At 58.6% G+C, this 55,709-nt stretch carries 54 protein-coding genes, 1 tRNA gene, 4 pseudogenes and 1 riboswitch (1 of these 60 running past the window's edge); of the genes and pseudogenes, 29 read left to right on the forward strand and 30 right to left on the reverse strand.

Translation table 11 applies throughout. The features are described 5' to 3' along the window. Positions 1-205: 205 nt before the first annotated feature. On the forward strand, positions 206-1,423 hold the full coding sequence (locus AC07UI_RS21965; protein ID WP_494994489.1) for a class I SAM-dependent methyltransferase: 1,218 nt from the start codon (positions 206-208) through the stop codon (positions 1,421-1,423). On the opposite strand, the gene AC07UI_RS21970 is transcribed toward AC07UI_RS21965, so the two are convergent. Then, positions 1,416-2,336: a DMT family transporter gene (locus tag AC07UI_RS21970; RefSeq protein ID WP_494994490.1), complete on the reverse strand. Its 921-nt coding sequence runs from the start codon at positions 2,334-2,336 to the stop codon at positions 1,416-1,418. The genes AC07UI_RS21965 and AC07UI_RS21970 overlap by 8 nt on opposite strands. Positions 2,337-2,581: 245 nt before the next feature. Here AC07UI_RS21970 and AC07UI_RS21975 point away from each other — a divergent pair, with 245 nt between their 5' ends. The 3 genes from AC07UI_RS21975 to AC07UI_RS21985 all read left to right on the forward strand — a co-directional run bounded on the left by AC07UI_RS21975 (position 2,582) and on the right by AC07UI_RS21985 (position 3,994). Next, positions 2,582-3,163 carry a DJ-1/PfpI family protein gene (locus tag AC07UI_RS21975; protein WP_494994491.1) on the forward strand — a complete coding sequence of 194 codons (582 nt, stop codon included), beginning with the start codon at positions 2,582-2,584 and terminating at the stop codon, positions 3,161-3,163. Positions 3,164-3,175: 12 nt separating this feature from the next. Next, on the forward strand, positions 3,176-3,481 hold the full coding sequence (locus AC07UI_RS21980; RefSeq protein ID WP_494994492.1) for a ribbon-helix-helix domain-containing protein: 306 nt from the start codon (positions 3,176-3,178) through the stop codon (positions 3,479-3,481). Between the two features lie 168 nt (positions 3,482-3,649). Beyond that, positions 3,650-3,994 carry a YegP family protein gene (locus AC07UI_RS21985; RefSeq protein WP_494994493.1) on the forward strand — a complete coding sequence of 115 codons (345 nt, stop codon included), beginning with the start codon at positions 3,650-3,652 and terminating at the stop codon, positions 3,992-3,994. A gap of 48 nt (positions 3,995-4,042) precedes the next feature. Here AC07UI_RS21985 and AC07UI_RS21990 read toward each other — a convergent pair whose 3' ends face one another. Beyond that, positions 4,043-5,062: a DUF4917 family protein gene (locus AC07UI_RS21990; protein ID WP_494994494.1), complete on the reverse strand. Its 1,020-nt coding sequence runs from the start codon at positions 5,060-5,062 to the stop codon at positions 4,043-4,045. Between the two features lie 482 nt (positions 5,063-5,544). Between AC07UI_RS21990 and AC07UI_RS21995 the strand changes: the two genes are divergently transcribed. The 9 genes and pseudogenes from AC07UI_RS21995 to AC07UI_RS22035 all read left to right on the forward strand — a co-directional run bounded on the left by AC07UI_RS21995 (position 5,545) and on the right by AC07UI_RS22035 (position 13,390). Continuing rightward, on the forward strand, positions 5,545-6,456 hold the full coding sequence (locus AC07UI_RS21995; RefSeq protein ID WP_494994495.1) for a LysR family transcriptional regulator: 912 nt from the start codon (positions 5,545-5,547) through the stop codon (positions 6,454-6,456). A gap of 156 nt (positions 6,457-6,612) precedes the next feature. Next, positions 6,613-7,806 carry a CaiB/BaiF CoA transferase family protein gene (locus AC07UI_RS22000; protein WP_494994496.1) on the forward strand — a complete coding sequence of 398 codons (1,194 nt, stop codon included), beginning with the start codon at positions 6,613-6,615 and terminating at the stop codon, positions 7,804-7,806. Then, complete coding sequence (locus AC07UI_RS22005; protein ID WP_494994497.1) at positions 7,803-8,744, forward strand: hydroxymethylglutaryl-CoA lyase; 942 nt, start codon at positions 7,803-7,805, stop codon at positions 8,742-8,744. Before AC07UI_RS22000 ends, AC07UI_RS22005 begins: the two co-directional genes overlap by 4 nt. Positions 8,745-8,805: 61 nt before the next feature. Then, the gene (locus AC07UI_RS22010; RefSeq protein WP_494994498.1) at positions 8,806-10,146 is read left to right on the forward strand and encodes an MFS transporter; all 1,341 of its coding nucleotides are present in this window, start codon (positions 8,806-8,808) and stop codon (positions 10,144-10,146) included. Positions 10,147-10,265: 119 nt separating this feature from the next. Next, a pseudogene (locus tag AC07UI_RS22015) lies at positions 10,266-10,502 on the forward strand (type 2 periplasmic-binding domain-containing protein); the annotation flags it as partial. A gap of 180 nt (positions 10,503-10,682) precedes the next feature. Continuing rightward, positions 10,683-11,031: pseudogene (locus AC07UI_RS22020) on the forward strand (LysE family transporter); the annotation flags it as partial. Positions 11,032-11,140: 109 nt separating this feature from the next. Beyond that, positions 11,141-12,484 (forward strand): diguanylate cyclase domain-containing protein, encoded by a 1,344-nt coding sequence (locus AC07UI_RS22025; protein ID WP_494994499.1) that lies wholly within the window; start codon positions 11,141-11,143, stop codon positions 12,482-12,484. A 175-nt stretch (positions 12,485-12,659) separates the two neighbouring features. Then, positions 12,660-12,818, forward strand: coding sequence for a con-10 family general stress protein (locus AC07UI_RS22030; protein WP_494994500.1), 159 nt, complete (start codon positions 12,660-12,662; stop codon positions 12,816-12,818). An 80-nt stretch (positions 12,819-12,898) separates the two neighbouring features. Beyond that, positions 12,899-13,390, forward strand: a complete 492-nt coding sequence (locus AC07UI_RS22035; protein WP_494994501.1) for a DUF4142 domain-containing protein — start codon at positions 12,899-12,901, stop codon at positions 13,388-13,390. Positions 13,391-13,617: 227 nt separating this feature from the next. Here the strand turns inward: AC07UI_RS22035 and AC07UI_RS22040 are convergent, their stop codons facing one another. The 4 genes from AC07UI_RS22040 to AC07UI_RS22055 all read right to left on the reverse strand — a co-directional run bounded on the left by AC07UI_RS22040 (position 13,618) and on the right by AC07UI_RS22055 (position 15,862). Continuing rightward, complete coding sequence (locus AC07UI_RS22040) at positions 13,618-14,157, reverse strand: AidA/PixA family protein (protein WP_494994502.1); 540 nt, start codon at positions 14,155-14,157, stop codon at positions 13,618-13,620. Positions 14,158-14,280: 123 nt separating this feature from the next. Further along, positions 14,281-14,784 carry an inclusion body family protein gene (locus AC07UI_RS22045; protein ID WP_494994503.1) on the reverse strand — a complete coding sequence of 168 codons (504 nt, stop codon included), beginning with the start codon at positions 14,782-14,784 and terminating at the stop codon, positions 14,281-14,283. A gap of 454 nt (positions 14,785-15,238) precedes the next feature. Beyond that, positions 15,239-15,646 carry a type II toxin-antitoxin system HicB family antitoxin gene (locus AC07UI_RS22050; RefSeq protein WP_494994504.1) on the reverse strand — a complete coding sequence of 136 codons (408 nt, stop codon included), beginning with the start codon at positions 15,644-15,646 and terminating at the stop codon, positions 15,239-15,241. Positions 15,647-15,682: 36 nt separating this feature from the next. After that, entirely contained in the window at positions 15,683-15,862 is a 180-nt protein-coding gene (locus AC07UI_RS22055) for a type II toxin-antitoxin system HicA family toxin (RefSeq protein WP_494994505.1), read from the reverse strand. Between the two features lie 318 nt (positions 15,863-16,180). Here AC07UI_RS22055 and tam point away from each other — a divergent pair, with 318 nt between their 5' ends. Continuing rightward, complete coding sequence (gene tam / locus AC07UI_RS22060) at positions 16,181-16,951, forward strand: trans-aconitate 2-methyltransferase (RefSeq protein ID WP_494994506.1); 771 nt, start codon at positions 16,181-16,183, stop codon at positions 16,949-16,951. 48 nt (positions 16,952-16,999) lie between these two features. Here the strand turns inward: tam and AC07UI_RS22065 are convergent, their stop codons facing one another. Further along, positions 17,000-17,335: a hypothetical protein gene (locus AC07UI_RS22065; protein WP_494994507.1), complete on the reverse strand. Its 336-nt coding sequence runs from the start codon at positions 17,333-17,335 to the stop codon at positions 17,000-17,002. A 168-nt stretch (positions 17,336-17,503) separates the two neighbouring features. After that, positions 17,504-17,638: pseudogene (locus AC07UI_RS22070) on the reverse strand (IS5/IS1182 family transposase); the annotation flags it as partial. Between the two features lie 386 nt (positions 17,639-18,024). Here AC07UI_RS22070 and AC07UI_RS22075 point away from each other — a divergent pair. The 5 genes from AC07UI_RS22075 (at position 18,025) to AC07UI_RS22095 (ending at position 23,109) form a co-directional block, all read left to right on the forward strand. Further along, positions 18,025-19,503 carry a c-type cytochrome gene (locus AC07UI_RS22075; protein WP_494994508.1) on the forward strand — a complete coding sequence of 493 codons (1,479 nt, stop codon included), beginning with the start codon at positions 18,025-18,027 and terminating at the stop codon, positions 19,501-19,503. Between the two features lie 42 nt (positions 19,504-19,545). Further along, the gene (gene ctaD, locus AC07UI_RS22080; RefSeq protein WP_494994509.1) at positions 19,546-21,321 is read left to right on the forward strand and encodes a cytochrome c oxidase subunit I; all 1,776 of its coding nucleotides are present in this window, start codon (positions 19,546-19,548) and stop codon (positions 21,319-21,321) included. Beyond that, positions 21,318-22,010 carry a cytochrome c oxidase subunit 3 gene (locus tag AC07UI_RS22085; protein WP_494994510.1) on the forward strand — a complete coding sequence of 231 codons (693 nt, stop codon included), beginning with the start codon at positions 21,318-21,320 and terminating at the stop codon, positions 22,008-22,010. The genes ctaD and AC07UI_RS22085 overlap by 4 nt, the downstream gene beginning before the upstream one ends. A gap of 6 nt (positions 22,011-22,016) precedes the next feature. Continuing rightward, entirely contained in the window at positions 22,017-22,730 is a 714-nt protein-coding gene (locus AC07UI_RS22090; protein ID WP_494994511.1) for a heme-copper oxidase subunit III family protein, read from the forward strand. Positions 22,731-22,791: 61 nt separating this feature from the next. After that, complete coding sequence (locus tag AC07UI_RS22095) at positions 22,792-23,109, forward strand: cytochrome C oxidase subunit IV family protein (protein ID WP_216743721.1); 318 nt, start codon at positions 22,792-22,794, stop codon at positions 23,107-23,109. A gap of 70 nt (positions 23,110-23,179) precedes the next feature. Here the strand turns inward: AC07UI_RS22095 and AC07UI_RS22100 are convergent, their stop codons facing one another. Next, positions 23,180-23,734, reverse strand: coding sequence for a magnesium transporter (locus tag AC07UI_RS22100; RefSeq protein WP_494994512.1), 555 nt, complete (start codon positions 23,732-23,734; stop codon positions 23,180-23,182). Positions 23,735-24,167: 433 nt separating this feature from the next. Here AC07UI_RS22100 and AC07UI_RS22105 point away from each other — a divergent pair. Then, a pseudogene (locus AC07UI_RS22105) lies at positions 24,168-24,251 on the forward strand (trans-aconitate 2-methyltransferase); the annotation flags it as partial. A gap of 164 nt (positions 24,252-24,415) precedes the next feature. Here AC07UI_RS22105 and AC07UI_RS22110 read toward each other — a convergent pair. From AC07UI_RS22110 to AC07UI_RS22165, 12 genes are all read right to left on the reverse strand, one after another. Then, positions 24,416-24,489 (reverse strand) — tRNA-Gly (locus AC07UI_RS22110). A gap of 249 nt (positions 24,490-24,738) precedes the next feature. After that, positions 24,739-25,623 (reverse strand): alpha/beta fold hydrolase, encoded by an 885-nt coding sequence (locus tag AC07UI_RS22115; RefSeq protein ID WP_494994513.1) that lies wholly within the window; start codon positions 25,621-25,623, stop codon positions 24,739-24,741. 324 nt (positions 25,624-25,947) lie between these two features. Continuing rightward, a complete protein-coding gene (locus AC07UI_RS22120; RefSeq protein ID WP_494994514.1) occupies positions 25,948-26,640 on the reverse strand; it encodes a pseudouridine synthase in 693 nt (230 codons plus the stop codon). A 33-nt stretch (positions 26,641-26,673) separates the two neighbouring features. Continuing rightward, a complete protein-coding gene (locus AC07UI_RS22125; protein WP_494994515.1) occupies positions 26,674-26,892 on the reverse strand; it encodes a cysteine-rich CWC family protein in 219 nt (72 codons plus the stop codon). Beyond that, complete coding sequence (locus tag AC07UI_RS22130; protein WP_494994516.1) at positions 26,885-28,372, reverse strand: sensor domain-containing diguanylate cyclase; 1,488 nt, start codon at positions 28,370-28,372, stop codon at positions 26,885-26,887. Before AC07UI_RS22130 ends, AC07UI_RS22125 begins: the two co-directional genes overlap by 8 nt. A gap of 140 nt (positions 28,373-28,512) precedes the next feature. Beyond that, on the reverse strand, positions 28,513-30,291 hold the full coding sequence (atzF, locus tag AC07UI_RS22135; protein WP_494994517.1) for an allophanate hydrolase: 1,779 nt from the start codon (positions 30,289-30,291) through the stop codon (positions 28,513-28,515). 29 nt (positions 30,292-30,320) lie between these two features. Further along, positions 30,321-33,953, reverse strand: a complete 3,633-nt coding sequence (gene uca, locus AC07UI_RS22140; RefSeq protein ID WP_494994518.1) for an urea carboxylase — start codon at positions 33,951-33,953, stop codon at positions 30,321-30,323. 199 nt (positions 33,954-34,152) lie between these two features. Further along, a complete protein-coding gene (locus AC07UI_RS22145; protein WP_494994519.1) occupies positions 34,153-34,794 on the reverse strand; it encodes an urea amidolyase associated protein UAAP2 in 642 nt (213 codons plus the stop codon). A 10-nt stretch (positions 34,795-34,804) separates the two neighbouring features. Further along, positions 34,805-35,530, reverse strand: coding sequence for an urea amidolyase associated protein UAAP1 (locus tag AC07UI_RS22150; protein WP_494994520.1), 726 nt, complete (start codon positions 35,528-35,530; stop codon positions 34,805-34,807). A gap of 12 nt (positions 35,531-35,542) precedes the next feature. Then, positions 35,543-36,331, reverse strand: a complete 789-nt coding sequence (locus tag AC07UI_RS22155) for an ABC transporter ATP-binding protein (protein ID WP_494994521.1) — start codon at positions 36,329-36,331, stop codon at positions 35,543-35,545. 19 nt (positions 36,332-36,350) lie between these two features. Continuing rightward, positions 36,351-37,166: an ABC transporter permease gene (locus AC07UI_RS22160; RefSeq protein ID WP_494994522.1), complete on the reverse strand. Its 816-nt coding sequence runs from the start codon at positions 37,164-37,166 to the stop codon at positions 36,351-36,353. A 31-nt stretch (positions 37,167-37,197) separates the two neighbouring features. Next, positions 37,198-38,265, reverse strand: a complete 1,068-nt coding sequence (locus AC07UI_RS22165) for a putative urea ABC transporter substrate-binding protein (RefSeq protein WP_494994523.1) — start codon at positions 38,263-38,265, stop codon at positions 37,198-37,200. A 60-nt stretch (positions 38,266-38,325) separates the two neighbouring features. Then, positions 38,326-38,426, reverse strand: a riboswitch (guanidine-I (ykkC/yxkD leader). A 314-nt stretch (positions 38,427-38,740) separates the two neighbouring features. Here AC07UI_RS22165 and AC07UI_RS22170 point away from each other — a divergent pair. Then, positions 38,741-39,142: a hypothetical protein gene (locus AC07UI_RS22170; RefSeq protein ID WP_494994524.1), complete on the forward strand. Its 402-nt coding sequence runs from the start codon at positions 38,741-38,743 to the stop codon at positions 39,140-39,142. Between the two features lie 52 nt (positions 39,143-39,194). Here the strand turns inward: AC07UI_RS22170 and dspII are convergent, their stop codons facing one another. After that, the gene (gene dspII, locus AC07UI_RS22175) at positions 39,195-40,307 is read right to left on the reverse strand and encodes an enoyl-CoA hydratase/isomerase DspII (RefSeq protein WP_494994525.1); all 1,113 of its coding nucleotides are present in this window, start codon (positions 40,305-40,307) and stop codon (positions 39,195-39,197) included. A 131-nt stretch (positions 40,308-40,438) separates the two neighbouring features. Between dspII and ung the strand changes: the two genes are divergently transcribed. Continuing rightward, a complete protein-coding gene (gene ung / locus AC07UI_RS22180; RefSeq protein WP_494994526.1) occupies positions 40,439-41,131 on the forward strand; it encodes a uracil-DNA glycosylase in 693 nt (230 codons plus the stop codon). Between the two features lie 501 nt (positions 41,132-41,632). Here ung and AC07UI_RS22185 read toward each other — a convergent pair. From AC07UI_RS22185 to AC07UI_RS22205, 5 genes are read right to left on the reverse strand one after another with little or no spacing between them, the layout of a single operon-like run. Continuing rightward, positions 41,633-42,670 carry an AbrB family transcriptional regulator gene (locus AC07UI_RS22185; RefSeq protein WP_494994527.1) on the reverse strand — a complete coding sequence of 346 codons (1,038 nt, stop codon included), beginning with the start codon at positions 42,668-42,670 and terminating at the stop codon, positions 41,633-41,635. Next, positions 42,663-44,177: a tripartite tricarboxylate transporter permease gene (locus AC07UI_RS22190; RefSeq protein ID WP_494994528.1), complete on the reverse strand. Its 1,515-nt coding sequence runs from the start codon at positions 44,175-44,177 to the stop codon at positions 42,663-42,665. Before AC07UI_RS22190 ends, AC07UI_RS22185 begins: the two co-directional genes overlap by 8 nt. A 1-nt stretch (position 44,178) precedes the next feature. Next, complete coding sequence (locus AC07UI_RS22195; RefSeq protein ID WP_494994529.1) at positions 44,179-44,637, reverse strand: tripartite tricarboxylate transporter TctB family protein; 459 nt, start codon at positions 44,635-44,637, stop codon at positions 44,179-44,181. Between the two features lie 58 nt (positions 44,638-44,695). Further along, entirely contained in the window at positions 44,696-45,685 is a 990-nt protein-coding gene (locus tag AC07UI_RS22200; protein WP_494994671.1) for a Bug family tripartite tricarboxylate transporter substrate binding protein, read from the reverse strand. Between the two features lie 29 nt (positions 45,686-45,714). Then, positions 45,715-47,007 (reverse strand): OprD family porin, encoded by a 1,293-nt coding sequence (locus AC07UI_RS22205; protein WP_494994530.1) that lies wholly within the window; start codon positions 47,005-47,007, stop codon positions 45,715-45,717. A gap of 231 nt (positions 47,008-47,238) precedes the next feature. On the opposite strand from AC07UI_RS22205, the gene AC07UI_RS22210 reads away from it, so the two are divergent. Both AC07UI_RS22210 and AC07UI_RS22215 read left to right on the forward strand, forming a co-directional pair. Beyond that, positions 47,239-47,910, forward strand: coding sequence for a response regulator (locus AC07UI_RS22210; protein ID WP_494994531.1), 672 nt, complete (start codon positions 47,239-47,241; stop codon positions 47,908-47,910). Next, complete coding sequence (locus AC07UI_RS22215) at positions 47,903-49,288, forward strand: sensor histidine kinase (RefSeq protein WP_494994532.1); 1,386 nt, start codon at positions 47,903-47,905, stop codon at positions 49,286-49,288. Before AC07UI_RS22210 ends, AC07UI_RS22215 begins: the two co-directional genes overlap by 8 nt. 66 nt (positions 49,289-49,354) lie before the next feature. Here the strand turns inward: AC07UI_RS22215 and AC07UI_RS22220 are convergent, their stop codons facing one another. Together AC07UI_RS22220 and ygfZ are read right to left on the reverse strand one after the other, a co-directional pair. Then, positions 49,355-50,176 carry an HDOD domain-containing protein gene (locus AC07UI_RS22220; protein WP_494994533.1) on the reverse strand — a complete coding sequence of 274 codons (822 nt, stop codon included), beginning with the start codon at positions 50,174-50,176 and terminating at the stop codon, positions 49,355-49,357. A 37-nt stretch (positions 50,177-50,213) separates the two neighbouring features. Continuing rightward, on the reverse strand, positions 50,214-51,155 hold the full coding sequence (gene ygfZ / locus AC07UI_RS22225) for a CAF17-like 4Fe-4S cluster assembly/insertion protein YgfZ (RefSeq protein ID WP_494994534.1): 942 nt from the start codon (positions 51,153-51,155) through the stop codon (positions 50,214-50,216). Between the two features lie 149 nt (positions 51,156-51,304). Here ygfZ and AC07UI_RS22230 point away from each other — a divergent pair, with 149 nt between their 5' ends. Together AC07UI_RS22230 and AC07UI_RS22235 are read left to right on the forward strand one after the other, a co-directional pair. Beyond that, positions 51,305-51,559 (forward strand): FAD assembly factor SdhE, encoded by a 255-nt coding sequence (locus AC07UI_RS22230; protein WP_494994535.1) that lies wholly within the window; start codon positions 51,305-51,307, stop codon positions 51,557-51,559. Further along, positions 51,543-51,995, forward strand: a complete 453-nt coding sequence (locus AC07UI_RS22235; protein ID WP_494994536.1) for a protein YgfX — start codon at positions 51,543-51,545, stop codon at positions 51,993-51,995. Before AC07UI_RS22230 ends, AC07UI_RS22235 begins: the two co-directional genes overlap by 17 nt. On the opposite strand, the gene nadB is transcribed toward AC07UI_RS22235, so the two are convergent. Further along, entirely contained in the window at positions 51,964-53,580 is a 1,617-nt protein-coding gene (gene nadB / locus AC07UI_RS22240) for an L-aspartate oxidase (RefSeq protein ID WP_494994537.1), read from the reverse strand. The two genes, AC07UI_RS22235 and nadB, sit on opposite strands and share 32 nt — an antisense overlap. 568 nt (positions 53,581-54,148) lie before the next feature. Between nadB and rpoE the strand changes: the two genes are divergently transcribed. The 3 genes in view from rpoE to AC07UI_RS22255 are tightly spaced (at most 35 nt apart) and all read left to right on the forward strand, a layout consistent with a single transcriptional unit that may run on beyond the window. Further along, positions 54,149-54,727: an RNA polymerase sigma factor RpoE/AlgU gene (gene rpoE, locus AC07UI_RS22245; protein ID WP_494994538.1), complete on the forward strand. Its 579-nt coding sequence runs from the start codon at positions 54,149-54,151 to the stop codon at positions 54,725-54,727. Between the two features lie 35 nt (positions 54,728-54,762). After that, positions 54,763-55,350 carry a sigma-E factor negative regulatory protein gene (locus tag AC07UI_RS22250; RefSeq protein ID WP_494994539.1) on the forward strand — a complete coding sequence of 196 codons (588 nt, stop codon included), beginning with the start codon at positions 54,763-54,765 and terminating at the stop codon, positions 55,348-55,350. 8 nt (positions 55,351-55,358) lie between these two features. Then, positions 55,359-55,709 carry the 5' portion of a MucB/RseB C-terminal domain-containing protein gene (locus AC07UI_RS22255; RefSeq protein ID WP_494994540.1) on the forward strand. 609 nt of this gene lie beyond the right edge of the window, so only the first 351 of its 960 coding nucleotides appear in the window; the start codon lies at positions 55,359-55,361; the stop codon falls past the right edge of the window.

Consider the following 55,709-nt stretch of genomic DNA (forward strand, 5'->3'; position numbering starts at 1 on the left):
TGACTCGTCACAGCGCCTTGGCTCTGGGCCGCCGGCATCCGAATTTGAGCTAACGAACTAGCCACACAGGCCACTAGGGTCTGTTGTATTCGGGGTCTGGATTGCGCGATCCGGGCCCGTCTGAAAATAACTCCGTGCCCTCAAACCCCATCCCCCCTAAAATACGCTCCAATTCCCGATCTGCACCGCCCGAGGCGCTTTTTACATGTCAGTCACCGCAACTCCCGCCAGCCTCGTGCCGGATCATCACGCGCAGTTCTTGAATCTGCTGGACACAAGCCTCGCGCAGAATTCCTTTATCAAACTGGTACTGGCCAAGTACGTCGGTGCCGAGGTGGATCTGCAACGGTTGATCATCAAGCAACTGACCGTGAAGGAACAGCCGTGCCTGTCCTTCGTCTACCGCTACAAGACTCGCGACATCACCAGGAATTTCTCGTTGGCCGACGGTGTGGCGGCGATTGCCGACCTGTTGCCGGAGTCGTTCAAGAACGCACACTTGCTGTCGCTGACCGACGAGGTGCAGCTCGAATACAGTAAAAAGGGCAAAAGTTCGCTGTTCAGGGGCAAAACTCAACAGCAGCGTGAAGTGCCGTCTGCGGAGCACAATCGCGAGAAGAACCGTTTCCTGGAGTTGAGCCGACCATTCCTGGCTGACCTGGGCGTGACCAACAAGCAGCATGAGCTGATCCCGGCGATGTCGCGCAAGTGGAAGCAGATCAACAAGTTCATCGAGGTGTTCAGCCATGCCCTGACGTCCTCACCGCTGGCGCTGGATCAGCCGGTGCGGGTCGCGGACTTCGGTTCGGGCAAGGGCTATCTGACCTTCGCCATCCATGACTACCTGCGCAACACCTTGCAGGCCGAAGGGCTGGTGACCGGCGTCGAGTTGCGCGAGGACATGGTGACCTTGTGCAACAACGCCGCGGCGCGCCTGGAGCATCCCGGTCTGACCTTCCAGCACGGTGATGTGCGCACGTTTGCCCCAACCGCGATCGACGTGATGATCGCGTTGCACGCCTGCGACATCGCCACCGATTACGCCATCCACATGGGCATCCGCTCCGGTGCGGCGATCATCATGTGCTCGCCGTGCTGCCATAAGCAGATCCGCTTGCAAATCCAGAGCCCGGCGTTGCTCAAGCCGATGCTGCAATACGGGTTGCACATGGGTCAGCAGGCCGAGATGGTCACCGACAGTCTGCGGGCGTTGTTCCTCGAAGCCTGTGGTTACGAGACCAAGGTCTTCGAGTTCATCTCGCTGGAACACACCAACAAGAACAAGATGATTCTGGCGGTCAAGCGTGCCGAGCCGGTCGACCCGGCTCAGCTGCTGGTGAGGATTCAGGAGCTCAAAGCCTTCTACAACATCAGCGAACACTGCCTGGAAACGCTGTTGCAGGCCGACGGGCTTCTTATTTAAAGGACTTGAGCGTAATCCCTGACGGCAATGTGCCTGGCTGAGCCGGGCGCACGCTGGTCTTGCGTCCGAGCATCACGGTGACGATCACACCCACGGCGAACAGCCAGGTAATCGGTTCGATGTGCTCGCCGAAGAACAGCGCCGAAAAGGCGATGGTGAAGAAGATCTGCAGCAGCTGGATCTGACTGACCCGCGCAATGCCGCCCATGGCCAGCCCGGCGTACCAGGCGAAAAAGCCGATGAACTGCGAGAACATCGACACATAACCGAACGCCCACCAGGTCTTGCTGGAAATTTCTCCCTGATGTTGCAACGCAAGGTAGGTCACCGGCCCGATCAGCAGCGGCGTCGACAGCACCAAGGCCCAGCAGATCACCTGCCAGCCCCCCATCTCCTTGGCCAACCGGCCACCTTCGGCATAGCCCAACCCACCGACAGCAATCGCTGCGAGCATCAGCAAATCACCCGCCTGAATACTGCCGGCACCGCTGATCAAGGCGTAACTCAAAACCAGCAAGCTACCCAGCGCCGCACAGGCCCAGAAGGCTTTTGACGGCCGCTCATGGGACAACCACGCGGCATACAGCGCCACGCAGAGCGGCTGTAAACCATTGACTAGCGCGCCATGGGACGCCGGCAACGTTTGCATCGCCCAGGCCGACAGCACCGGGAACCCCAGAATCACTCCGGCGATCACCAGGCTCAGGCCTTTGATCTGTTTCCAGGTTGGCCATTTTTCCCGACGCCAGAGCAACAACAGCGCCGCCGGAATCGCTGCAAACAACGCACGACCGAGGCCGTTGAGCAGTGGGTGGATTTCCTGCACAACGATCCGTGTGAACGGCAGGGTCAGGCTGAAGATGATGACGCCGAGCAGGCCCAGGGCCATGCCGGTGTTTTCGCGCGAAGACATAACGGGAACCAGAATCGAGAGTGGCGGAAGAGGCTTTCATCTAGCCATAAACCCCGGGTTTACGCTCTTACAGCTGGGCGCAGAGTTATCCGTACAGTTCAGCATTGCTACCTGGAAAACCACGGCCCCTCGCCACAAAAAGCCTCTTGCTTGTGCGTAGTAGCTGGTTATTACCTGCTGAGCTGATTAAGGACTACTTTGAATACTCTTGTTGCCCATGTGTTTCTGCGAGAGGAGTCATTTCCATGGCCGCTAAAAAAATTCTGATGCTGGTCGGCGACTACGTCGAAGACTACGAAGTGATGGTGCCGTTTCAGGCGCTGCTGATGGTCGGCCACACCGTGCATGCGGTGTGTCCTGATAAAACCGCCGGGCAAACCGTACGTACGGCAATCCACGATTTCGAAGGCGATCAGACCTACAGCGAAAAGCCGGGGCATCTGTTTGCGCTGAACTTCGACTTTGCCAAGGTCGATGCAGCGGATTACGACGCGCTGCTGGTGCCCGGTGGCCGTGCCCCGGAATACCTGCGCTTGAACGAGAAGGTCCTGCAGTTGGTGCAAGCCTTCGATAAGGCCGGCAAACCAATTGCAGCAGTCTGCCATGGCGCGCAATTGCTGGCGGCGGCGGGCATTCTTGAAGGCCGCGAGTGCAGCGCTTACCCGGCCTGTGCCCCGGAAGTGCGCCTGGCCGGCGGTACGTTTATCGATATTCCGGTGACGGAAGGTCATGTTCAGGGCAATCTGGTGACGGCCCCGGCCTGGCCGGCGCATCCGGGCTGGCTGGCGGGTTTCCTCGGCTTGCTGGGCACCAGGATCACCTTGTAGGAGACAGATCGTATGTGCGAGCTCTACGTCAAAGCCGATCCGATTCTCTACGAATCACGCTCCCGCTCGCTGCGCATTTGCGGGGTGGTGACCACCTTGCGCCTGGAAAACCTGTTCTGGGACATCCTCGGCGAAATCGCCGAGGTCGATGGCATGAGCACCAATCAACTGATCGCCAAACTGTATGAAGAGGTGATGGACTACCGCGGTGAAGTGGTGAATTTCGCCTCGTTCCTGCGGGTCAGTTGCACGCGGTATCTGGCTCAGCGGCGCACGGTGACACCCGTGTTGAGCATGGTACGCACGGCGGTGAAGTAGAGCCGGTTTTTGGATAGCCCCTGGCCTCATTGCGATGCGCATGTATCAGGCGACCAAACGCTTGATCAGAATAACCTTCCAGGAAGTCCGCGGCGATATTGGCGAAACACTGGGCGCGGTCTTTACTCTGATGCGCAGCAATCCTTATCAGTCGACAGGAGTAGCGTCATGTCTGGATGGTACGAGTTGAGCAAAAGCAGTAATGGTCAGTTCCGCTTTGTCCTTAAAGCGGCCAACGCCGAAATCATTCTTACCAGTGAGCTGTACACCACCCATAGTGCAGCCGAGAGTGGCATCGCCTCGGTTCAGGCTAATAGCCCGCTTGCGGAACGCTACGAGAAAAAAGCCACCAAGGATGGTCATCCGTATTTCAATCTCACGGCCGCCAACCACCAGATCATCGGTAGCGGTGAGGCCTACTCCTCCGATGCAGCGCGCGATAAAGGCATTGCCAGCGTCAAGGCCAACGGGCCGAGCACAGTGGTGAAGGACAAAACCCTGCCAGTGCTTTGACCTGATCGCCTGATTGTTCCCACGCGGGCGTGGGAACAATCGACGTTTTTAGCGTTCGACCGGCACCGACAGCTGTGGACTGCCCAGCCCATGGCTCTTGGAATCAAAAAACCGCAGCGTCACATCCATGCCCTCGAACAACGTTGTGTAATGGCGCTTCTGATGCTGGATGAACGCCTTACTGCGCGGGTAGATCGAGACGGCGATGGTCTTGAGTTTCGCCTGGCGCAAGGCGTGGACGATATGGCTGTCCTGTTCGCCGAGGCTGTGGCCGAAGATGCACAGGGCGCCCTCATGGGTCAGCAACTGTTCGTAGCAGAAGGACAGGTAGTCCGAACTGCGGATGGCCTTGAGCTTGTCCTGGGTGGTGCCTTCGCTGATGAACAGTGGCACATCATCCAGGGTTTTGATGGTGTTGTTGATGGCGAAACTGCCCAGCAGGGTGCCTGCAGTCGAGGTCAACTTGCGTGCGGTGCCGTCCGAATTTCTCACCAGATGCAGGCCGCCATGCAAGTAGAGAATGCGCGCCGAATCAGTCCGGGAATTGCTCAAATCGAAGCTTGAGTCAGCGCCTTGAAACAGGTCCGTGATGACCGGTGAATCATGCATGATCGCCCAATAGTTGAGCAGGTCGTAATTGGTGGTGAATACCGTTGGGTAGCTGCCCAGCTCTTGATTGATCTTCGCCAGGCTCGAGGCCTGCATCAGGCGCCAGGGAATGTGCACCGCATGCACGGTGTTGATCAGTGCTTCCTTGATCGCGTAATAGCGATTGCGCGGCGACGCCGAGCTGATGGCCAGTGCCTTGTTGACCCGACTGGTGGTCTTCAACGCGCTCAGTACCTGCTCGAAAATGCGCGTGCCCATGGCCTCGAAGACACTCAGCTCGGACTGGCTCAGGGGCTTTTCTTCGACGGTTCGGGCGTTCTCGAACAGCGAGTCATAGCCGAAGTCGTCCCACACCGCGCGGCTTGCGCCGTTACCTACCAGCAGGCCGGTGAACGAGGTGGTTGCGCGCAACGCGTTCCAGTCTTCAAGTTCGGCATCAAATTCCTGGAAATCCATCATCGCGTTCGTCGTCTCAAGGCTGAAGGTGTACAGGGCACAGACTTTATCACGACCGGGTGTTGAGCCAGATCAACATACCGTTCGACAGATCCGTCGACCCTGTAGGCGCCCATTGAATCGGTATTAGCGGTTCAGCAGTAAACGCGGTGCGTCATACGACGTTTTGTTCGTTGAGTTGCGGGCGGGGAATGAGCAGCACGCAGAACATCGCGCCCAGGGCCAGCAGCGTGCACAACAGCGCCAATGGCCAGGCCTGTTGGCTCACCAGCCGGCCGGCGATTGCACTGAGTGCAGCAGGTGATCAGTAACGTGGTTCTGCTCTTCATTGAATTCCTTGTCTATTCAGTAGCGGAGATCCCGGCCGTGATTCTGTAGCAAACCACCTGCAGTTCACAGAGTGCTTTGAACATTGTCAGTCCCTTGGGGATCAAAAAGAGCGATATGCTGCGGTCTCCGACTGAGCCGATATCGCCGAGTCTTCGATGCTGCAAAAAAGCCTGATACGTCGTGTGGATCTGGTCACACTGCAATTGTTCGTTGCCGTCCACGAAGAGGGCACGTTGACCCGCGCCGCCGCTCGTGAGGCGATTGCGGTGTCGGCGGCGAGCAAGCGGTTGATGGAACTGGAGGAGGCGCTGGGTATCAGTTTGTTCGTGCGCCAGGCCAAGGGCATGACCCTGACGGCGGCCGGTGAAACCCTGCTGCACCATGCGCGGCAGATGCTGTTCAACCTTGAGAAAATGGGCCTCGAACTCGGTGAGCACAGCCATGGCGTGCGCGGTTATGTGCGGATGCTGGCCAATCTCTCGGCGATCATCGAGTTCTTGCCCGAAGACCTGCGGGATTTTTCCGAACGTCATCCGCAAGTCAAAACCGATCTCGAAGAACGCCCCAGTAACCGGGTGATTCAAGGTGTGCTGGATGGCGTGGCGGACCTCGGCATCTGTTCCAGTGACAGCGATATCAAAGGCCTGCACAGCGCGCCTTACCGGCGTGACAAACTGGTGGTGCTGATGCGCCCGGATCATCCGCTGGCCATTGAGCACGAATTGGCATTTGCCGACACGCTGGACAGCGATTATGTCGGTCTGCACGCCGCCAGTTCGATCAACATGCGCACTCATGCGGCAGCGCGCAAGGCGGGCAAAGTGCTGCGCCTGCGGATTCATGTGCCCGGGTTTGATGCCATGTGCCGTATGGTCCAGGCCAATATGGGTATCGGCATTTTGCCGCTGCGCGCCTATGAACTGTTTGGTCGGGCACTGGGCTTGCACGCGGTACCGCTCAGTGACGAGTGGTCCGAACGCATGCTGATTCTGGTGGTGCGCGATGAAGCGGCGCTGTCGCCGGTGAGCCAGTTATTGTTTGAGTGTTTGCGCGGGGAGCAAGGCTGAGTTGATCGTTCCCACGCAGAGCGTGGGAACGATCTTTCTGACCTCTTCCAATCAACCCTTCGCGTTTCGCGAACGCTCGTTGCCAACTGAAGGTTGGATTCCAGTGGCATCGCTCCTCTAGCCTTGGCACACATTCCAAGAATAAGAGGTACCCCCATGACTGCCCCTCTGAGTGGCATCAAGGTAATCGAGATCGGCACACTGATTGCCGCACCGTTCGCCGCACGCGTGCTGGCCGAGTTCGGTGCCGAGGTGATCAAGATCGAATCCATCGGCCAGGGCGACCCGCTTCGCAAGTGGCGAAAGCTGCACGAAGGCACGTCCCTGTGGTGGTACCTGCAATCGCGGAACAAAAAATCCCTGGCCCTGAATCTGAAATCCCCCGAAGGCATTGAACTGGTCAAGCAACTCGCCAGCAGCGCCGACGTATTGATCGAAAACCTGCGCCCCGGTGCCCTGGAAAAACTCGGGCTGGGCTGGGACGTGCTGCATGCCCTCAATCCGAACCTGACGCTGGTACGCATTTCCGGTTATGGCCAGACCGGCCCGTATCGCGACCGCCCCGGTTTTGGCGCCATCGGCGAGGCCATGGGCGGCATTCGCTACACCACCGGCACCCCGGGTTCGCCGCCGGCGCGGGTCGGTGTCAGTCTCGGTGATTCGCTGGCGTCGCTGCATGCCGTAATCGGTGCTTTGATGTCGTTGTTGCGGGTCAAGACCGGGCAGGGCGAAGGGCAGGTGGTCGATGTGTCCCTGGCCGAAAGCGTGTTCAATCTGATGGAAAGCCTGGTGCCGGAATACGACATGCTCGGCCACGTCCGCGAGCGTAGCGGCGGTGCCTTGCCGGGTATTGCACCATCGAACACCTACTTGACCGCCGACGGCGCTTACGTAGTGATTGCCGGCAATAGCGACCCGATCTACAAGCGCTTGATGGAAGTTATCGGCCGTATCGACCTGGCCGAAGCACCGGAGTTTGCCCATAACGATGGGCGCGCCGCCAAGAGTGGATTGCTCGATGCTGCGATCACACACTGGACCAGCAGCCTGCCGATCGAGCAAGTGCTGGCCATATTGCAGGAGGCCGAAGTTCCCGCCGGACGCATCTACTCGGTGGCCGACATCGTTGCCGACCCGCACTACCAGGCGCGGGACATGCTGCTCAGTGCACAACTGCCCGGCGGCGCCACGGTGAAGATGCCCGGTATCGTACCCAAGTTGTCCGAGACGCCGGGCAGTGTGAACTGGTCGGGGCCGAGTCTGGGCCAGCATACCGACGGGATTCTGGCTGAGCTGGGCCTTTCGGGTCTGGACATAGAACGACTGAAAGCCGAAGGGGTGGTGCAATGATTCGCGACGTCTGCGAGACCTTGATCGTTCAGGAGGTCTCCCCCCGAGACGGCTTGCAGATCGAGCCAACCTGGGTCGAAACCGCTGACAAAATAGCGCTGATCAATCAGCTGTCACTGGCTGGTTTCAGTCGGATCGAAGCCGGTTCATTCGTTTCGCCCAAAGCCATTCCAGCCCTGCGCGACGGTGAGCAAGTATTCCAGGGCATTACCCGGCAGCCGGGTGTGATCTACGTCGCGCTGATCCCCAACCTCAAAGGCGCGCAACGGGCGCTGGAGTCTGCGGCCGATGAGCTGAACCTGGTGATGTCCGCCAGCCAGACTCACAACCTGGCGAACATGCGCATGAGTTGCGAGCGCTCGTTGGCAGCGTTCGGCGAGGTGGTCGAGTTCGTCAGCGGTTCATCGGTGAGGCTCAACGCGAGTATTGCCACCACCTTCGGTTGCCCGTTCGAAGGCAAGGTCGATGAAGACCGTGTGCTGCAGATCGTCGACGCGTATCTGGAACTGGGCATGCAAGGCATCACCCTGGCCGACACTACCGGCATGGCCAATCCGCGACAGGTCGAGCGGTTGGTGCAGCGGGTATTGCAGCGCCTGCCGGCGGCCGATCTGACCCTGCATTTCCACAACACCCGCGGTCTTGGCTTGTGCAACGTGCTGGCCGCTTATGAGGCCGGCGCTCGCCGTTTTGATGCGGCGCTGGGCGGGCTCGGCGGTTGTCCATTTGCGCCGGGTGCATCGGGGAATATTTGCACCGAAGACCTGGTCAACCTGTGCGATGAAATGGGTATCCGTACCGGTATCGATCTACCGCACCTGTTACAGATGTCCCGACGCTTGCCGGCGCTGCTTGGCCATGAATTGCCGGGCCAGGTGGCCAAAGCCGGACGCAACTGTGACCTGCATCCGGCGCCGGATTACCTGGCAACGCTTTAGCACCTGAACCAGACAACAAAAACAATCGGACACCCACGGGAAGTCCGCCTGGAGAAACACGATGAGCCTTAATGTCCTGGAGGCGGGCGCGAGCCCGGCCGCTACACACGATGCCGAAAAAAACCTGGTCAGCAAAGTCGCCTGGCGACTGATGCCGTTGATCATGGTCTGCTACCTGTTTGCGTTTTTCGACCGCATCAACATCAGCTTCGCCAAGTTCCAGTTGCAGGCTGATTTGAGCCTGAGCGACACCGCCTATGGCTTGGGTGCCGGGCTGTTTGTGGTCGGTTACGTGATCTTCGAAGTGCCGAGCAACATGATGCTCTACAAGGTCGGTGCCCGCCGCTGGATTGCGCGGATCATGATGTCCTGGGGGCTGGCCACTGCGGCCATGGTCTTCGTCAGCAGCGAATGGCAGTTCTATGCCTTGCGCTTCGTCATCGGTGCGATGGAAGCCGGTTTCGCACCTGGCGTGCTGTATTACCTGACGCTGTGGTTCCCGCAACACTACCGCGGGCGCATCACCTCGATGCTGTTTCTGGCCTCGGCTTTTGCCGGGTTGGTGGGGGCGCCGTTCTCCGGCCTGGTACTGGAGCATCTGGACGGCGTCATGCACATGCGTGGCTGGCACTGGTTGTTCCTGCTGGGTGGTTTGCCGTGCATCGGCCTTGGTTGCATGGTGCTGACCCTGCTCAAGGATCGCATCGAAGACGCTCACTGGCTGACCCCGGCAGAGAAAACCCTGCTCTCGAGCCGCGTTGCCCAACATGAGCCGCACAAGGGCGGCAGTTCATTGCTGGCGGCGTTGCGTATTCCGGGCTTTCTGACCTTGGGCCTGATCTACTTCCTGATCCAGATCGCGTCCTATGGCCTGAACTTCTGGGCGCCGCAATTGATCCGCAGCGCCGGCACCCAGAGCCCGGTGATAATCGGTTTGCTGACGGCCATCCCTTATGTGTGTGGCGCCATCAGCATGGTAGTGATCGGGCGCTTGTCCGATGCCACCGGCGAGCGGCGCAAGTTCGTCAGCGGGTTGGTAGCGCTCGGCGCGGTGGGGTTCTTCTGTGCGGGAATCTTTGCCGACCACACCACGTTCCTGATTGTCGCTCTGAGCTTGTTGGGCGCGGGCATCATCGCCTCGATCCCGACCTTCTGGACCCTGCCGCCGAAACTGCTGGCCGGTGCAGGCGCCGGTGCGGCGGGCGGGATCGCGGTGATCAACACCCTCGGACAGTTCGGCGGTATCGTCAGCCCGGTCATGGTCGGGCGGATCAAGGACCTGACCGGCAGCACCACACCCGCGCTGTACGTCATCGGTGTTGCCGCGCTCATCGCTGCTGCACTGCTGTTGTGGGGATTGCCGCAGAAACTGCGCACGCTGGACAAGCTTCAGGGGGATTGAAGGCCCTGAAAGATCGCAGCCTGTCGGCAGCGCCTTGTATCTCGACTGTCGCTCCGCCAGGAGCGATAGTTTTTGACTGCTCATCGAGGGCGGGACCTGGTAGCCGTGCAGCTCCTTAGGCCTGGAGCCGGCCGCACTGGAGTGTCGCCCCGCAATTCATCAGCGGCACCGACCTGATTCTCACCGTCGCTTCCCGCGGCCTGCGCAACATCGATCAGCAACAGCTGCTGGTGATGCCACCGCTCTTCAAGATCCCCTCATTCACCTTCGTCCGCGCCTGGCATAATCGCCGCGGCGCTGATCAGGCATTGAACTGGTTGAATGGGCAGATTGGGAAAGTGGTAGGGCGGGGATGAAATTTTTTGCGGATTTATGAGCGCTTGCCGGACGGTATCCCGCAGTCCATCTTGCTGCGATAAACTTCGGCCCCGTCGCCCGCCGATTGGGGGGATTGCCCTTGATGAGAAACCCTTGATGACATCCTCGTTGCTCTTGGCCGTACTTGCTTGCGGTTTCATCTACGGCATCACCCCGGGGCCATTCGCGCCCGTCGCAGTGGCGCCGAAACGCCTCAAGGGCCCGCGCGGCAACCGTTCCGGCACGGCATCATGTTTGGTCTGACCAACCCCAAAGCCTATCCGGTGGCTGTGGCGACACGCCGAGTTGTTGAACTGGTCGATGCTGCCCTGGCTAATCTTCTTGAGTTTCGTTGGCGGGATCGCTGCATACGCTATTCTCATCGCAGTTGTCGGCGCGCGGCAGGTGCGTACGGTGTACCAACAGCATGAGCTGGCGATCACCCGGATTTGCGGGGTGATGTTCATCGGCTTTGCCGTCAATGCCTTGCTGCATGCAGTGCCAGGATTGTTGGCGAACAAGGCTTGAGGCTGATCGCAGGGCTGCGGCAGCAAAAAGAGTTCATCGGCGACAGCCGTTGATCGGATCGAGGGATTGGTACTCTGTGCTTTAAATTTCAGGACAGTATCGATTACTGATGGCCACCCAGAACTCCGCGCCGCTGGCGAGCTACATTGACCTGTTGTTGGACGCCGTATGTGCGGTCGATGCCCAAGGTCGCTTCGTGTTCGTCAGCGCCGCCTGTGAGCGTATTTTTGGCTATACGCCTGACGAACTGATCGGCCAGCCGATGATCGACATGGTCCATCCCGCCGACCGTGCCCGGACCTTGCAAGCTGCCCGGGAAATCATGAGCGGCCAGCCCAAGCCCAACTTCGAGAACCGCTATTTGCGCAAGGACGGGCAAATAGCGCACATCATGTGGTCGGCGCGCTGGTCCGAAGTCGATCAACTGCGTATTGCCGTGGCCCATGACATCACCGAGCGTAAACAGGCTGAATCCAAACAGGCGGCGCTTTATGCGATCTCTGAGGCTGCTCATGCTGCCGAGGATTTGCTGGCACTGTTCGAGCGTATCCACCGGATCATCGGCGAATGGCTGCCAGCACTGAACTTCTCCGTGGCGCTGTACGACGAACAGTGCGGGCAAATCAGTTTTCCCTACCATATCGACGACCACGAAAAGTGCCCGGAGCAGACAGGAACGGCGACCGGCAGTCTGTGCGCCGAGGTGATTCGCAGCGGTCAGCCGATCCTGTTGACTCCCGACGATTATGGCCGGCTGCCCGAGTTTCGCGACCTCAGCAGGGGACAGGATTCCCCTTGCTGGCTCGGGGTGCCGCTCAGCTCACAGAAGGGCACCATCGGCGCGCTGATCGTAAAAAGCACACCCGGTGGCGAGCGCTACACCGAGCAAGACAAAGAGCTGCTGCAATACGTGTGCGCACAAGTGGCGGCGGCCATCGAGCGCAAGCAACTGCATGCCCGGCTGCAGTACTTGGCGCAGTACGACCAGTTGACCCAGCTACCCAACCGGGAATTGCTCCGCGAACGGGTGAAAGCGGCGCTGGCGCGGGCCAGAAAAGAGACTGGACGAATGGCGCTGCTGTATGTCGATCTGGACCACTTCAAACAGGTCAACGACACCTACGGCCACGCTGTCGGCGACCTGCTGCTGCAAGCCGTTGCCAATCGGCTCAAAGGCTGTGTGCGTGAAACCGACTCCGTGGCGCGCATTGGCGGTGATGAGTTCGTAGTCCTGCTCGACAGCGTTCAGGAACCGGAAGATGCCGGCACCGTGTCCGATAAAATCCGTTACGTCCTTAACCAGCCGTTACGCCTGGACGGCCACAGCCTGAGCATCCTGCCGAGCATCGGCATCGCGCTGTATCCCGAACACGGCAGTGAAGAAACGCAGCTGTTCAAACATGCCGATGAGGCGATGTATGCGGTCAAGCGAGCGCAGCGAGTACTCGCCTAGCACCCAGGACTGGAATTCTATAACGCGAAAGCCCGATCACTGATCGGGCTTTTGCATTTTTCCCCGGCGCCGTTCGTCGGTAAAGACACAACTTTTCTAAACCTTTGTGGCCATAAAAATTCAGATCCTATGCGGGCATCGCTCGCCGCAATCATTCACCAAGAGGAAGAGAATCATGCCTACCTCAAGAAACCCGAACTCGGGGACCACCGCCAACGATCGCACCAAGGCCTCCGAAGCCGGCCGTAAAGGTGGGAAAACCACCACCATGAGCGTCGATAAAGACCCTGGAAAAGCCAAAGCCGGTCGTAGAGGCGGGCAGCAAAGCCATTGAAGCGGCCGCATCCAGTCAACGATTGAGAGGCGGGGGCGCAAGCTCCCGCTTGAGTTTTCATTTTAACGAGGGAGCGGCACATGAGCCGGATGACTACCCGATTACGCACCGCCAGTTTCGCCGTGCTGCTGGGGCTTGGCGCCAGTAGTGTCTTTGCACAATCGCCTGTCGAGTTTGTCAACGACGTCTCGGTCAAAGGCATCGCCGACATTGAAGTCAGCCGCTTGGCCCACCAGAAAACCACCTCCCAAGTGATCAAGGACTACACGATTCAGGTCATCGACGACCGCACCACCGCCAACCAGCATCTGGCCAAAATCGCCAGGAAGCTCGAGTTGCCCGTCGCAGACAGAGAAGAGGTAGCGAGCAAGGCCAAGACTCTGATGCCCGACATACAGGACGGCGCCACCTTCGACGCGGCCTATGCCGCCAGCCAGGTGAAAACCACTGAAGCGGCCATCGAGCAGCTTCAACTGGTAGCTCAGACTTCTGAGGTGCCAGAGCTAAAAGCCTTCGCCGAAGAAACCCTGCCCAAACTGGAAAATCACCTGAAAATGGCCAAGGCGCTGTAATCCAGCCTTCAGCCCGCCCGAACGGACGGCTGATTGAAGCGCCGTTGTGCGTTCTGTTGTCGATGCCAAGCGAGCCAATCGAGACAGTTGCTCCTACAGGTTTTGCGTATACCTGGGCGGTCTAGGAGTTGCCTCAGGTTCGGGCCGCGTTCGGACGATCGTTTTGAGCATCAAGTGCTTAAATGACCGGCATTGGCCTCTGAGCCGGTTTTTTTATTTGAGAGCTTTCAACTGACCACCTTCACCTCAACCATCCAGCTGAAATAACCCACCGCTTCGCAACTTGGGTTCACCACCATAAAACTCAACTCGCACTTCTCCACACCGCAGGCCAGTTGCTTGCATTGCCAGTAATGGTCATCAGCCTCTTGGCTGACCGGCTGAATCGGGTCTGCAGGGTTGGGCGCGGGCAAGGTCAGGCCACTGTGGACGATTAGCTGCGGGGGCGAAAGGACACCTGCGTCGCCCACCGCTATGTCGTAAAACACCACGCTGTGTTCAGCCCGCAGACTTACGGTGCGGCCGCGAATGCGGAAGGTGTTGCCGTTGGTCGCAGTCAGAGTAATAAGGCTGTCATTTTTGACGATTTTTTCTACTTGAGCGCTACCCGCGGAAAAGATGAATCCGTCGTCAATCAGCGTTGGAGTATCCGGCTCAAGGCTGGGTTGCGGATAACGTGACAGCAAGGTTTCAGTGTCGACGATGAGCAACACATTGTTGGCGAGTTCGGTTTTTTCTGAAGTAGAGACGAGGTTGTCTGTGGACATCACGGATTCCTTTCATGATGTAGACGGGTTGTGACAGCCGCCCCCGGCTCAAGCACGACATCCAGTTCCAGTGGGGGCGGTAACGAAATCGGAAAGCCCCTTGTCGCCAAGGGGCCGGCCACGTCAGTTACGGATGGTAATGAACGGATCCCATGAGCAGCAGCCAACGATCCTGCAGTCGCGATCCACGATCAGGAAATTGAAGTGGTACGTCACGCTGCCGGTGGACAGGGTTTCCGAAGACCAGTAATGGTTATCGACTTTCTGGCAGCTGGGCACGGATGGATTGCTGGTATTGGGAACTGCAACACAGGCGGTAGCCTTGCGCGGCGTGGGCGTCGAGATCAGCTCATTGCCCACGTTGCCGATGAACTTGTAGAAAATCACCGCGGTTTCAAAGCTCTGCGACAGGCTGGTTTCGCGCCAACGAATCAGGTCACCGACCTGGGCTTTCAAATTGAGCTCGCCGCCAGCCTGACCACTGACCACATTGTTCTGGTTGGTCACCATGTACACATGGTTGACGTCGATCATTGTAGGGGCGTCGGGGTTTTTACTGATGTTCGGGTAGTTTTTCAGAATGGTTTCAGTATCGATGGAGACCAACACATCCGTGACTCTAGACATCGTAAAGCTCCTTTTCATAGTGGTTGCCTGGCATCTGCCAGACACGACAACAGTGACTCTCCTACGGCTGTTGTAACTTCACACTACTAGCGGAACCCACCTGTCACAGGGTACGAGCTGGCTTGGCTCCTTGCCTTGAACGTAACGGTCCGGGTTCCTTCCAGCAGGCCGCGATTGGATGATAGATCCGAAAGTCGAGCTGTCAAAACAGACGGCTATAAGGTCGACGAACGGTAGTTGTTGTGAACGATTGGCGATAAAAAACCGGCGATCCAGGCCGGTTTTGTTTTGTTGAAATATGCACGAGCGCCTCAACCTTGCGTCCACCCACGAACAACACAGGAACTGGTGACGCGGGCGATTGAGCAGTACTTACCGCTGCACCCCCGCCAACATCATCATCGGCCGCTACCGCTCTTGCAAAAGTTCGGGCCGCACCTTCTTTCCGAGACGTTCAACCCTGCTGCAACACCTTCAGCGCTGCCGAGGCCAGAAACCCCGAGCGGCTTTTCTCTTCCGGGTGATGGAGCACGTATTCGTCGATACGGGTCAGCAGATAGCCGGGCAGGGTGATGTTGAGTTTTTGGGCTTTGCCAAGGTACTTGGTCACATCGATATCAACCACAGCCCAAGTGCAACCCGCGTATTGCGGATTGGCGGCATGAACGGTGACTTTGTTGGCGGGAGGGATCGGGGCGCCGTCCTCTGCCAGAATTTCGAAGTGGCCTTCGATGGCTTCCCGAGCCATGGCCATGGCATCGTCCAGATCATCACCGGCCGAAAAGCAGCCAGGAATATCCGGCACTTCTACACCCCAGGCGTGTTCTTCATCGCCCATTGAAATCGCAATTGGGTAAAGCATGTTCGTTGTTCTCCACGGACGGTGTGTACCGGTTCATCAGAGCAGAGCCTGCTTCAAAATGCTGGTGGCCGTCTTTTTCAGTAAATCTTTTTCTGGATGAGGGATCGTTACCAGGCCGGGCTTCGTCGGATGCTTGAAGTGGTGATGACTACCTCTGACCCTTACCAGATACCAACCGTCAGCGACGATTTGGCTTATCGAAAACAGGCTATTCACAACACCTCCCTGTGGTGTGTGTAGGTGGTTACTATACCTACTGAGATTTTCTTATCAACACTATAACCACCGAAAAAACTGATGGGTGCCGATAAGCGTTAAGGGCTGAAGTGTAGAAAGGTGAGGCGCGAGAGTGCGGATTGCCTGAGCTTGATGTGTTTCTGAATCTTTTCGGGGGCTTGGCAGTGATTGCCCGAATGTCAGCCACGGCATACCTTGGCGAGCACAGGAGCAAAGCACGCTTGTCGTTGTATCGTGCTTTAACCTGAAGAGTGGTCCACCCATCAAGACAAAGAACCGAACCGACAGGAGCGCGCAATGAGCTGGTCTGCCAGGCAATATGTTGTCTTTGAAGATGAACGCACGCGTCCGGTACGTGATCTGCTGGCCGCCGTACCCACGACACAAGCCCGTTCCGTCATTGATATCGGGTGCGGCCCCGGTAATTCGACAGAACTGCTGGCGGCGCGCTTTCCGAACGCTGCGGTCCGAGGGCTGGACAGTTCGCTCGACATGATCGAAGCCGCCCGCAAGCGTTTACCGGATGTTCAGTTCGACACGGTGGCCATCGAAGGGTGGGATGAGCCCGGCCCATTTGATGTGATTCTGGCCAACGCTGTCCTTCAATGGGTGCCTGACCATACGACCCTGCTGCCGTCTCTTGTAGCGCGGCTCGCTCCGGGCGGCAGTCTGGCCATTCAGATGCCAGATAATCTCAATGAACCCGCCCACCGGCTGATGCGCGAAACGGCTGCCCAAGGCCCGTGGGCCGACAAACTCGCCGGGGCGGCTGGCCAACGAACGGCGATGGCTGATGCAAACGGCTACTACGATTTGTTGAGTTCAAGCTGTGCCCGGGTGGATGTGTGGCGCACCACCTACCATCACCCCCTTGCAGGCGGCGCCGCTGCGGTGGTGGAGTGGTTCAAGGGCAGTGGCTTGCGACCCTTTCTTGATCCGCTCGACGAGGCGGAGCGGGAGGAGTACCTGCGGCGCTATACCGCGGCGATCGAACAGGCGTACCCCGTGTTGGCCGATGGCGGGGTGCTGTTGCCATTTCCACGATTGTTTATTGTGGCAACGCGGTAAAAACACCCCCACGGAGAAAAACCGATGCCGAGAAGCACGTAGTAGCTTCTAAAGCAGCTGATCAACCAAAACCGCGTTGGAATAGATCAAGCTGCCATCGCTCGCTCGATGCCCGACCAAATGGAACTGACCGCGTTCGTGGTGCAAATAGACACGCATTTGGCAATCGGACAAGGGGCCGTATCCCTCCGGCATGATCAAGTCCAGCGAGTTCATATCGACATCGACCATGGCTTCAGGCTCATGGGTCTTCTGCAGGTGTTCTTCGGCCTGCTCCAGACGCACGTGGAGAGGGCCATCGACGTAAAAATGGATGTCCCCCACCGGGGTGGACTTTTGGTCGCCGCTGATTTTGCACCAGCCTTCGATCGTCAAGGTACTCATGACGAAACCTCCGTTGTGGACTGCTGGACTCTGTAGCTCTTGCCTCTTCTCAATGCCATCACTTAGCCGATCACTACGCATGGGCAGGGTTCGTCTTTTGGGCCGCTTCTGGCCGATCTCTGCCGTCCGTAATCAGAAATTGAGTATAGCTGGCAACCGGGTCTCGCTTGGGTAGTGAGGCTCGATCAGGGCGATCAAGCCTTTGCACGGCACTACCCGATCCATCTCGATCAGGAACCGTTCTCTGCGGGTCTGCTTATGCTTACCGGCATACTCGGCGTCGGCGAAGGTTATTTGCTTCATCGGAAAAGCTCGTGTGACGGGATAGGCGTATTTCATCAAGTTTGGAAAGTCTTTTTCAGTGTTTCCCTAATCATTTTGACTGATCGGAAACAAGTCGCTACGCCAAAATTAGTCTCGGGAGACGTGATGCCGAGTATCTGCAGTTATAGGTAGCGAATAGGTTTTAAACGATTAACTTAATGTTGGAACTGGAATATCTGGGCGTCGGGTTTTTCAGAAAAAGCGCTTGTTCCGTTCATGCACTATACTTCTTGCTGACTTTGCCGCCAGGATGGGTGGTGCTTGTCTATCCTGCTTGGGCGTCAGATTGATATTAATTTGACGATGCTGTTGAGTGGCGATGCTTTTGCATAACCAGCGAGTAACAGGAATAGGATGAAGAGAAAATGGCAATAGCAATTATCTTGATTCTAATCGTTGTTGCATCAGTGCTGTTCAACATACTAGCGCCTTGGCAGGCGACACCAGCAGCTTCCAACTGGGGGTCAATAGACACCACCCAGTTCATCACCCTGGTCATGAGCGGAATATTTTTCATCGCCATCACGGTATTTATGGCGGTAGCCTTGATGCGTTATCGTCACAAGGAGGGTGCCAAGGCGGCCTACCAGCCAGGAAATAAAAAGGTGGAGTTATGGTTAATTATCGTTACCTCGGTAGGTATTGCCGTGATGTTGGCGCCAGGGCTGGTTGTTTACAGTGATTTCGTCCGGGTGCCGAAAAAAGCTTATGAACTTGAAGTGGTCGCCCAGCAGTGGCAGTGGGCCTTTCGTTTTCCCGGCCAGGACGGGAAGCTGGGCAGATCGGATATCAAGTTTGTTGATTCCACCAACCCCTTCGGCCTTGATCCCATGGATCCTGCCGGGCAGGACGATGTGCTTATAAGAAGCAATGAAGTTCACCTTCCGCTCAATAAGCCGGTAAAAGTTTTACTGCGTTCTAAAGATGTGCTGCACGATTTCGATGTACCGCAAATGCGCAGCAAGATGGATATGGTGCCAGGGATGGTGTCGTACTTTTGGTTTACGCCGACTAAAACCGGGAAGTTTGAAATCCTTTGCGCTGAATATTGTGGCGTAGGGCACTACAACATGCGCGGCCATATGATCGTCGATGAACAGGACGCCTTCGATCAATGGCTGAGCAGCCAACCGACTTTTGCGCAGACATTAGCGACAGCTGCCAAGCCCAGTCGGGAAAGCGTGCTGGAAAAAGGCCGCCTGTTGGTCGAAAAGCACGGCTGCAGTGCCTGCCATAGCCAGGATGGCAGTGCCAGTCTCGGCCCGGGATGGAAGGGGCTGTACGGCCGCACTGAGCAGCTTGCCGATGGCACCAGTGTGCTGGTCGATGAGGCCTACCTGAAAGCGGCGATCCTCGATCCGAAGGCCCGACGGGTACAGGGCTACCCGCCAGTCATGGTGGCCTATACTCTCAGTGAAGATGAACTGGGTGCTCTCGTCGCCCTGATCAAATCACTGGGTACTGCGCGCCAGGGCGATGAACTTTCTGCCAGCGAAGCGTCGGGCCCAGGTGACGACCTGGCGGCGCAGGGACAGCGGCTGGCGGAGTCGCTCGGCTGTCTGGCCTGCCACAGCGTCGATGGCAGTAAGGGCGTCGGCCCCAGCTGGCAGGGCCTGTATGGCAAGACAGAAACCCTTGACGACGATACGAGGATAAAGGTCGATGAGGACTATATAAAAGAATCGGTTCTTAAGCCTAACGCCAAAATCGTCAAGGGCTACGCACCCATCATGCCTACCTTTACGCCGAGTGATAAGGAGTTGAGCGCACTGATCGCTTTTATCAAATCCAAAGCGAATGCCGACGCTGATGCGAGCAAGGCGCAGCCAGGAAAGTCGCCGTAAGCAGCCAGCAATACACCGAAACTTCAGCAGGAGGATGACGTGATGGCCTATGCGGAGCAAGCCGAAACAGAAGCACTGCACGAACCCAAAAGTTTCCTGACCAAATATATCTGGAGTCAGGACCACAAGGTCATCGCCATTCAGTATTCCTTGACGGCTATATTCGTGGGTCTCATCGCCGTGGTGTTGTCCGATTTGATGCGCTTGCAGATAGGCTTCCCCGGTAGTTTGGGGTTCATGGACGCCAGTACTTACTATCAGGCGATGACCATGCACGGCATGATCATGGTCATTTACTTGCTGACGGCCTTGTTTCTGGGTGGCTTCGGCAACTATCTGATCCCGCTGATGGTGGGGGCCCGCGACATGGTCTTCCCCTATGTCAACATGCTGAGTTACTGGACCTACCTGCTGGCGGTACTGGTGTTGCTCGCCAGTTTTTTTGTCCCTGGCGGGCCCACTGGTGCGGGCTGGACGCTCTATCCGCCACAGTCCATTACCAAGGGGACACCGGGGACCGAGTGGGGCATCGTACTGATGCTCGTCTCACTGGCGATTTTTATTGTCGCAACCACCATGGGCGGGTTGAACTACGTAACCACGGTGTTGCAGGCGCGCACGCACGGCATGACATTGTTTCGCATGCCGCTCTCCGTATGGGGAATCTTCATGGCCTCGATTATGGCCTTGCTAGCCTTCCCGGCGTTGTTTGTGAGTGCGGTCATGACGCTGTTTGACAAACTGTTGGGCACCAGCTTCTTTATACCGGCGATCATCTCGCTGGGGCAGCAGCTCAATCACCAAGGTGGCAGCCCAATATTATTCCAGCATCTATTCTGGTTCTTCGGCCACCCGGAAGTCTACATCGTTGCTCTCCCCGCGTTTGGTCTGGTCTCTGACTTGATCAGCACGCATGCGCGTAAGAGTATCTTCGGCTACCGAATGATGGTGTGGGCCATTATCGCGATTGGCGTGCTCAGCTTTGTGGTCTGGGCGCACCATATGTATGTCAGTGGAATGAACCCCTACTTTGGCTTTTTCTTTGCCACCACCACCTTGATCATCGCGGTGCCGACCGCACTGAAAGTCTACAATTGGATTCTGACCCTGTGGCGGGGCGACATCCATCTGACCGTGCCGATGCTGTTTGCCCTGGCCTTTATCGTCACCTTCCTGGTCGGCGGTCTGACCGGGTTGTTTCTCGGCAATGTGATCGTGGACATTCCGCTCTCGGACACCTATTTCGTCGTAGCCCACTTTCATATGGTCATGGGTGTCGCACCGGTACTGGTGGTGTTCGGCGGCATTTATCATTGGTTCCCGAAAGTAACCGGGCGCATGACCAACGACACCCTGGGCAAGCTGCATTTCTGGATTACCTTTCTGGGCACCTACGCGATCTTCTTCCCCATGCACTACCTGGGTTTCCAGGGCATGCCACGCCGCTACTATGCCTATGACAACTACGCGTTCATCCCGCAGTCTGCGCAAGATTTGAATGCCTTCATTACGGTGGTCGCATTGACCGTCGGCGTTTCCCAACTGCTGTTCCTGTTCAACCTGGCCTGGAGTGTATTTAGAGGCAAGCCTGCCGGCAGTAATCCCTGGGGCGCAGCCAGTCTGGAATGGCAAACGCCGAACACCCCGCCGATACACGGTAACTGGGGAGCGAAGCTGCCGGTCGTGCATCGCTGGGCCTATGACTACAGTGTGCCGGGGATAGAGCAGGATTTCGTTCCGCAAACAGTCTCCGCCGAGGAGCTGGAGCAGATGCGGCAACTCAGTGCCGGAACCAGGATAGCGGACGTTAAAACATGAACAGACTGCTATTGAAAAACGCCGACAGCGCTGATCCCGGCGGCAGTTGGAGTCGCGATCCTGAGGATATTCAGGCCGTCGAGGGTGCCGATAGAATCCAAAACGCAAGAATAGGCCTGCGCTTGTTTCTGGCCGTGGTGAGCTCGTTATTCTTTCTCTTCCTGGTCGCCTTTATCGAGCGCTCACAGGTGGCCGACTGGCAACCCTTGACGGAGCCCTTGGCGCCGTTAGCCAATCTATGGCAGCTATGGCTGAATTCGGCTTTTCTGGTATTCAGTTGCATCGCACTGCAGTGGTCGCGTATGGCCGCCCGACAGGCTCGACTGGACGCAACGGTCATTGGCTTTGCATTGGGGGGCGTATTTGCAGTTGCCTTTCTGACGGGACAACTCTGGGTCTGGCAGCAGTTTGTCGCCTGGGGCTATTTTGTCGCCAGCAATCCGGCCAACAGTTTCTTCTACCTGTTGACCGGCCTGCATGGGTTCCACCTGCTGGGCGGGCTGATAGCCTGGAGTAGAACCGTCGCTAAATTCCTGCATCACGTACCGTTGCCGCAACTCGGCGCCAGCGTAGAACTCTGTGCCATCTATTGGCATTACTTACTGGGTCTTTGGTTCGTGCTATTCGCTCTGCTGACCAGCACGCCGGCAACCTATGAAGCCATCGCCAGATTCTGCGGCCTGAGGTGAAAAGCCATGGCATCGCACCCACCAGCCCCAGTCGAGTCCAGTTCATCCAATCCACCAGGCACGCCGCCTGCACCGGGATGGCAGGGCATCGCCAGCGACTGGTCCTCGGATAGAGAGGCTTTCAGGCAGGTCCCCTGGGGCAAGGCGATGATGTGGATATTCCTGCTCAGCGATACTTTTGTATTCACCTGTTTTTTAACCGGCTACATGTCGGTACGCATGACCATCACCAGCGCCTGGCCGAACCCTAGTGAAGTGTTCGCATTGACGATCGGCGGTAGAGAAATCCCGCTTATTCTGATCGCCATCATGACCTTTGTGCTGATCAGTAGCAGCGGCACCATGGCCATGGCAGTTAATTTCGCCTATCGCCGTGATCGCGCGAAAACCACTGCCCTGATGCTGGCGACCGCAGCCTTGGGTGCGACCTTCGTCAGCATGCAGGCATTTGAATGGAGCAAGCTCATCGCAGAAGGGGTTCGTCCCTGGGGGAACCCCATGGGGGCGGCGCAATTTGGTGCCAGCTTTTTCATGATTACCGGTTTCCACGGACTGCATGTGTCAGTCGGCGTCATCTACCTCAGCATTGTGGCGCTGAAAGTATTGCGGGGAGATTATGAGCGCTCCGGAAACTATCAGATCGTCGAGATAGCCGGGCTTTACTGGCACTTCGTGGACTTGGTGTGGGTGTTTATTTTTGCTTTCTTCTATTTATGGTAGGTCTAAGAGACTGTTCATGATCGTGACAATCATGAACAGGTTCTGAAGAGGAGCACTGATGATGGCGCATGCTCAGGGTCAGCAACATCCAATTAGTTTGTACCTTAAAATCTGGGGGCTGTTATTCGTCCTCAGCACGCTGTCGTACCTTGTCGACTATTTTCACTTCCAGGGCTACCTTAGGTGGTCCCTGATTATCACTCTCATGTTGTTGAAGGCAGGTTTAATTGTCTCCGTCTTCATGCATATGGCCTGGGAACGGTTGGCCATGGTCTACGCCATATTGGTGCCACCTTTATGTTTACTGGTGCTCGTCGGACTGATGGCCACCGAGGCGGACTATGTTTTCCTCAGTCGGGTAATTTTCTTCGGCCAATAAGTAACTTCCGGATGGCCTTAAGAAGCCTCCTGGGGCTAATCCGCAATAAATGGCTTTATGCGTTATATCGTTATATCGTTCGCTTGAACTGATGCCATCTGTGCAGCCAGGCTACTGTCCAGTGGGGGGCTGCCGCTCCCGTGCCGGCGATCTTCAGCCTTGGATAATGTTCGATTACCCGGTTCAATACCGATTCCTGATCCGGCTCAACATCCACGAAGAAGATATGTTTGCCCTCTTCTACCACCTGTTTAAAACTGCGGAAGTGAGTATTTGGCACCTGGATACCAAAAAAACCACCTTCCCAGATACAGAAGCCCAATACAACAATGGCAAGGAAGATAAAAGGCACCCAGCCTGCGGGGGATTTGGTCCAACCCAGCCAATAGGCACCGCCAAGGACCAGCGCCGCGAGTGGCACACCGACCACCGCACCAATCTCGCCAGAGTGAACAGCATCTTGTTTCATTAACGAGTTAACCTCGTGGAGGTGATGTTGTTCAACATCAGAAGCTTTTTCACTGAGCACATGAATTTGTTCGGTATTGATGCCGTTGGCTTCCAATTCATTTTCAACGGTTTCTAGATCGTCGAAATTGTCACTGATATAATAGTATCGATTCACTCCACACCTCCCATCTCGCTTTTGCCGTAGACCTCCTCTGTCCTGCAGCCGTTAACTGAAATTTGCAGTCGGTATCTGTACCCGTGGGGAACGTTGCACACTTCATGCAATTCGAACGAAGTATAGCATTCCATGGCATACATGCTGGTAAGTGTCAAAATCTAAAAACAGCATTAGGGCCTGGCGCACCCCGACGAATTCTGCCTCGCAGCGCCACCAGAAAGTTCGCCCAACAAGGCCGGAAACAGGTCCTGAAATCGGCCAGACGCTGGTTTAGAACTGTTGGAAGACCGGGGTGACCTCAGCGAGCTGTATGACAGCCTTCAGGCGCGTGGATGCGCGCCCAAGGGCTGTTTGCCGAGCTGCTGGCGCAGCGCTTCAAGCTGGCGCTCATGGGGCTCGTATTTTCGGCGCGTCGACGTTCGTTGGCGGGGCGATCGAGCAGGCGTACCCCGTGTTGGCTGATGGCGGGGTGCAGTTGCCATTTCCACGGTTGTTTATTGTGGCGATGCAGTAAAAACGGTCGAAGCGCTCGTCCTTCCAGACGCTTTCGACACGGGCTGTACGTGGGTCTTGAAAGCAGCACTTAAACCGCACCCACAAAAAAACCGGCTAACTGAGCCGGTTTTTTGTTGTCTCTACATCCCTCGTCAAAGCTGCCTGACGTTGGATTCAATCAAGTGGAGCGGGTGAAGGGAATCGAACCCTCGTTATCAGCTTGGGAAGCTGGAGTAATGCCATTATACGACACCCGCTCAGAGCGGCTGACTTTGTACCAGATGTGGGCGGGGATTTGAAGTTTTTCTTTGGGGGGATCTGCGTTTATGTGTTTTTTTTTCGGGACGCAGTGGGCAACATTCAATCGTCGACGGCGGCGGGGGCAGCGCTGACGATCGGGGCACAGATGAAGTGAGAGACCGTTTTGCGGTCTTTCGCGGGCAGGCCTCGCTCCTACAAGAATGTGGAGTTCTTAGGGGAGCGAGGTTGCCTGCGTTGACGCAGTTTCACATTGCCAATGCATGATGGTCCCGAACGTAGTGGTAACGCGGTCGGCTTTCGTGTCGGGCCGGTTTCAAAAAGTCGATCAGGGCTTGGCGACTGTCTCGGCAGGCGGCTTTATGCTCTATGTCGAGAAAGTGTCCGGCGGCCTGGATGGTGCTGAAGGTGCTGTGTTGCACATGGTTGGCGAACAGTTTGGCGTCGTCGGGGGAGGTGTATTCGTCCCATTCGCCGTTCATGAACAGCATCGGTACGTTGATTTTTTTGGCCGCGTTGAGATAGCACAGGCGATCGCTGTTGAGCACTTCGCTGATGTGGAAGTGCATCTGCCCGTATTCGTGTTCGGCGAGGCTGCTGACGTGCCGGTAGTTGAAACGCTTGAACAACGACGGCAGGTGTTTGCCGATGGTGCTGTTCACCAGGTTGCCGACACGGTCGCGGTCCAGGCTGCCGAGGTAGTCGACACCACGTTCGAGGTAGTCAAGCATCGGTTCGTTGACCACTGGGGAGAACGAACTGATCACGGCCCTTTCAATGCGCCGTGGACGATGGGCCAAGGCGACCAACGCCGCGGCGCCGCCCCAGGAAAACGACAACACGTGTTCGGCGGCGAAGTGGTCGATCAGCTCCAGGAGGATCAGCCCTTCGACTTCCTTGGTGAGCATTTTCTCGTGCACGTTGTGGGCTTTGGACTTGCCCGCGTAGGGCTGGTCGTAGAGCACGACGTTGAATTGCGGATGAAGGTTCTTCACGGTCTGGGCAAAGGACGCAGTGGTGGCCATTGAGCCGTTGACCAGAATGATGGTCTTTTCTGCGGCATCTGCGCGATAGAACTCCGTGTAGACCCGAAACTGACCCTGTATATCCAGCACAGCGATTTCTGGCCTCATGTCATAAGACTCCTGGCAAGCGGGTATGCGCGCAATGAGATTGCACGAGCTTTGTGACAGGTAGGCATACGCCTGGAATTTTTTGCCCATGTCGATCCGGTGAAATCTGGTCGACGGGTATTGTTATAGGCGGGCAATCTGCCGGGGGGAATGCGGAGCCTGAAGGCTCACTGCCGGCAAAAGGTTTCTTAGAATGCGTTGGTGACTCATCGGTCACATTTCGGCCGACGGTTTGATTCAAGCAGGGAGATCCCCATCCCGCAAGTGCCGTTTGTAAATTGATCGACAACTTTCTGCTGAATGGTCGTGACTTGGCGGCGGGTTTTAGATTTGTTGGATTTCTTCAGCGGTCAGCGGGCGATACTCGCCGGGTGCGAGAGCGTCGTCGAGTACCAGTGGCCCCATGCATTCGCGATGCAGGCGCAGGACTTTATTGTTGAAGTGGCCGAACATCCGTTTCACCTGGTGGTAACGGCCTTCGACGATGCTCAGCCGCGCGCTCTTTGGCCCGAGCACGACCAGTTCGGCCGGTTGGGTGGTGAGATCTTCGAAGGCGAAGTACAGGCCCCGGGCGAAGGTCTGCGCATACTCGGGGCCGATGTCTTGTTCGGTCTCGACGTAATAGATCTTCCCCAGTTTGGTCTGCGGCTGGGTCAGGCGTCGCGACCAGCTGCCGTCGTTGGTGATCAGCATCAGGCCGGTGGTGTTGAAGTCCAGTCGCCCGGCAATGTGCAGCTCGTGTTTGTCCGGCTCATCGATGAGGTCGAGCACGGTCGGGTGCTCAGGGTCGCTGGTGGCGCTGACGCAGCCCGGCGGTTTGTGCAGCATGAAGTAGCGCGGCGGTTTACCGGCTTGCAGTACTTCGTCGTCGCACTCCACGCGGCTGAACTCGCGCACATCAAAGTGAGGGTCGCTGATTATTTGCCCGTCGACCTTGATCCTGCGCCCGACCAGTAGCAAGCGCACTTGTTTGCGGTTGAAACGGGGCAGGTTGCTGAGGAAACGGTCAACGCGCATGGCTATCGGCTGATCAGAAAAGGGCCGCGCATCTTACGTGATCTTCCCGGTGGCCGCCTGCAGCTGCGCCTCGACCTGCGCGCAGCGCGGGCACAGGCAGGATAGGTCGCGCAGTTCGACGGGCAGGGCCCGGAGCACTGCCGGATCGATGCTGACGCCATAGCACCAGCAGGCTTGGGCGGCGGTGCGCGGATCGGCCAGGGTGCAGTCGTTGCCAGCACCGCAGGCCGGGCAGAGATTGGGTTTATTCATAGCTTGAGAGAGGTTTTTCCACACAGGTTCGATTACGGCCAGTCTGTTTCGCACGGTACATCGCATGGTCGGCACGCGACAACAGGTTGTGCAGCGTGTCGTCGGGTTGGAGGGTGGAGAGACCGATGCTGACGGTGATCCGCAGCGCTTGGCCTTCATAGGCATAGCGTTGTTGCTTGATCTGTTGACGGATTTTCTCGGCGATCATCTGACCGTTGCCGCTGTCGGTATCTTTGAGCAGCACGATGAATTCTTCACCGCCCCAACGGCAGACGATGTCTGACTGGCGCAGGCAGCTCACCAGATCACGGGCGAAACCGCTCAGCACCTGGTCACCGGCGAGGTGGCCGTAAGTGTCGTTCAAACGCTTGAAGTGGTCCAGGTCCAGCAGCAAGGCTGTCAGCGGTTTCGGTTCACGCTGGGCTTCATGCATGGCCTGGACAGCCAGCAGATCGAAGCCGCGACGGTTCGGCAGGCTGGTGAGGCTGTCGAGGGTAGCCTGGGCTTGGATCTTGCGCTGGTAGCGGTTCAGCAGGCGGTTGAGCAAGGCCAGGATAATCAGCGTGATGATCAGGCAGATCAGCAGGTTGAGGTACAGCGACTGGCGGATTTCACCGAGGGCACTGTCTTCGCGTTTATCGACGAACAGGTACCAGTTCAGCTCCGGGATGAAGCGCACGTTGAGGAAATGTCCCTGGCCCTGGGCCGAATACTCATAACTGCCGCTGTGGGGTTTGGGCAGTTTGGTCAGCAGGTCTTTCATGCTGTCGAGTTCGCTGAGGGTCTGCCCGACCCGCGCACCTTGGGGCCCACCCTCGGCACCGGTGAGCACCAGACGGCCATAGGTGTCGACGAAGTACACGCTGCGCTGGTAACGCTGCTGGTATTTGTCGATCAGCTTGACCACCGCGTCTACAGTCAGACCGACGCCGGCGGCGCCGATGAACTGGTCTTTGTAATCGTAGACTTTGTAGTTGATGAAGAAGGTCAGGCTGTCGTGGTTGGCCAAGTCAGGATCGACATTGATCTCATACGGCTCGGCCATGTCGCGCACGCGGAAGTACCAGGCATCACGGGGCTCTTGGGTGCTGATTTTTTTCAGCACACCTTTGGCGTGGTAGTAGGTCAGGCTGCTGTCGGAGACGAAGAACGCGGTGTAGGCGTCGTAGTGAGTCATGACTTCGTTGAGGTAGCGGGTCATTTGCGCAGGCTCGCGTTCGCCAGCCACTACCCAGTCACGCATGAAGGTGTCGCGGGCCATCATCGAGGAAATCAGGATCGGCCGGACCAGGTCTTTCTGGATTTCCGAGTAGACCGTATCGGATGTCAGCGGTAGCTCGGTATTGACGATATTGTCGCGAATCGACGCCCGTGAGGCGTAGTAGCTGAGCAATGAGGTGGCGAGGAAACCACAGCCCAGTAGCGCGATGAGTGTGAGTACCAACGAGCGTTGCGAAAACAGCGCAGAGCGAAGCGGCATGGCAGTTCCGTTGGCAGAGACCGGGTGGGGCATTCTAATGGCGCTGTGCGGAAATAACTGCTTAATATGTAGGGTTTTTTGAAACCCCTGTAGCAGCAGGCTGCGCCAGCTGCTACAGGGTGGGGGGGCTCATGATCGGGTCAATTGCGGCTTTGCAGGTACGCCCGCCAACCCCCTGAGTGGCTAATATCCGTAGCACCTTCCAACCCGTACGGTTCACAAATAAACCCGCTCTCCCAACGTCCATCCGCAAGCTGTACTTTGCCCAACCCGAGCGGCGCGGGAATCCCGGTCAGAAACGAACCCAGTTCACTGCTCGGCAATTCCCAGACTTCTACCGCAATCGCCACGCCGCCTTCCGCAACGCGGACCATTGCGGGGCGAAACGGTGGGCCGCCGGCCAGTGCGTGGAGTTGGTAATGCGGCGCGCTTTGAGTGGTTTCAACCAGACGGCCACCCCGTTGCTTGAGTTGCCAGTTCAGCGCCAGCCCATCCAGATGTGCGCCGCAAACCACCAGCCGGGCGCGGTCATTACGGGCAGGATGGGGAGGGGCCGGGGATGTCGAGCCTTGCTGACGTTGCAGCGCATCAGCCACGCTCAGCAAGTACTGGTCGGTAAATGCCCGACCGAACAGCGTCACGCCCCACGGCAGGCCGTTGTTCATGAAACCGCTGGGTACGGCGACGGCGGCGTAGTCCAGCAGGTTCATGAAGTTGGTGTAGTAACCGAGTTCTGAGTTGCGCAGTACCGGTTCTGCTGCAAGCTGCGCCAGGGTCACCGGGCGGCCGATGGTTGGCGTGAGCACGCAGTCGAGGTCTTCCAGTGCCTTGTCGCACAGGGTTTTCAAAGCCTGCAGGCGATACTGGGCGCGGAAGGTTTGCACGCCGTCGACTGCCGGTGCCTTGGCCAGCACGGCGCGAATCACCGGCAGTACGGCTTCCGGATTTTGTTCCAGCAACTCGCCGGCCACGCTGTAACGCTCGGCCACCCAGGGCCCTTCATAAAGCAAACGGGCGGCCTCCAGGAACGGTGACAAGTCGAGCTGCACCGCTTCACCGCCAAGTTGTTTGAGTCGATCAATGGCGTTATCGAACAGTACGGGACCTTCCTCGCAGCCGAAGAATTGCAAATCTTCAACTCGCGGCACGCCGAAGCGCAACGGTCGCGGAGTGCCAAAGGCTGAGCCATCGTTCCACAGTGGGTTGCAGCGGCTGTACTCGTCACGCGGATCGAGCCGCGCGGTCAGGGCCAGCAACCGGCTGGCTTCACGAGCCGTCGCGGTAAAGGTCGTCACGCAGTCCAGAGTGCGGCAGGCCGGGACTACACCTGCAGTGGAGATCAAGCCTTTGGTGGCTTTCAACCCAAGCAGGTTGTTCAAAGCAGCGGGTACTCGACCGGAACCCGCCGTGTCGGTACCCAATGCAAAACTCGCCACACCCAGCGCCACCGCCAATGAAGAACCGGCGCTGGAACCTCCCGACGGGTATTCCGGCAACACGCTGTTGGGGCAAGCGCCGTAGGGCGAGCGGCTGCCGTTGAGGCCTGTGGCGAATTGGTCGAGGTTGGTCTTGCCCAACGGGATCGCGCCGAGCGCCAGCAACTGCTCGACGATGGTTGCCGAGCGCTGCGCAACATAGGCGAACGCCGGGCAGGCGGCGGTGGTGGGAATGCCCGCCAGGTCGATGTTGTCCTTGATCGCGAACGGCACGCCGTACAGCGGCAAACTGTCGATGTCGCGGCCGTCCAGCATGGCGAGGTACGGTTCCAGTTCAGCGACGCTGAGCAGGTGGATAAACAGGTGATAGTCCGGGTTCAGCGCCGCGGCTTTTTCCCGCAGGCTCAGCAGCAGCTGCCGAGGCGTGGTGCTACCGGCGCGATAGGCCGCACGCAGAGCATCGAGTTGCAGATTGATGGTCATGGCTTGAGTCCTTCCTTCTTTAAATGAGATCAGTCGAGTTCCAGCACCACGACCCGCTGCCCGGCGCGCACCGCGCAACCGGGTTGCACGCGAATTTCCCGGACCACACCGGCCATGGGCGCGAGCACCGGGATTTCCATCTTCATCGACTCCAGAATCACCAGCACATCACCGGCGGCGACCCGGCTGCCGGTTGCTACCTGAACCTGCCAGAGGTTGCCGGCAATGTGGCTGTCGACGCTCTGCTGGCCTGTTTCCAGTGGCGCATCTTCGGCCTGTTCGGGTACCCGCTCCTCGCTGTCGAAATGCGCCTGGCCGCTGGCGATCCAGCGTTCGCGCTCGGCGTTGAAGGCGCTCTGTTGCTGTTGGCGGAACGCAGCGATGCTCTCGGCTTCTTTGGCCAGAAAGGCTTGGTAGTCGGCAAGCCTGAGCTGGCTATGTTCAATGCTCAGCTCAAAGCGCCCCAGCGGGAAATCACGACGAATCTGCAGCAGCTCATCGGCGCTCACCGGGTAAAACCGGATCTGGTCGAAGAAGCGCAACAGCCACGGTTTACCGTCGAATGCCGCGACCTCGCGGTAGCGGTTCCACATTTGTAACGTGCGACCGACGAACTGATAACCACCTGGGCCTTCCATGCCGTACACGCACAGGTAGGCGCCACCGATGCCCACCGAGTTTTCGGCGGTCCAGGTCCGTGCCGGGTTGTACTTGGTGGTGACCAGCCGGTGCCGTGGATCGAGCGGGGTGGCGACCGGCGCACCGAGGTAGACGTCGCCCAGACCCATCACCAGATAGCTGGCATCGAACACCGTGCGCTGGACTTCGTCGAGATTGGGCAGGTCGTTGATGCGGCGGATGAACTCCAGGTTGCTTGGGCACCAGGGCGCATCCTTGCGCACGGTGGTCAGGTATTTCTCGATGGCCAGCTGGCAGGCCGGGTCATTCCAGGACAACGGCAGGTGGACGATGCGCGACGGTACTTGCAGGTCTTCGGCGGCGCACACCGCATCCCATTCGCCGGCAACGATGCCGAGCAGATCGGCCAGCGACAGTTGCTCGGGTTGGTAATGCACTTGCAGCGAGCGGATGCCCGGGGACAGGTCGATCACCCCGTGCAGTGCTTTGCTTTGCAGCGCTTGCATCAGCGCATGACCACGGAAGCGCAGCACCAGATCCAGCTCGGGGGCGCCGATTTCCAATAGCAGATGGGTGTCGCCGGACAGCCGTGCGATCAAGCGAGTGTCGTCCTGACCGAGGTCCAGAACGATGGGCGAAACCAATTCCTCTGGGCGCGGGCTTGCTCGCGATGGGGCCAGACCAGACACCGCGTCAACTTCATCGCGAGCAAGCTCGCTCCCATATAGATAGGGTTTACAAGCCAAGGCTCGTGCTGTGTCGATACCGACGGGAAAGAACTGCACCTTGTCCCCGGCCTTCAACTGCCCCAACTGCCACAGATCCGCCTCGATCACCGTCACCGGGCAAACGAACCCACCCAGGCTTGGGCCGTCGGGACCGAGGATCACCGGCATGTCACCGGTGAAATCCACCGCGCCGATCGCGTACGGGTTGTCATGGATATTCGAGGGGTGCAGCCCGGCTTCGCCGCCATCGGCGCGAACCCATTCGGGCTTGGGTCCGATCAGCCGTACGCCGGTGCGGCTGGAGTTGAAGTGGACCTCCCATTGGGTGGCAAAGAAGGTCTCGATATAGCCTTCAGTGAAATATTCCGGCGCGCCATGGGGGCCGTAGATCACCCGGATTTGTCGCACTGGCGGCAACTCGAGCACCTGTTCAACCGCAAGGCTTTCCCCCGCGCCATGGTCACTTAACGGGCAAAGATGCAGCACATCCCCGGCCCGCAAGGCACGACCGCCGTGGCCGCCGAACTGGCCGAGTGTGAATGTGCTTTTGCTGCCCAGATAGTCCGGCACTTGCAGGCCACCGCGCAGGCACAGGTAGCTGCGAGCACCGACTCCGGTGATGCTACCCAGACCCAGGGTCGCACCGGCCGGGATCAGAAGGGTGGTGTTCATCGGTGCCGGTTGGCCGTTCAGCGTCAGCGCAATGACAGCGCCAGTGACCGCTACTACGGCGTCGCAGTTGAAGCGCAGCAACGGTCCGCTCATGGTGATTTCCAGCGCGGCGACACCTTCTTCGTTACCCAGCAAGCGATTGCCCAGGCGCAGAGCGCGGCTGTCCATCGGACCCGACGGCGGCACGCCAACCGCCCAGTAACCGAGGCGACCGGGGTAGTCCTGCACGCTGGTCTGGGTGCCGGCGCTGAGCACTTCGAAGGTATTGGCCTGGTAGAGAAGACCTTCGAGGCAACGGGTCCAGGGCTGGCCGCTGGCGAACGGTACATCGAGCAATATCTGCCGCAGGTAATCGCGGTTGGTTTCCACGCCGTACAGCAGGCTGTCGCCCAAGGCTTGATGCAGATCGGCGCGCGCCTCTTCGCGGCTGGGCGCCCAGCTGATGAGTTTGGCGATCATCGGATCGAAGTAGGGCGGGATCTCGCAACCGGCCTCGACCCAGGTGTCGATGCGGAGCTGTTTGCCATCGGCCACCGGGAAATTCACGGCGCTCAGCAGGCCAGGACTGGGCTGGAAATCCCGGCCCGGATCTTCGGCATACAACCGTGCCTGAATCGCATGACCTTCGGCTTTCAAGGTGCGGCTCAGCTCGCTCAACGGCGGCAGATCACCGGCTGCCAGTTGCACCATCCAGCGCACCAGATCCACGCCCCACACTTGTTCAGTGACGCCGTGCTCGACCTGCAAACGGGTGTTCACTTCCAGAAAATAGAAGCGCTGGGCGTCGCTGTCGAAGACGAATTCCACGGTACCGGCGCTGCGGTAATTCACCGCTTTTGCGAGTTTGATCGCCGCCAGGCACAGCTCCTCGGCCATGCCGTCGGGCAGGTTCGGCGCCGGGGTTTCTTCAAGGACTTTCTGGTTGCGCCGCTGCACCGAGCAATCGCGCACGCCGAGGGCGATGACTTCGCCCTGGCCGTCACCGAACACCTGAACTTCAAGGTGCCGGGCACGCTGGATGTACTTCTCGATGAACACGGCAGCGTCGCTGAAATTGTTCTGTCCCAGGCGCTTCACTGCATCGAAGGATTCGCTTAGCTGCGCCGCGCTGCGGCAAACGCGCATTCCAATGCCGCCACCGCCGGCGGTGCTTTTGAGCATCACCGGGTAACCGACCTGCTCACCTGCGATCAGCGCGGCGTCGAGGCTGTCCAGCAACCCGGTGCCTTCGAGCATCGGCACGCCGTGTTGTTTGGCCAGGGCACGGGCGGTGTGCTTGAGGCCGAACACCCGCAGTTGTTCTGGCGTTGGCCCGACGAAGGCGATATTGGCCGCTTCACAGGCCTCGGCGAACGCGGCGTTTTCCGAGAGAAAACCATAGCCGGGATGAATCGCCGTGGCGCCGCTGGTTTTGGCGATGGCGAGGATTTTTTCCACCGCCAGATAGGTAGCCGACGCAGCACCTTCGCCCAGGCTGTGAGCTTCGTCGGCATGCAGGACATGCAGGCTGGCGGCGTCGGCTTCGGAATACACGGTGACGCCCTTGACCTGCAATTCACGCAGGGTTCGCAAGATGCGACAGGCAATGGCGCCACGGTTGGCTATCAACAGTTTTTTGAACATGACAAAACCCCTGGAGGCTGAAGGCAGCTCAGCCCCGACCTGGGATGCGGGCCGTCCCGCAGTTTTCGATGTGCGCCGGGGTCGTCCCAGGCGGCAGAATCAATTTGGTTTAGCCAGGTGATCACCTGTGTTTACCTGATGCACTGCCCCGACCGGCTCTGGCACAGGGCGAACAACCAACGGCGCAGGCGCACGCATTTCAGTTCCATACCAGTAGCTCCGCTGGTGTGGGGTTGTAGGCGTTGCACGGGTTGTTCAGTTGCGGGCAGTTGGATATCAGCACGATCACGTCCATTTCGGCCCGCAGGTCGACGTATTTTCCGGGGGCGGAAATACCGTCCTCAAAGGTCAGGCCACCGTCGGCAGTGACCGGAACGTTCATGAAGAAGTTGATGTTCGGCCCGATGTCGCCTTTGCCCAGGCGCCCGTCATGAGCGCAGGCCCGCAGGTAGTTGTCGCGGCAGCTGTGCATGTAGCGTTTCTCTAACGCGTATCGCACGCTGTTGCTCTCTTGGGCGCAGGCGCCGCCAAGGGTATCGTGGCGTCCGCAGGTGTCTTCGACGATGGTCAGCATCGGCTGGCCCAGGTTGGAAAAGAGCACGCTGCCGGTGCTCAGGTAGACGCTGTTTTGTCGGCGCAAGGTGCGCTGCACGTCATAGCGTTCCCTGGGGTTTTTCAGGCTGTAGAACAAAGTGTCGACGGCTTGATTGCCTTCCAGATCGAGGATGCGCAAGGTCTGTCCGGCCTTGACCTCCATCAGCCACGGCTCGCCGGACGGAATGGTGGCACGGTACACCGCGGTTTCAGGATGCCTGGTGGCAGGGGCGATTGCTAAAGACATGGCGCGATCCTCAGGCGAACAGACGGTCGGTGTTAATGAAGCCGCGCTCGTTCTCGGGACGCGAGGTGCGGCAATGCTTGGCGACGCTGGCGTCGGCGGTCATCCAGCTCAGCTTGAGCGGCTTGGGGGCGTATTCCGGGTTGGGATCCATGGGGTGTTGCAGAGCAGTGAGCACCACCAAGGTGTCCATCGGCGCGTAAAGCTCGATGTAGTCACCGGCCTTGGAGTTACCTTCGATGAAGTGCAAACGTCCGTCGGCATCGACGCTGACTTTGCTGAACAGGTTGAGGGTCATCAGCAGGTCGGACAGGCCCAGCCCCCATTTGCCCAGTTCCACCAACAGGTTGTCGGTACCGTTGCGGTAGAAACCGTTGCGCAGTTCCTGAAAGCGGCCCTGGCCGTATTTTTCCGCCACCTCGTGCGCGCAGAGCACGCCGCCGATGCTATCGCTCCAGCCGCAGGTGTCGGCGGTGATCGCCGCCAGAACGCGGCCCATGTCCGAGTACAGGCAATGGCCGACGGTGAGCCTGGCGGTGTGTTGGCATTTGAGGCTGTCCGGCAGGTTCAGCCGTTCGGTTTTCTCGTTGGCGTTGAGCAGGGTCAGACTGACATTGGCGCCACCGCGAATATCGGTCAGGCGCAGCAGTTGGCCGCGTTTGAGGACAAAGGAACGATGACCGCCACCGGGGAGCATTTCTTCGGCGAAGGGGGGGAACAGTTGAGTCGAATCAGTCATGTGAAAAAACCTCTAAGCGATGCGAAGCGTGCCCGCCAGTGCTGCCGGCAGGGCGTCGACGGCTTTGCTGTTGGCGCGGCGGTCGCTGTTCAAAGGGATGTCGTAGGTGATGCGTGCGCCATAGGCACCGGGGGCGTGCGGGTCGAGGCGAACCTTGTCGAACACCAGCAAGCGGGTGCCGAGGCTGAAGCCTTCGGACAGGTCATGGGTGACCATGAATACCGTCAGTTGCGTCTCGCGCCACAGGTCCAGCAACAGGCTGTGCATGTCTTTGCGAATGCCCGGATCGAGGGCGCCGAAGGGTTCGTCGAGCAGCAATACGCGAGGTTTCATGATCAGCGCCTGGGCGATGGCCAGCCGTTGCTGCATACCGCCGGAGAGCTGCGCCGGGTACTTGTCCAGGGCATGACCGAGGCCGACTTTTTTCAGCAATGCGCCTGCTTGCTCCCGCGCCTCGCGCTTGGCATGGCCAAACAAGCGCCCGATCAGTGGCGAGCGTGGCAGTTCCAGGCCAAGGACGACGTTGTCCAGCACCGACAAATGCGCGAACACCGAGTAACGCTGAAACACCACGCCACGGCTGGCATCCGGTTCGCTGGCCAGCATCTTGCCGTCCAACAGGATTTCTCCGCGACTGGCTGTTTCCTGCCCCAGCAGCAATCGCAGAAAGGTCGATTTGCCGCATCCCGAAGCACCTACCAGGGTGCAGAACTCACCCTCGTTGACGCTGAGGTTGAGCCTTTCGAGCACCACCTGATCAGCGTATTGCTGCCAGACATTGTTCACCGTGATGAAGCTCATGTCCGCGCTCCTTCGTAGCTCATATCCGTGCTCCTTCGTACCAGGGGAAAGCCCGCTGGGTCAGGCGTTTGAGTCCCCAATCCATCAGCCAGGCGAGCAGGGTGATCCACACCACGTACGGCAGGATCACATCCATCGCCAGGTAGCGGCGCACCAGAAAAATCCGGTAGCCCAAGCCGTCGGTGGAGGCGATCGCTTCAGCGGCGATCAAAAACAGCCACGCCGAACCGAGCATCAGTCGAAGCGAGATCAGCAAGCGTGGCAGCAGTTGCGGCAGGACTACCCGCAGAATCACGGTCCAGGTCGAAGCACCGAGCGTCTGGGCCTTGATCAGTAGCTCGACGGGGATTTCCCGGGCGCGCTGTTCCAGATCGCGGGCCAGGCACGGGGTGATGCCGATCACGATCAGCATCACTTTCGATAACTCGCCCAGACCAAAAACGATGAACAGAATCGGCAGGATCGCCAGCGGCGGCACCATCGACAACACCGTCAACAAGGGCGACAACGGCGCGCCGAACAACGGCAGCGTGCCGGCGGCGATGCCCAGGCACAGGCCCGCCAGAGCGCTGATGCCCAGGCCAATGGCCAGCCGCTGGAGGCTGGCACCGGTGTCCTGCCACAGCAGGTAGTCGCCGCTGCGCGGGTCGGCGGTGAAGGCCAGGCGTTTCACCGCGTCGGCCATTTGCCCGGCGCTGGGTAGCAGCTTGTCGTTGGGGTTGTCCGTCAGCCGCTCGGCCGAGCCCGTGAAATAGGCGAACAGCACCAAGGCGAACGGCAGGATGACCAGCAACAGGCGACTCGGGTTATCCGGGTGGCGATTGATCAGGCGCATGGCCATGTTCTCCGGTTACTGACAACGTGGCTCACAGCTTGGAGTCGGCGGCCAGTTGCACGTAGCTCGGGTCGAAGTGCAGCTTGAGGTTGGCCTTGTCACCGCTGGTCACGCCGTTGGCGAAGGACATGCCGACAGCGCTGGTGTCCTTGGCGCCTTCACCGAGAAGCCCGTGCTGGAAGGAGAACTCGGCGACCTTGCGCATGGTGTTCGGCAGTTGCGCGCTGGTAGCGAAATCGAGTGCTTCTTTAGGGGTGGAAAACAACTTGGTGGTGTCCAGTTGCGACTGGAAGCCCGGCAGGTCGGTGCCCGACGCTTTGGCCATGTGTTCCAGCGCTGCAGTGCTGGCGGCGGATTTGGCGTTCATCAGGGCGACCACTTCAAACCAGGCGCCGGTCAGTGCCTTGCCCAGTGCCGGGTTGTCCTTCAGGGTCTGGGTGTTGACGACCATCATGTCCATGATTTCGCCGGGTACCTTGCTCGAGTCGAACACCTGGGTGACGCCAGGCTTGGCTTTGATGTCCGACAGCATCGGGTTCCAGGTAGTGACGGCGTGTACTTGATCGGTATTGAAGGCGGCGGAGATGTCGGCGTCGGAAGTGTTGACTACCTTCAGGTCTTTCTCGGTGAGATCGACCGAGTCCAGCGCGCGCGCCAACAGGTAGTGAGAGACCGACAGCTCCACCAGATTGACGCTCATTCCTTTAAGGTCGGCGACAGTCTTGCCTTCTCCTTTGACTACGATGCCGTCATTACCATTGGAAAAGTCGCTGACGATCAGCGCGGTGCTTTCCACGCCACCAGCGGCGGGAATGGTCAAGGCGTCCATGTTGGTCATGCTGCAGCCATCGAACTGGCCGGCGGTGTACTGGTTGATCGATTCGACATAGTCATTGAGCTGCACCACATCGATTTTGATGCCGTACTTTTTCGCCCACTTGTCGACGATGCCTTGGGTGCCTGCGTATTCCCAGGGCATCCAGCCGGCGTAGATGGTCCAGCAGACGCTGAAGTGGTCTTTCTGTGCGGCCTGGGACGAGAAGCTCACGAGGGCCGCGAAAGCGGCGGCGAGCAGGGCGGGTAAACGAAGTTGGGACATGAGTGGTTCTCCAGTTGATCAAGGGCGCACAGGAGCACGCGGCACCGCGAACGGTGGCTTGTCTCCCGGGCTTTTATCCCGCCGTGTAACCTCAACTGGAGGTCGCCGACTCTCGGACCAGTCACTCGCCCAAGCGAGCCGGAACCCTAGTCAGCCATTGCAAATTGTGGTGCCGCGAACCTGTGATGACTCCTGCACGCAGTTGACTAAGCGAGAGGCGTGCCAAGTGTTGTCGAGCGTTGATCCAGAGGGCCTGGCTCAAAGATCGGAGGATGGGCGCAGGTAATCCTGCTGTGTTGTGGTGCTTGTTCGCACCGGGATAGGGCAATCATGGCCGTGCACCACCTATATAAATGTATTGCTGAATCGCACCGGATTCCTTTTTTGCTGTCAGATGTTTCGTCAGTCAGCTGATTGTTGACTGCCGCCGACCAGCGACGCTGGTGTGTGCACTTCCGCGGTCCAGGAGGCCGCCATGTATCGACGACTTATTCTGATTGCTTTACTGGGTTTGTCTCTTTCTGCATGTGTGCCCTACTACGATGGGGAATCGAGCTACTACCGTTCCGAGGTCTATACCGCGCCTGCCCCGGCTTATTACAACGGCGGCGGGTCCTACTACTATCAGGACCGCAGCCGTTACTATGCACCGTCGCCGCGTTACTACCCGGCGCCACGGTATTACCAAGAGGCTCCACGCGTGGTGTACCGGTCTTTTCCAAACCGCGGTTGGGATTTCCATGATCGCCATGATGAGCGTCGTGAGAGTCGTCATGAGGAACGTCATGAGGAACGTCATGACGACAACCGTCACGGCGACCGTGATCACGGAGACCGCGGCCACAGAGGTGACTGGAACCGCGACTGGAACCGCTAAGCACGACTGTTACCGAGCGGCGCATCAAGCGCCGCTTTTTTTGTCCGGGATTTCAGTAGTCGGACAAGTCCGCGAGCGGATGTCGACCCTCCCAAACCTTGTGAAAATGCGCTTCGACCACCGCGTCAGGAATTGCATTGATATCGGGCCAATGCCAATGGGGCTTTTGGTCCTTGTCGATCAACCGTGCGCGCACCCCTTCACTGAATTCCGGATGACGACAGCAGTTCAGACTCAAGGTGTATTCCATCTCGAACACCTGGGCCAGTGACAGGTGGCGGGCACGGATAATCTGCTCCCAGACCAGATGCGCGGTCAGCGGGCAGCCCTCGCTCATGGTTTTCGCCGCGCGACTGAGCAGAACGTCGTTGTGATCGCGCAGCAGGCTGATTGCACGCCAGGCACAGCGCACCTCGCTGACATCCAGACATTCATCGATCTGTTCACGCCGCGGCAGCCACTGTGCTGGCGGTAATTGCCCGATGGCTTCCTGCTGCAAGGCCTTGAGCAGGCTGTTGAGCTGCATCGGCGTCTGTTCCTGCCAGTTCAGTTGCAACAGCCCTTCGATCAACTCCTCTTGCTGTTCATCCAACAGAAAGCGGTCGGCCAGGTCCAGATCGATCGCATCGCGGCCATTCATATGGGCACCGGTCAATCCCAGGAACAACCCGAGTTTGCCTGGCAGGCGCGAAAGGAACCAACTGGCGCCAACATCCGGGTACAAGCCGATGCTGATTTCCGGCATGGCCAGCCGGCTGCTGGGGGTGACGATGCGAATACTCGCGCCTTGCAATAGCCCCAAGCCACCTCCAAGCACATAGCCGTGACCCCAGCAGATCAGTGGTTTGGGGTAGGTGTGCAGGCGGTAGTCGAGGCGGTATTCTGCCGAAAAGAAGTGCGCAGCCAAGGGCGGAACTTCACCCGGATGAGCACGACAGGCCTCAACCAGGTTAAGGACCTCACCACCCGCGCAAAAAGCTTTGGTGCCGTTGCCGCGCAACAGCACACAAACGATCTGCGGGTCTTTGGCCCAGACGTCCAGGCGTTCGCTCAAGACGTGGATCATCGGCAGGGAGAGGGCGTTCAGGGACTTTTCGGCATCCAGGCTGGCGATGCCAATGCGCGCGCCGTCGGTGCCCGTGAGTTCTTCGAAGTGCAGATTCATTTTGACCTCGATGACTGAATTGAGCGTTCAGTATGATCGCTATACGGGAAAGTGCCGGTTCTGCGTCAGATCAATTGACAAGGGGCACGGGCTTTCTTAGGGTGCGCCGATAGTTTTTTCTGGACCAAGCGATGAATTCTGACGACCGTATCAAACTCGAACCGAGCTGGAAGGAGGCACTGCGTGCGGAGTTCGACCAGCCGTATATGGCCGAGCTGCGCGAATTCCTGCGTCAGGAATACGCCAGCGGCAAGGAAATCTATCCGCCAGGGTCAATGATTTTCAATGCGCTGAACCTGACCCCTCTGGACAAGGTCAAGGTGGTGATCCTCGGTCAGGATCCGTATCACGGCCCGGGACAGGCTCACGGCTTATGCTTCTCGGTGCAACCGGGTGTGCCGGCACCGCCGTCGCTGGTAAACATCTATAAAGAGCTCAAGCGTGACCTGAACATCGACATTCCCGCTCACGGTTGCCTGCAAAGCTGGGCCGAGCAGGGCGTGCTGATGCTCAACACCACCATGACCGTCGAGCGCGCCAACGCCAACTCCCATGCGGGCAAGGGCTGGCAGTTCTTTACTGACCGGGTTATCGAGATCGTCAGCGAACACCAGCCGCATCTGGTGTTCCTGCTGTGGGGCGCGCATGCCCAGAGCAAGCAGAAACTGATCGACGCGACCAAACACCTGGTGCTGACTTCAGTGCATCCGTCTCCGCTATCCGCTTATCGCGGGTTCTTTGGTTGCGGGCACTTCAGCCGGGCCAACAAGTTTCTTGAGCAGAATGGCCAGACGCCGATCGAGTGGCGATTGCCGCCGGTCTAGTAACCATGATCGTTCCCACGCTCTGCGTGGGAACGCCTCTATGGACGCTCTGCGTCCGCTCTTGAATGTGACGCGCAGCGTCGCGGGCTGCATTCCCACGCGGGAGCGTGGGAACGATCAGAGTCAGACTCGCCCGCGAAAACGGACTAGCAGTCGACGAGATCTCTGACCGTCCGTCGCGGCAGCATTAAGTGTGGATCGTTCCCACGCTCTGCGTGGGAATGCCTCGTTGGACGCTCTGCGTCCGCTTCGGCAGTGACGCGGAGCGTCACGGGCTGCATTCCCACGCGGGAGCGTGGGAACGATCAGAGTCAGACTCGCCCGCGAAGACGGACTAGCAGTCGACGAGATCTCTGACCGTCCGTCGCGGCAGCATTAAGTGTGGATCGTTCCCACGCTCACGCGTGGGAATGCCTCAATGGACGCTCTGCGTCCGCTTTGGCAGTGACGCGCAGCGTCACGGGCTGCATTCCCACGCGGGAGCGTGGGAACGATCAAATGTCAGGCCTTGTGCGGCAACTTATCCCAATACCGAAACAACGGTTCAGCCAGAAACAACACAAACAGCAACCGCATCACCTGCATCGCCGTCACCAGAGGCACCGACAGTTGCAGGGTTTCGGCAGTCAGGCTCATTTCAGCGATGCCGCCGGGCATCATGCCCAAGGTAAGCGAACGCAGATCCAGATTCGTCACCGCGCTAAGGCCCAGGGCCGCGAGTGCGGCGATCAACATGGTCAAGCCCGTTGCGATCAACGTCCGGCCCATGAACGACGGTGCCCGGCGGAAGAATTGCCGGTTGAAGTGACAGCCCAAACCGCTGCCGATCAACCACTGGCCGATCTGGCTGCCACCCTTGGGCAAACCGATGTGCACATCCCAGGCGATGCTCACCGCCGCACTCACCAGCAACGGTCCGAACAACCAGGGGTTAGGTTGGCGCAAACGCTGCCAGAGCCAGGCGAGCAGGGCGCCCGCCGGAAACAGCACCGCCAGCCAGCGCCAATCGACTGCCGTCGGATGAAGCACCGGCGCACCTTCTCCCAACAAATACTTGAACGCTGCCGGTACACATAGCACCACCACCAGCACCCGCAAACTCTGCCCGGCCGCAACGCGACTGAGCACCGCGCCATTACGCGCGCCGAGATTGACCATCTCACCGGAACCGCCGGGCATGCTGGAGAAAAACGCGGTGGCGCGATCTTCGCCGGTACGCCGCAGCAACCAGACCCCGACCACACTGGACAGGCTGGTGACCAAGGCACCGAAGAAGATCAAACCGAAGTGGCTCATGACCTGCTCGATCACCACCGGGGTGAAGTGCAGGCCGATGCCGATGCCAACGATCCACTGGCCGCATTTACGCCCACCCGGGATTTCCGCCAGTTGCCAGGGTGTCAGGCAGCGCACCAGGATGATCGCCAGTAATGAGCCGACCATCCAGGGCAGCGGCCAACCGATCTGGCTGGCGAGGTAACCGCCAAGCAAACCGGCCAGCGGTGTTCCCCACCAGTTTTTGAAGGAGGTCTCAGGCATCGGCCAGGGCACGACGCTGCACGGAACGTTTGCGCCAGATCCGCAGGATCGGCATCAGCAGCATGATTGCAGTCAGAACCCAGACGCCGAAGGTGATCGGGCTCGACCAGAGGATTTCCAGTGCGCCGTTGGAAATCGACAACGCACGACGCAGGTTCTGCTCCATCAGGCCGCCGAGGATAAAACCCAGCAGTACCGGCGACAGCGGGAAGTCGAGCTTGCGCAGGATGTAGCCGAAGATGCCGATGCCGATCATCAGGAACAGATCGAAGGTCGTGGCGTGTACTGCATAGACGCCGATCCCGGTGATGATGGCGATCACCGGCACCAGCGCCCAGTTCGGCACGGCGAGGATGCGGGTGAAGATGCGGATCATCGGGATGTTGAGGATCACCAGCATGACGTTGGCGACGAACAACGAGGCGATCAGGCCCCAGACAATGTCCGGCTGCTGTTGGAACAGCAGCGGGCCGGGGGTGATGTTGTACAGCGATAGCGCGCCGATCATCACCGCAGTGGTGCCTGAGCCTGGTACACCCAGAGTCAGCATCGGCACCAGCGCGCCGCAGGCAGCACCCCCGATCGCGGTTTCAGGCGCCGCAAGGCCACGCTTGTCGCCCTGGCCGAACTTACCGCTCGTACCGGCAATGCGTTTCTCGGTCATGTAGGCCACGGCACTGGCCAGGGTTGCACCGGCACCCGGTAACACACCCATGATGAAACCCAGCACACCGCAACGGATATTCACCGTGAATACCGACGCCGCTTCCTTGAAGTTGAACATCATCCGGCCAGTAGCCTTCACCGCTTCCTGGCCGCGATGGGTTTTTTCCAGCAGCAAGAGGATTTCACTGATGGAGAAAAGGCCCAGCACCAGCACGACGAACTGAATGCCGTCGGTGAGGTGGATGTTGTCACCGGTGAAGCGGTACACGCCGCTGTTGGCATCGATACCGACACTCGACAGGAACAAACCGATCAGCGCCGCGATGAAGGTCTTGAGTGGTCGATCACCGGCCATGCCGCCGAGGCAGACTATGGCGAAAACCATCAGCACAAAGTATTCCGCCGGGCCGAAGGCAATTGCCCACTTCGCCAGTAGCGGCGCAAACAACACCATGCCGCAGGTGGCAATAAAGGCACCGATGAACGAGCTCCACGCCGACAAGGAAAGCGCCACGCCCGCCAAGCCCTGACGGGCCATCGGGTAGCCGTCGAGCGTGGTCATCACGGTGGAAGCTTCGCCCGGGATGTTCAGCAGGATCGAGCTGATGCGGCCGCCATATTCGCAGCCCAGATAAACCGCTGCCAACAGGATCAAAGCCGATTCCGGCGGTAGACCGAGAGCGAAGGCAATCGGGATCAACAGCGCCACGCCGTTGATCGGACCCAGGCCCGGCAGCAGACCGACCACGGTACCGATCAGGGTGCCGCTCAACGCGGTCACCAGGTTGTAGGGTGTCAACGCAACGCCGAAGCCCTGGCCAAGATAATTCAGAGTATCCATATCAATTCTCCAGAACGTCGAGCAGGCCCAAAGGCAATGGCACGTCCATCACCCGGTCGAACAGCAGGTACAGACCGATACTCATCAGGCTGATGATCACCATGCTGGGTAACCAGCGTCCGCCATAGAGACGGGCCATTGGAATGCCGACCAGGATGCTGGAAACAACGAATCCGAGCGGTTCGAAGGTCCCGGCGAATACCAGCAACAGCACTACGCAGATGCCGATCTTGGTCAGGGTTTCGCGGTCAAGTTGCGGTTCGTCGTCGCTGTGCACGATCGGCGTCGGGCGAAAAAACAGGTAAAGCAGAGCCAGCCCCATCAGGCCGAGCATCAGCAGCGGAAAGGCTCGAGGCCCGACAGGTTCGTAGGAAAAGGCGGCCTGATACGGCCACGCCATCAGTGCCAGGCCAATACAGACCAATAGCAGTGCGGACGCGAAAATGCGTTGTAAGAGCATGAGGAACTCCTGGGTCACGCCCCTGATGCGCAAGGGCGCAACCGCTAGACAGAGGCGATCACTGGATCAAACCGAACTCTTTGGCAAGCACCTTGTAGTCGGCGACTTGCTTCTTCACGTAGGCGTCCAGCTCCGGACCGGTCATGGCGAACGGGAACAGCTCACGCTGATCTCGCAGCTTGGCGAAGTCTTCCGAGGCCAGGAGTTTGTCGAAGGCGTTTTTCCACCAGGCATAGTCTTCGTCGCTGACTTTTGGCCCGAGATAGAAACCACGTACCACCGGCCAGACGATGTCATAGCCCTGTTCCTTGGCGGTCGGAATGTTTTTCATTTCCGGCTCGTCCAGGCGGTTCTCGGCGAAAACCGCCAGCAGGCGCATGTCACCGCTCAGGATGTGCGGCATGGAGTCGGAGATGTCGGTGCTGCCGACCTGGATGTGGCCGCCAAGCAGGGCGGTGGCGATTTCACCGCCGCCTTCGAGGGCGACATAACGCAGGTCACGCGGGTTGATCCCGGCGGCCTTGGCGATCAGTGCTGTCTGCATCCAGTCCTGGCTGCCGACGGTGCCGCCGGAACCGATCACCACTTTGCTCGGATCTTTCTTCAGCGCCTGGACCAGATCGTCGAGGTTCTTGTAGGGCGAGTCACTTTTCACTGCGATAGCACCGTAGCTGGTGCCAACCGCTGCCAGCCAACGCACGGCGGTTTCATCGAAACGTCCGAACTTGCCTTGGGCCAGGTTCAGCAACGAACCGCTGGACCAGGCGACCAGCGTACCGGCGTCGGCCGGACGCTGAGCGACCACCGCGTTGTAAGCCACTGCGCCAACACCGCCAGGCATGTAGGTCACACGCATTGGTTTGCTCAGCAGTTTTTCGTTGACCAGCGCGCTTTGCGCCAGTTTGCAGGTCAGGTCGAAACCACCGCCCGGCGAGGCCGGTGCGATACATTCCGGGCGTTTTGGCTCTGTAGCCGCGAGCAATTGGCCGGCAAAGAGCATGCAACTGGCGGCCAGGGCGAAGCGACGCAGTGATAAGTTCATGTGGATCTCCCTATTGTTGTTATTGGATGAGGCGATTACCAAAGATCAACGCTGTAGCTCACCAGCAAACGCACTTCATCGGCATCGCGGGCAGAGTAGTTGGAACGGTAAGTGGCGTTGCGCAGGCGCACGGCAACGTTTTTCAAGGTGCCGCTTTGCACGACGTATCTGATCTCGCTGTTGCGTTCCCACTCTTTACCAGTCTCGCCGTTTTTCAACTTGATGTTGTCACCGCTGATGTAACGGCTCATGAAACTCAGGCCGGGAATGCCCAGCCTGGCGAAGTCAAAGTCGTAGCGGGCCTGCCATGAGCGTTCTTCGGCGCCGGCAAAGTCGTTGATCTGGACGAAGTTGACCAGGTACGGATCACTGCCATCGACATAGGGAAAGGCACTATCGCCGGACATGTGCTGATAGCCGGCACTGAGTTTATGCCCGTTCAAGGCATAGCTGACCAGACCGTTGAGGGATTTATTGTCGATCTTGCCGCCACGGGCTGCGCCCTGGTCATCACTGATGGCCAGACGCAGGTCGGTGGCGAAAGTGCCGGGGCCGAACGGTTGCGACGCGACCACGCCGACGAAGTGCTGCTTGTACACGTCATCAAGTTGGGCGTAGTGGTAGCTGCCGGTGATTTTGTCGGTGAACTTGTAATCTACACCGCCGAAGTCGAAATGCTTGCCAGTGGCACCCGACACAAAGCGGCTGTTCTTGTTGTTGAGGGCGATGTCCTCGAAGTTGGTGTCATCGCGATCCTTGGCCTTGTCCAGACGTCCGCCGGTGAAGGTCAGGTTCTTGATTTCCCTGGAGGTCAGCAGGCCGCCCTCGAAGGTCTGCGGCAGGATGCGCCCGTCGTTGGGCTTGAGGATCGGCAGTTCCGGGATCAGGCTGCCGATCTTGAGTTCGGTGGCGGAGATCTTCACCTTGCCGGTCAGGCCGAGTTTGGAGTACTCGTTTGCGGCACGCCCATCATCATGGATTGGCAACAGGCCGGTGCCGGTGCGGTCGGGGCTGGAGTCGAGTTTGACCCCGAGCATGCCCAGTGCGTCGACACCGAAACCTACGGTGCCTTCGGTGTAACCCGATTGCAGGTTGAGCATGAAGCCCTGAGCCCATTCGTCACGCTTGGATTGCTGGGCGCTGGTGCCATCGCGAAAGTCGCGGTTGAAATACATATTGCGGGTTTCGAACGTGGCGCTACTGTCTTCGAAGAAGGCTGCCTGGCTTAACGGAGAAAAGCCGGCGAGGGCGGCGGCACTGGCAAGGGCGGTCTGGCCAAAGCGGGAAAAACGAGCAGGCGGACGAGCCTGAGGCTGCATGGACAGCATTGTGAAGTACTCCGTTATTGTTCTTATTGGCGAAAACGCTTCGTGGCGTTTTTCTAACTGATCTTCAATAGTCACGGCAGTCGAAACTGTCCGCGGCTGGACTCTAACGGGCCTACCTTTCGCTAACCTTTCAGCAGACTTTCACTGTTTTCAGGCTTCACAGCGGCGGGTGCGGCTGTAAACTCCGCGCCAAAGAATGGTGTCGACTGTTCCTGAATGAGGTAGTGATCCATGCGTGTTCTTCTTGTCGAAGACCATCTTCAGTTAGCCGAAAGTGTCGCCCAGGCGCTGAAAAGCACCGGTCTGACCGTCGATGTGCTGCACGATGGAGTGGCCGCCGACCTGGCCTTGAGCAGCGAGGAATACGCGGTGGCGGTTCTCGACGTGGGCCTGCCGCGCATGGACGGTTTCGAGGTGCTGGCGCGATTGCGCGCTCGTGGGAAAAACCTGCCGGTGCTGATGTTGACCGCCCGCAGCGACGTCAAGGATCGGGTTCATGGACTCAACCTCGGCGCCGACGATTACCTGGCAAAACCCTTTGAACTCACGGAGCTTGAAGCGCGGGTCAAGGCACTGCTGCGTCGCAGTGTGCTGGGTGGCGAGCGTCAGCAGCGTTGCGGCGTGCTGGTGTATGACCTGGATACGCGGCGCTTCACCCTGGGCGATGAATTGCTCACCCTGACTTCCCGCGAACAGGCGGTGCTCGAGGCGCTGATCGCCAGGCCCGGTCGGGTGATGAGCAAGGAGCAGCTTGCTTCGCAGGTGTTTGGTCTGGACGAAGAAGCCAGCCCTGACGCCATCGAAATCTACGTCCACCGCTTGCGCAAGAAGCTCGATGGACAGCCAGTGGCAATCGTGACCTTCAGGGGGCTTGGCTACTTGTTGGAAAGCCGCGATGCATAAGCCCGGCAGTCTGCGTTGGCGGTTACTGTGGAACCTCGCGCTGTTGCTGGTGGTGTTGATGGTGGCCAGCGGCTTGAGCGCTTACTGGAACGGTCGGGAAGCTGCCGACACCGCTTATGACCGGACCTTGCTGGCCTCGGCTCGGACTATCGCCGCCGGCCTGTCCCAGCGCGATGGAGGTCTGAGTGCCGATGTGCCTTACGTCGCCCTCGATACCTTCGCTTATGACAGCGCCGGGCGGATTTACTACCAGGTCAATGACACTCATCAGAAGCTGATTTCCGGCTACGAAAACTTGCCAGGTCCACCGCCAGGTACGCCGCGTACCGACGATTATCCGGCGCTGGCGCGCTTCTACAATGCCACCTATCAAGGGCAGAACGTGCGAGTGGTGAGCCTGCTCAAGCCCGTCAGTGATCCGAACATGAACGGCATGGCGGAAATTCGTGTGGCGGAAACCGATGAGGCGCGAGTCAGAATGGCTCGCAGTCTGATGGCCGATACCTTGTTGCGGCTGGGCCTGCTGGCGATGGGCGCGCTGCTGCTGGTGTGGTTTGCGGTCAGTGCGGCTTTGCGCCCGTTGGAGCGTTTGCGCACGGCGGTGGAAGAGCGTCAGTCGGATGATCTGCGGTCCTTGCCACTGGTGCAGGTGCAGCGGGAACTGTGGCCGTTGGTGCGGGCACTCAATCACTTTACCGAGCGTTTGCGTGGGCAGTTCGAGCGTCAGGCGCAGTTCATTGCCGATGCGGCCCATGAGTTGCGCACACCGCTGGCGGCACTAAAGGCACGCCTTGAATTGGGTCTGCGCGCCAAGGAGCCGGAAATCTGGCGAAACACTTTAGAGAGCGCCGCCCAAGGCACTGATCGTTTGACTCATCTGGCCAATCAATTGCTTTCCCTGGCTCGCGTTGAAAACGGTGCGCGAGCGATTGCCGAGGGTGGCGCACAATTGCTGGATCTCAGTCAGTTGGCCCGCGAACTGGGTATGGCCATGGCGCCACTGGCTCATGCGCGCGGCGTGGCGTTGGCCCTGGAAGCCGACGAGCCGGTGTGGCTGCGCGGCGAGCCAACACTGTTGAATGAGCTATTGAGCAATCTGGTGGACAACGCTCTGGCCCACACGCCATCAGGTGGCAACGTGATCCTGCGGGTCACCGCTCCAGCCGTGCTGGAAGTCGAGGACGACGGACCGGGGATCCCGCTTGAGGAGCGTGATCGGGTGTTCGAGCGCTTCTATCGGCGTAATCAGCAGGTCGCGGGCTCCGGCTTGGGGTTGGCGATTGTTGGCGAAATCTGCCGCGCTCACCTGGCGCAGATCAGCCTGCACGACGGCGCGCAGGCCGGCTTGAAGGTGCGGGTGAGTTTTATCGCGGGGTAAGGCTGAATGCTTGTGCTGTCAGTCCTTGCCCGCGATGCAATAGCCGCCTTGATACAAAAATCCGGTTTAATAAAACATTGAACGCGACTCTTCCAGATCGCTGCACATCGTTTTGTTCTCGGGATCGATGCCCAGCCTTTTGAGGGCCGGGACGCTGAGGGGATCGATTCTGGCGAGCGGGTGATCGGTGTCTTTGTGGCAATACAGCGTGGCAATCTGCACTAGATCGACATAATCAACCCGCTCCGAACGGCGCTTGAAGTCGAGGTATTGCCCCGGCAGCTTTACCAGCATTTCGGGAAACTCCCAGACCCTGAGCAGCTTGTCGCCGAGCAACGGGTGAATGCGCTCGATCACATGGTTGAGGCTGACCGGGTCCGACAACAACTCATAGTGATCTTCGGCGTAGGTCAGAATCGGCAGTACGCCGATCTGATGCACCAGCCCGCCGAGGGCCGCCTGATCCGGCTTCAATTGAGTATGGCTGCGGCACAGGGCATAACTGACTCCGGCCACTTCCAGGCTCTTGCGCCAGACATCGTGCATTTTCTGCGCCACCACTTCGGAGCGGGCATGGAAAATCTGTTCCATGACCAGGCCGATGGCGAGGTTACTGCTGTAGTTGACGCCCAGCCGGGTGATCGCCGTATGCAGGTCGGTCACTTCCTGGGTTGCACGCAGCAAAGGGCTGTTGACCACTTTGATCAGGCGCGCAGACAGCGCCGTATCGCGGCCAATCACTTTGCTCAGGGTGCTGACACTGATTTCCGGGTCTTCAGCGGCCTTGCGAATCCTGAGGGCCACTTCCGGTAACGTTGGCAGAACCAGGTCATCGTTATCGATGGCCTCAACCAAATCCTGTTGGACCTTTTCCGCCAGCTCGCTCATTTCTGTTCTCTAGGGTATTGCAAAAAAGGTGCTGCAATTAACGCTGGATTTCGCGATCACGGTCCAGTTGGTAAGGCAGATCGAGCAGTTGCAGGGCGGGGCCTTCAAGGGCACCAAGATGGATGATGCCACCTTCTGCTGCTTCGGCTTGCAGCACCGCCAGCAGTTCAACGTTTTGTCCGGCACCGGCGGCGATGACCACTTCGCCGATGGAACTGCCATGGCTTGGGGAAAACAGCGGCGTGCCGGGCTCAGGCAGCTCGGCCGCGTCCAGTTGCAGTCGATACAGACGACGCTTGAGCTTGCCCAGGTACTGCATGCGCGCGACGATTTCCTGGCCGGTGTAGCAGCCTTTCTTGAAACTCACGCCGCCAACGGCTTGCAGGTTGAGCATTTGCGGAATGAACAACTCACGGGTGCTCGGCATGACCTGGCCGATGCCGGCGCGAACTTGCCCCAGCAACCACTGATTCAGATCGCCTTCGACCAGTTGCCCGGACAATTGACCACGCAGGGTTTGGGCTTGATCCGCAGCAGCCCAGAGTTCGGCTCTGTCGGGGGACACGCGAATCGCGATCAAACCATTACCACGCGCCACTGCGTCGGTTTCTTGTGGCAGATCAAGACCCAGGGCCGACAGAGCGGCGTCCGCCTGGCCGAGACCGAAGCGAACCCAGGATGCGCTGTCGTCGGTTAGTTTGGATTTGGAGAATACGGCGTACTTTTTCAAGTCCGTCAGTTGCGGTTCCAGGAGCTCGGTTGCCATCGCCAGCAGGCAGCCGTCGCCTTCAAGCAGGATGCGAAAGCTCGATTGCATACGGCCCTTCTGGGTGCAGCGTGCGCCGAGACTGGCCTGGGTTTCGCTCAGGTAATTGAGGTTGCAGGTCAGTTGCCCCTGAAGGAATTTGCTGGCGTCCGGGCCACGAACGGCAAGAACGCCTTCGTGAGACAAGATGCAGAAAAATGCGGAATCAGCCATGGGTCATCACAGGGTAAAAAGTCTGGGGGACATCATAAGGGGGCTCCCTTGAAATGGGTAGTTTACAAAGGATAGGTAGTGCCCGACCAAAGCCGACTGTTCGTCGCAGCCGCCCCCTGTATACTTGCGCTCTATTTGAGGAGCGCTCCATGGTCGAAGATGTTGAACTCAATCGCCTCTACTGGCATAGCCGCCGCGGCATGCTTGAGCTGGACGTGTTGCTGGTGCCATTCGTGAAAGAGGTCTACCCGCATTTGAATGCTGAAGACCGCGAATGCTATCGCAAGTTGCTTGAGTGTGAAGATCAGGACATGTTCGGCTGGTTCATGGAACGTACCGAATCGCAAGATCCTGAGTTGCAGCGCATGGTCCGGATGATTCTGGACCGTGTCCAGCCCAAGTAATCATTTCGAATGCCGCTGGCATGCCTCACGGCAATTGCTGGCGGCGTATCTTCTGGCTCAGCTGCTCACGCTGGGTTCGCTATCTCTTCTCGCTATACCGATCTGGGCGAGTCTGCCCGGCGTTGTACTGTGCCTGGCCCATGGCCTGTGGGCGCTACCGCGGCAAATTTTATTGACTCATCGCGCCTCGTTTACCGGTTTGCGCCGTAATGCCGATGGCTGGCAACTCTGGAATGCCGCCCATGGCTGGCAGGCCGCACAGTTGCGGCCCGACAGCCTGGCATTGCCAGTGATCGTCGTGCTGCGTTTTCGTTTGCGCGGTGAGCGGCGCGTGCGGGCGATCTGTGTGCCGCATGACTCGCAGGCGGCGGATGTGCACCGGCGCCTGCGGGTTCGGCTCAAGTTCAGTCGGCGTAGGTGGGCGGCACCAGAATAGTGTCGAGGGCAACCGGCAGCATATTCGGGTAGTCGAGGGTGTAATGCAGGCCGCGGCTTTCCTTGCGCTCCATGGCTGAGCGGATCATCAATTCGGCAACCTGAGCCAGGTTGCGCAATTCGATCAGATCCCGGCTGACCTTGTAGTTACTGTAGAACTCGTCAATCTCGTCCAGCAGCAAACGCACACGATGCTGCGCTCGTTGCAGGCGTTTGTTGGTGCGCACGATACCGACGTAGTCCCACATGAAGCGCCGCAACTCATCCCAGTTGTGCGCAATGATCACGTCTTCATCGGAATCGGTGACCTGGCTGGCATCCCAGGCGGGCAGGGCCAGAGGCGCCTGGATTTTCGGCAACTGCTCAAGTATGTCCGCGGCCGCCGAGCGGGCGTAGACAAAACACTCCAGCAGCGAGTTGCTGGCCATGCGGTTGGCCCCGTGCAGGCCGGTGAAGCTGGTTTCGCCGATGGCGTACAGGCCCGGCACATCGGTGCGGCCTTGTTGATCGACCATCACTCCGCCGCAGGTGTAGTGCGCCGCCGGGACAACCGGGATCGGCTGCTTGGTGATGTCGATGGAAAATTCCAGGCAGCGCTCATAGACGGTCGGGAAGTGGGTCTTGATGAATGCTTGCGGCTTGTGACTGATATCCAGGTATACGCAATCGATGCCCAGACGCTTCATCTCATGGTCGATGGCGCGGGCGACGATGTCGCGCGGCGCCAGTTCGGCTCGAGGGTCGAAGCGCTGCATGAAGCGTTCGCCGTTCGGCAGCTTCAGGTGCGCACCTTCGCCGCGCAGGGCTTCGGTAATCAGAAAGCTCTTGGCTTGTGGGTGATAGAGGCAGGTGGGGTGGAACTGATTGAATTCCAGATTTGCCACCCGGCAACCCGAGCGCCAGGCCATTGCGATGCCATCACCGCAGGCGCCGTCAGGGTTGCTGGTATAGAGATAGACTTTTGCTGCGCCACCGGAGGCGAGAATGGTGAAGCGCGCGCCAAAGGTGTCGACTTCGCCGGTGCCGCGGTTGAGCACGTAGGCACCAAGGCAACGGTCGCCGCCAAGGCCCAGGCGCTTTTCAGTGATCAGATCGACTGCGACTCGTTGTTCCAGCAGTTCGATATTTGGCCGTTGTTTTGCCTGGTCCAGCAAGGTTTTGAAAATTGCCGCGCCAGTGGCATCCGCGGCGTGGATGATCCGTCGATGACTGTGGCCGCCTTCGCGGGTCAGGTGGAACTCGAAACCACCGTCTTCGGTGCCGGACTGTTCATCGCGGGTGAAGGGCACGCCCTGATCGATCAGCCATTGAATCGCCTCTCGGCTATGCTCGACAGTAAAGCGTACGGCGTCTTCATGGCACAGGCCGCCGCCAGCATTGAGCGTGTCATCGACATGGGACTCAACGGTGTCGGTGTCATCCAGCACGGCAGCAACGCCGCCCTGGGCCCAGAATGTCGAGCCATTGGCGAGGTCGCCTTTGCTCAGTACGGCAATGCGCAGATGACCGGGCAAGGTCAGCGCAAGGCTCAAGCCGGCAGCGCCGCTACCTATTACCAGTACATCGTGTTGAAACTGTTGGCTCATTTCAGGATTCCGCTCAAAGCGACCCGGGTCGGGGTTGGCGCAAGACACCTGGATCGGCGAGTCTAGGCAGCCATACAGCCCACTAGTATATAGAGGGGGGGATCGGCACAATAGTCGGGCCTTCGTGGCATTGTGAAACTACTGTGACTGAAAAGACTGTCATCAGACTGACGGTGTGTCGGTTGATTTTCCGGTAAATCGACGAATAGACGACCATATCGAGGACGAAGCGGTGTTTTTCTCGTCACGGTTGCACAATGTTCGTTATGCGCAGCTATAAAAATGTGGAACTTTTGCCGGGTGGGCAGGCTCAATAGTAGGTTGCCCGAAGGAGGGGGAGAGTGTCGGAGCTATGCCGGATTTGTGTACCGGTCTTTGCAGGTGGTTTCGACGACAGGATTATTCGCGCGGCCGGCATTGCCCGAGCTGCGCTTTTCGTGCGTGCCAAATCAGAGCACGCAGGAAACTTGCTTGGAGGGGGAGAACTTTTGCGAAAAACCCGAGTCTATGTTTGCAGGCTAGATCGTTTGGTAATGCAAGCCTCCTCCGAGTTTAACGAGGAGTGTTCATGCTAACCCAGGAAGAGGATCAGCAGCTTGTAGAGCGCGTTCAACGCGGCGACAAGCGAGCTTTCGATCTGCTAGTGCTGAAATACCAGCACAAAATTCTCGGGTTGATCGTGCGTTTCGTGCACGACACCCATGAAGCCCAGGATGTCGCACAAGAAGCTTTTATCAAGGCTTATCGTGCACTTGGCAATTTTCGTGGCGACAGTGCGTTTTATACGTGGCTGTACCGTATCGCCATCAACACGGCGAAGAACTATCTGGTTTCACGCGGCCGTCGGCCGCCGGATAGCGATGTCAGTTCTGAAGATGCGGAGTTCTACGACGGCGATCATGGCCTCAAGGATCTCGAGTCGCCGGAGCGTGCATTACTGCGCGATGAGATCGAAGGCACCGTCCATCGAACCATTCAGCAACTGCCAGAAGATTTACGTACGGCGTTAACTTTACGTGAATTCGATGGTCTGAGTTACGAGGACATTGCGAGCGTCATGCAGTGTCCGGTGGGTACCGTGCGTTCCCGGATTTTCCGTGCTCGGGAAGCCATCGATAAAGCCCTGCAGCCGTTGTTGCAGGAATAACCGAGACAGCGGCGATAGCCAAGAGAGGAACCGCCATGAGTCGTGAAGCCCTGCAGGAATCGCTGTCCGCAGTGATGGATAACGAAGCGGACGAACTGGAATTACGTCGGGTATTGAATGCATTTGACGATGTTGAAACCCGCGACACCTGGGCTCGTTACCAAATCGCTCGGGCAGCGATGCACAAGGACTTGTTGCTCCCTCGTCTGGACATCGCTGCAGCAGTTTCTGCGGCTCTGGCAGATGAAACCGTACCGGTAAAAGCGACTCGTGGTCCATGGCGCAGCCTGGGTCGTCTGGCTGTTGCCGCTTCGGTGACGGTTGCCGTGCTGGCGGGTGTACGCCTGTATAACCACGATGAGATTGCGGGAGTCGAATTGGCTCAGCAATCGACTCAACCAGGTCTGGCTGTTCCGCAAATTAAGGGACCAGCGGTGTTGGCAGGCTATAGTGAGAGCTCGGAAGCCGCTGGTCCTATGACCAATGGTGTGCTGCAAGGTCAGCCAGGCTGGCATGATCAGCGTCTGCCAGGCTACTTGCGTCAACATGCTCAACAAGCTGCACTGAAAGGCACTGAAAGCGCTCTGCCTTATGCCCGTGCGGCAAGCCTGGAAAACCGCTAAGGAGGATCATGCGCGCCATACCTCTACTTACGCTTCTGCTTGGTGGCTGGTTCATTGTTCCAGCCCATGCCGATGAAGCCCAGGACTGGTTGACCCGTCTGGGGCAGGCCGAGCAACAGCAAAGCTTTCACGGTACTTTCGTTTACGAGCGTAACGGTAGTTTTTCTTCCCATCACATCTGGCACCGCGTCCAGGATGGCAAGGTCCTCGAGCGTTTGATTCAGCTCGACGGCTCAGCTCAGGAGGTCGTGCGCATTGATGGGCATACTCAATGCGTCAGTGGCACACTGATAGCAGGGCTTGGAGATGCTCCCAACTCTACCGCTCGTGCACTTGATCCACAAAAGCTCAAGAATTGG

This window comes from Pseudomonas sp. GW821-FHT04C07 (genome assembly GCF_059420325.1).

Coding starts and splice junctions, on each gene's coding strand:
- AC07UI_RS21965 (WP_494994489.1), top strand. CDS start 206: ATGTCAGTCACCGCAACTCCCGCCAGCCTCGTGCCGGATCATCACGCG.
- AC07UI_RS21970 (WP_494994490.1), bottom strand. CDS start 2,336: ATGTCTTCGCGCGAAAACACCGGCATGGCCCTGGGCCTGCTCGGCGTC.
- AC07UI_RS21975 (WP_494994491.1), top strand. CDS start 2,582: ATGGCCGCTAAAAAAATTCTGATGCTGGTCGGCGACTACGTCGAAGAC.
- AC07UI_RS21980 (WP_494994492.1), top strand. CDS start 3,176: ATGTGCGAGCTCTACGTCAAAGCCGATCCGATTCTCTACGAATCACGC.
- AC07UI_RS21985 (WP_494994493.1), top strand. CDS start 3,650: ATGTCTGGATGGTACGAGTTGAGCAAAAGCAGTAATGGTCAGTTCCGC.
- AC07UI_RS21990 (WP_494994494.1), bottom strand. CDS start 5,062: ATGATGGATTTCCAGGAATTTGATGCCGAACTTGAAGACTGGAACGCG.
- AC07UI_RS21995 (WP_494994495.1), top strand. CDS start 5,545: ATGCTGCAAAAAAGCCTGATACGTCGTGTGGATCTGGTCACACTGCAA.
- AC07UI_RS22000 (WP_494994496.1), top strand. CDS start 6,613: ATGACTGCCCCTCTGAGTGGCATCAAGGTAATCGAGATCGGCACACTG.
- AC07UI_RS22005 (WP_494994497.1), top strand. CDS start 7,803: ATGATTCGCGACGTCTGCGAGACCTTGATCGTTCAGGAGGTCTCCCCC.
- AC07UI_RS22010 (WP_494994498.1), top strand. CDS start 8,806: ATGAGCCTTAATGTCCTGGAGGCGGGCGCGAGCCCGGCCGCTACACAC.
- AC07UI_RS22025 (WP_494994499.1), top strand. CDS start 11,141: ATGGCCACCCAGAACTCCGCGCCGCTGGCGAGCTACATTGACCTGTTG.
- AC07UI_RS22030 (WP_494994500.1), top strand. CDS start 12,660: ATGCCTACCTCAAGAAACCCGAACTCGGGGACCACCGCCAACGATCGC.
- AC07UI_RS22035 (WP_494994501.1), top strand. CDS start 12,899: ATGAGCCGGATGACTACCCGATTACGCACCGCCAGTTTCGCCGTGCTG.
- AC07UI_RS22040 (WP_494994502.1), bottom strand. CDS start 14,157: ATGTCCACAGACAACCTCGTCTCTACTTCAGAAAAAACCGAACTCGCC.
- AC07UI_RS22045 (WP_494994503.1), bottom strand. CDS start 14,784: ATGTCTAGAGTCACGGATGTGTTGGTCTCCATCGATACTGAAACCATT.
- AC07UI_RS22050 (WP_494994504.1), bottom strand. CDS start 15,646: ATGCTTTACCCAATTGCGATTTCAATGGGCGATGAAGAACACGCCTGG.
- tam (WP_494994506.1), top strand. CDS start 16,181: ATGAGCTGGTCTGCCAGGCAATATGTTGTCTTTGAAGATGAACGCACG.
- AC07UI_RS22065 (WP_494994507.1), bottom strand. CDS start 17,335: ATGAGTACCTTGACGATCGAAGGCTGGTGCAAAATCAGCGGCGACCAA.
- AC07UI_RS22075 (WP_494994508.1), top strand. CDS start 18,025: ATGGCAATAGCAATTATCTTGATTCTAATCGTTGTTGCATCAGTGCTG.
- ctaD (WP_494994509.1), top strand. CDS start 19,546: ATGGCCTATGCGGAGCAAGCCGAAACAGAAGCACTGCACGAACCCAAA.
- AC07UI_RS22085 (WP_494994510.1), top strand. CDS start 21,318: ATGAACAGACTGCTATTGAAAAACGCCGACAGCGCTGATCCCGGCGGC.
- AC07UI_RS22090 (WP_494994511.1), top strand. CDS start 22,017: ATGGCATCGCACCCACCAGCCCCAGTCGAGTCCAGTTCATCCAATCCA.
- AC07UI_RS22095 (WP_216743721.1), top strand. CDS start 22,792: ATGGCGCATGCTCAGGGTCAGCAACATCCAATTAGTTTGTACCTTAAA.
- AC07UI_RS22115 (WP_494994513.1), bottom strand. CDS start 25,623: ATGAGGCCAGAAATCGCTGTGCTGGATATACAGGGTCAGTTTCGGGTC.
- AC07UI_RS22120 (WP_494994514.1), bottom strand. CDS start 26,640: ATGCGCGTTGACCGTTTCCTCAGCAACCTGCCCCGTTTCAACCGCAAA.
- AC07UI_RS22125 (WP_494994515.1), bottom strand. CDS start 26,892: ATGAATAAACCCAATCTCTGCCCGGCCTGCGGTGCTGGCAACGACTGC.
- AC07UI_RS22130 (WP_494994516.1), bottom strand. CDS start 28,372: ATGCCGCTTCGCTCTGCGCTGTTTTCGCAACGCTCGTTGGTACTCACA.
- atzF (WP_494994517.1), bottom strand. CDS start 30,291: ATGACCATCAATCTGCAACTCGATGCTCTGCGTGCGGCCTATCGCGCC.
- uca (WP_494994518.1), bottom strand. CDS start 33,953: ATGTTCAAAAAACTGTTGATAGCCAACCGTGGCGCCATTGCCTGTCGC.
- AC07UI_RS22145 (WP_494994519.1), bottom strand. CDS start 34,794: ATGTCTTTAGCAATCGCCCCTGCCACCAGGCATCCTGAAACCGCGGTG.
- AC07UI_RS22150 (WP_494994520.1), bottom strand. CDS start 35,530: ATGACTGATTCGACTCAACTGTTCCCCCCCTTCGCCGAAGAAATGCTC.
- AC07UI_RS22155 (WP_494994521.1), bottom strand. CDS start 36,331: ATGAGCTTCATCACGGTGAACAATGTCTGGCAGCAATACGCTGATCAG.
- AC07UI_RS22160 (WP_494994522.1), bottom strand. CDS start 37,166: ATGCGCCTGATCAATCGCCACCCGGATAACCCGAGTCGCCTGTTGCTG.
- AC07UI_RS22165 (WP_494994523.1), bottom strand. CDS start 38,265: ATGTCCCAACTTCGTTTACCCGCCCTGCTCGCCGCCGCTTTCGCGGCC.
- AC07UI_RS22170 (WP_494994524.1), top strand. CDS start 38,741: ATGTATCGACGACTTATTCTGATTGCTTTACTGGGTTTGTCTCTTTCT.
- dspII (WP_494994525.1), bottom strand. CDS start 40,307: ATGAATCTGCACTTCGAAGAACTCACGGGCACCGACGGCGCGCGCATT.
- ung (WP_494994526.1), top strand. CDS start 40,439: ATGAATTCTGACGACCGTATCAAACTCGAACCGAGCTGGAAGGAGGCA.
- AC07UI_RS22185 (WP_494994527.1), bottom strand. CDS start 42,670: ATGCCTGAGACCTCCTTCAAAAACTGGTGGGGAACACCGCTGGCCGGT.
- AC07UI_RS22190 (WP_494994528.1), bottom strand. CDS start 44,177: ATGGATACTCTGAATTATCTTGGCCAGGGCTTCGGCGTTGCGTTGACA.
- AC07UI_RS22195 (WP_494994529.1), bottom strand. CDS start 44,637: ATGCTCTTACAACGCATTTTCGCGTCCGCACTGCTATTGGTCTGTATT.
- AC07UI_RS22205 (WP_494994530.1), bottom strand. CDS start 47,007: ATGCTGTCCATGCAGCCTCAGGCTCGTCCGCCTGCTCGTTTTTCCCGC.
- AC07UI_RS22210 (WP_494994531.1), top strand. CDS start 47,239: ATGCGTGTTCTTCTTGTCGAAGACCATCTTCAGTTAGCCGAAAGTGTC.
- AC07UI_RS22215 (WP_494994532.1), top strand. CDS start 47,903: ATGCATAAGCCCGGCAGTCTGCGTTGGCGGTTACTGTGGAACCTCGCG.
- AC07UI_RS22220 (WP_494994533.1), bottom strand. CDS start 50,176: ATGAGCGAGCTGGCGGAAAAGGTCCAACAGGATTTGGTTGAGGCCATC.
- ygfZ (WP_494994534.1), bottom strand. CDS start 51,155: ATGGCTGATTCCGCATTTTTCTGCATCTTGTCTCACGAAGGCGTTCTT.
- AC07UI_RS22230 (WP_494994535.1), top strand. CDS start 51,305: ATGGTCGAAGATGTTGAACTCAATCGCCTCTACTGGCATAGCCGCCGC.
- nadB (WP_494994537.1), bottom strand. CDS start 53,580: ATGAGCCAACAGTTTCAACACGATGTACTGGTAATAGGTAGCGGCGCT.
- rpoE (WP_494994538.1), top strand. CDS start 54,149: ATGCTAACCCAGGAAGAGGATCAGCAGCTTGTAGAGCGCGTTCAACGC.
- AC07UI_RS22250 (WP_494994539.1), top strand. CDS start 54,763: ATGAGTCGTGAAGCCCTGCAGGAATCGCTGTCCGCAGTGATGGATAAC.